Consider the following 57671-nt stretch of genomic DNA (forward strand, 5'->3'; position numbering starts at 1 on the left):
ACTCAGGGTACTGCTATATCATCTTCGCTTACCTATACGAGACTATCACTCTCTATGGTTCGTCTTTCCAAACGATTCTAGTTCACTAAGATTCTAATGTCGCAGCCCTACAACCCCAATATTGCCGTAACAACATTGGTTTGGGCTAATCCGCGTTCGCTCGCCACTACTAACGGAATCACTATTGTTTTCTCTTCCTCCGGTTACTTAGATGTTTCAGTTCACCGGGTTTGCCCCTTTCGGTACTATACCTTCAGTATAGTGGGTTGCCCCATTCGGAAATCTACGGATTATAAGGTATGTGCCCCTCCCCGTAGCTTATCGCAGCTTATCACGTCCTTCATCGCCTCTGAAAGCCTAGGCATCCGCCATACGCCCTTATTTAGCTTATTGTACTTTTTGCTTTGACTTGCGTCAAAACGAGCTCTTTATAATTCTTTATAAAAATATTTTTGTTAGAGTATAACCTCTAACTCTCTATCTTGATTCTTTACGATATCATTTTACCAATATGTCAATGAACTTGTTATGAGTCATCACAGGAAACTAAACCTATATAACTCTTTGTGGAGAATACCGGAGTCGAACCGGTGACCTCTTGCGTGCAAGGCAAGCGCTCTAGCCAGCTGAGCTAATCCCCCATATACTAGTAGTTAGTACATAGCAGTTAGTAGTTTCTAACAACTACATCCTCAACTTCTAGAATTTCCTAATCTTTAAATAGTAGTCTCGGGCAGACTCGAACTGCCGACCTCTACATTATCAGTGTAGCGCTCTAACCAGCTGAGCTACGAGACTATTTTAAGATCTTAGTCTTTAGTATAAAATTAACAGCAGAGTAGTAAAATAACACACAATTACTCTTGTAACTCACCATCTTTCTCTAGAAAGGAGGTGTTCCAGCCGCACCTTCCGGTACGGCTACCTTGTTACGACTTAGCCCTAGTTACCAGTTTTACCCTAGGCAGCTCCTTGCGGTCACCGACTTCAGGCACCCCCAGCTTCCATGGCTTGACGGGCGGTGTGTACAAGGCCCGGGAACGTATTCACCGGATCATGGCTGATATCCGATTACTAGCGATTCCAGCTTCACGGAGTCGAGTTGCAGACTCCGATCCGAACTGTGATATGGTTTATAGATTCGCTCCTATTCGCATAGTGGCTGCTCATTGTCCATACCATTGTAGCACGTGTGTAGCCCAGGACGTAAGGGCCGTGATGATTTGACGTCATCCCCACCTTCCTCACGGTTTGCACCGGCAGTCTCGCTAGAGTCCTCAGCATTACCTGCTAGCAACTAACGATAGGGGTTGCGCTCGTTATAGGACTTAACCTGACACCTCACGGCACGAGCTGACGACAACCATGCAGCACCTTGTAAAGTGTCCGAAGAAAAATCTATCTCTAGACCTGTCACTCTACATTTAAGCCCTGGTAAGGTTCCTCGCGTATCATCGAATTAAACCACATGCTCCACCGCTTGTGCGGGCCCCCGTCAATTCCTTTGAGTTTCAATCTTGCGATCGTACTCCCCAGGTGGGACACTTATTACTTTCGCTTAGTCACTGAAATAATCCAACAACTAGTGTCCATCGTTTACGGCGTGGACTACCAGGGTATCTAATCCTGTTCGCTCCCCACGCTTTCGTCCATGAGCGTCAGTATACACGTAGTAGGCTGCCTTCGCAATCGGTATTCTAAGTAATATCTATGCATTTCACCGCTACACTACTTATTCTACCTACTTCCGTATAACTCAAGTCAACCAGTATCAAAGGCAGTTCTACAGTTAAGCTGTAGGATTTCACCTCTGACTTAATTAACCGCCTGCGGACCCTTTAAACCCAATGATTCCGGATAACGCTTGCACCCTCCGTATTACCGCGGCTGCTGGCACGGAGTTAGCCGGTGCTTATTCTTATGGTACCGTCAAGCCTCTACACGTAGAGGGGTTTCTTCCCATATAAAAGTAGTTTACAACCCATAGGGCAGTCTTCCTACACGCGGCATGGCTGGTTCAGGCTTGCGCCCATTGACCAATATTCCTCACTGCTGCCTCCCGTAGGAGTCTGGTCCGTGTCTCAGTACCAGTGTGGGGGATAATCCTCTCAGACCCCCTACCTATCGTAGCCATGGTAAGCCGTTACCTTACCATCTAGCTAATAGGACGCATAGTCATCTTGTACCGATAAATCTTTAACTAATAAGCGATGCCACTCACCAGTATTATGGAGTATTAATCTTCATTTCTAAAGGCTATCCTCCTGTACAAGGCAGATTCTATACGCGTTACGCACCCGTGCGCCGGTCGCCATCCAATTGCAAGCAATTGATGCTGCCCCTCGACTTGCATGTGTTAAGCCTGCCGCTAGCGTTCATCCTGAGCCAGGATCAAACTCTTCATTGTATAATCTTTAATATTATTTATGAATAAGTTTCAAAAGAATTTAACTTTGTTAAAGCTATGTTACTTTACTCTCTATATTTACGCTGTCAATTTCAATATTATCAATGAACTTAATTAATCTCAGCACTCAATCTGTTTCAACCGAAACTTCAACTAATCTAATCTTTGTAAAGACACCAGAATCGAACTGATTAACACTATTATTTGTTATTCCAAAATCTCTGTGATCGTTGCTTTCATTTCCGAAAGCGGATGCAAAACTATAACCTTTTTTTAATCTGACAAAACTTTTTTTGAAATTTTTTTCGATTAATCCTAAACCTAATCTTGCACCAAAAAATCAATGAACTCACGCCTCAAAAACGGACTGCAAATATAGAAACTTTAATTCTAATTCCGCAAGTAAAATTTTAATTATTTTTTAACCTTAATTTTACCAACTATCTACACTCTGTTTATGAACTTCTGCAAACTTCTAAACTGCGTTTCTCCGTTTGCGGGTGCAAAACTACACACTCTTTTTAATCTACACAAACTTTTACAACAAAAAAAATAAAAAAAACACAATAAACAGAAAATCAATAAAATAAAAAAAGGACAATCTTTTTGAAGTGATTGTCATTTATAAAATATTATAAAAACTCTATGCAAATACACAGTATAACTTTAGTAGATTCTTTAATACGATTAAAACAAAATAGTAATGGAAATAACAATATTTAAATCGAAATCTTGGAAAGTAATTTCTTATTTCTTAGATTTTTTCTTCTTCTTTCTCTTTTTTCTCATCTTAGCAAACATCTTTTTATACTCTTCTACATCTACTTCTCCTTTTTTAGATTCTAATATTTTATAAGAATCTAATTTTAATTTTGGCTCTTGTACCTCTAAAACTTCATCTATAAAACCTCTTTGTAAGATATCTTCTATTAAATAATCCTCATTAACTGATTCTGGATGGTACTCATCTTTTAATGATAACTTAAATACATTTGCTGTAGTATTATACCAAAAAGCTTTCCAACCGCTACGAAATTCACGAATATTCTCAAAAACTGTACGACCAGTTTGTCGATGAATTAGTTTTATTAAAACTCTTCCTTCTGTACGGGTCATCTTTTTTATCTGATCTGTAAGTTCTTTTTCTAAATATTTTTGAACTCTTCTAACATAGATTCTTTTTTTTCTATTTGAATCTATTCTATCTAATCTAGCATTCAAACTATCTATTCTTTTTGAAGCTAATGTTGCATAGGGATAAGCTTTGAATACTTTTTTCCTGAACCAATAATAATAATTAACATCAGTTCTAGATTTAAACTTGTGCTTTGGTAAAACAGGAACCTCTTCTAATTTAATCATCAAGGTATCTCCATCTTTAACCAAAAAATATTCATCTGAAAAATTTGGCAAAGAATCTTTAATCTGAGCATTAAGATTAAAAGAAATGATAATAAGGAGTAAAAAAAACTTTTTCATATTTCTTCAGAAAGCAAATACAATTCCAAAGTTATTGTTTTTAAATTAAAAAACTCGTGACTTTAACATCACGAGTTTTTTTAATATTTCTTAATTTATGCTGTCATAATAGCTTCTGCTATTCTTTTGTAAGTACCATTACTTAACTTTTCACGTATAGCTGTAAATGCTTTTATTGTTTCATTTACATCTTCAATTGTATGACGTGCTGTAGGTATTAATCTTAAAATAATCATTCCTTTAGGAATTACAGGGTATACAACAATTGAACAAAACACTCCATGGTTTTCTCTTAAATCGTGAACCATTGCCATTGCCTCAGGTATATCTCCTTTTAAATATACTGGTGTAATACATGTTTGAGTAGTTCCTAAATCGAAGCCAGCTTCTCTTAAACCAGATTGTAATGCGTTAGTTATATCCCATAACTTATCTTTAAGTTCTGGCATTGTACGAATCATATCTAAACGTTTTAAAGCTCCTTTTACCATTGGCATTGGTAAAGACTTAGCAAACATTTGAGAACGCATATTATACTGTAAATATTGAACTACATCTTTATCTCCAGCGAAAAACGCCCCGATACCAGCCATAGATTTTGCAAAAGTAGCGAAATAAACATCGATACCATCTTGAACACCTTGCTCATAACCTGTTCCTCTTCCTCCTTCGCCTAAAGTTCCGAAACCATGAGCATCATCTACAAGTAATCTGAAATTATATTTCTCTTTTAGAGCTACAATCTCTCTTAAACGACCTTGCTCTCCACGCATTCCAAAAACACCTTCAGAAACTAAAAGAATACCTCCTCCAGTTTTCTCTGCCATTTTTGTTGCACGCTTTAAGTTTTTCTCACAACTTTCTATATCATTATGTCTGTATACAAATCTTTTACCAGCATGTAAACGAACTCCATCGATAATACACGCGTGTGTATCCATATCATAAACAATAATATCATCTTTAGAAACTAAAGCATCGATTGCAGATACCATACCCTGATATCCAAAATTTACTAGATAAGAAGCTTCTTTTCCTACAAACTCAGCACACTCTTGCTCTAATTGTTCATGATATTTGGTATGACCCGACATCATTCTAGCTCCCATTGGGTAAGCCATACCATGTTCTAAAGCAGCTTCACCATCTGCTTTTAAAACTTCAGGATGATTTGCTAAACCTAAATAATCATTAATACTCCAAGTAACTACTGGCTTTCCATTAAAGCTCATCCTATTTGAAATAGGACCTTCTAATTTTGGAAAAACATAATATCCTTCTGCTTTATCAGCCCATTTACCTAAGGGACCTTTATCATTCTTAATTCTATCAAATAAATCACTTACCATATTAATATTACATATTTGGAGAGCAAAACTAAGTTTTTTTAAGGGTAATTCAAAAACTTACTCCCTACTTACTTCATTTTTATTACCAAATCGTTAGTATCTACTAAAGTTCCAGATGATAATTGTACTTTTTCTATAATTCCTCTAGAAACTGCAGTTACTGTTGTTTCCATTTTCATTGCTTCAATTACAAATAGTGGCTGATTCTCTTGGACAATATCTCCTTCTTTAACTAATACTGAAGATAATAATCCTTGTAAAGGTGCTCCTACTTGATTTTCATCATCTGGATCTACTTTAATATTTTCAATTTTTTCTACAATTATTGAATTATCTTTTATCGCAACAACCCTCATTTGACCATTAATTTTGAAGAAAACTGTTACATTACCATTTTCATCTGCTTCTGTTTTATGTACAAGAGAAATTAAGACTTTCTTACCAGATTCAATATCAACCATAATCTCCTCTCCTACTTCTAATCCAAAGAAAAAGTTTTTTGTAGGAATATTCATTACATTTCCAAACTTTAGATGCTTGTTATAAGCATCTGTAAATACTTTTGGGTATAATTTAAATGACAAGAAATCTGTCATTTCTAATTCACGCCCCATTCCTTTAGAAAAATTCTCTTTAAACTCAGCAAACTCTTTTTCAAAATTTATTGGTTCTAAATGTTCATTCGGTCTTTCGATATAAGGCTTTTCATTCTTTAAAATAATTTTCTGTAATTTTTCTGGGAAACCACCAACTGGCTGACCTAAATCTCCTTTAAAAAACCCAATTACAGATTGAGGAAATGAAATGCTTTCTCCACGCTCTAAAACATCATCTGTAGTTAAATTATTTGTGATCATGTATTGCGCCATATCTCCTACAACTTTCGAACTAGGAGTTACTTTTATAATATCACCAAACATTTGATTTACTTCTCCATACATTTTTGTAACCTCTGGAAATTTATCTTCTAAACCTAAAGCAATCGCTTGACCTTTTAAATTTGAATACTGTCCACCAGGAATTTCATGTTCGTATACTTCTCCTGTTCCTGCTTTTAACCCAGATTCGAACGGATAGTAATAACTTCTTACTGCTTCCCAATAATTAGAATACTCAGCGAGTTTTTGAACATCTAAAAGATTCTCTCTTTCATTAAAACGTAACATTTCAACCATTGAGTTAAAATTTGGCTGAGAAGTTAAACCTGATAGTCCACCTAAAGCTACATCAACAACATCTACTCCAGCTTCAATAGCTTTTAAATAAGAAGCCGATTGAATCGATGAAGTATCGTGTGTATGTAAGTGAATCGGAATATTAATTTCTGATTTTAATGCTGAAATTAATTCATAAGCAGCTTGCGGTTTTAATAAACCTGCCATATCTTTTACACCTAAAATATGAGCTCCAGCATTTTCTATATCTTTTGCTAATTGAATGTAATATTTTAAGTTATATTTAGTTTTACTAGGATTTAAAATATCTCCTGTATAACAGATTGAAGCTTCTGCTAAACCTTTAGTTTTATTTCGAACATGTTTAATACATGGCTCTATGGATTTCATCCAGTTTAATGAATCGAATATTCTAAATACATCAACTCCTGTTTCCCAAGATTTTTCTACAAATTTTTCAATTAGATTATCAGGATATGCTGTATAACCAACTCCATTTGAACCTCTTATCAACATCTGTAATAATACATTAGGCATTGCTTTTCTAAGTAATGCTAATCTTTCCCATGGGTTTTCTTGCAAAAAACGTAAACAAACATCAAAAGTTGCTCCACCCCATACCTCCATACTAAAGATATCAGGGAAGTTTTTAGCATAACCTTCAGCAACTTTTAACATATCTATAGTACGCATTCTTGTTGCGAGTAGGCTTTGATGCGCATCTCGCATTGTAGTATCTGTAAAATGAATTTTTTTCTCTTTCTTCAACCAATCTGCAAACTTTTCAGGACCTAATTCTGTTAATAAATCTTTAGTTCCTTTCGGATGTTTATCTAATTTTGGAAATTTAGGTACTACTGGTTTCGCAAATTGATGGCTTAAATCTACTTTTTTAACATCTGAGTTACCATTAACTACAACTTCTCCTAAAAAGTTAATTAATTTATTAGCTCTATTCTTAGGTTCTTTAAATTCGAAAAGTTTTGGTTCATTTTTAATAAAATTAACTGTAACCTCTCCTTTTCTAAATGTTTGATGATTTAATATATTCCTTAAGAAAGCAATATTCGTTTCTACTCCTCTAATTCTAAATTCTACTAAAGCACGTAACATTTTTCTACAAGCTCCATCTAACGTTCTACTTCTTGCAGAAGCTTTAACTAACATTGAATCGAAAAAAGGTGAAATTTTAACTCCTTGATAAATACTTCCAGCATCTAAACGAATTCCAAAACCAGAAGCACTACGATAAGTAGTTACAGTTCCATAGTCAGGTTTAAAATCATTTGCTGGATCTTCAGTAGTAATTCTACATTGTAATGCGTATCCTGAAACTACAATTGACTCTTGATTTGGAATTTTTATCTGTGTATCAGATAATTTATAACCACCAGCTATAAATAATTGGGTTTTTACCAAGTCTATATTTGTTACCATTTCTGTAACTGTATGTTCAACCTGAATTCTTGGATTCACTTCGATGAAATAAATACTATTATCTTCATCTACTAAAAATTCGACAGTACCAATGTTATTATAGTCAACAGCTCCACAAATATTTAAAGCATATTGATATAAATCATCTTTAATTCCTTGAGGTAATCCATAAGAAGGAGCTATCTCAATTACTTTTTGATAGCGTCTTTGCACCGAACAATCTCTTTCAAATAAGTGCACCATGTTTCCATGAGTATCTGCAACAATTTGAATTTCGATATGTTTTGGATTTTCAACAAACTTTTCTAAAAAAACTGTATCGTCTCCAAAGGCATTTAACGCTTCTCTTTGCGCTTCTGGATATGCTTTTTTAAGATCATTAGCATTACGAATAACTCTCATACCTCTACCTCCACCACCGGAAGCAGCTTTAAGCATGATCGGATAACTAATCTTATCAGCTTCTTCTAAAGCTATCTCTATTGAAGTTAAATCTCTATCACTACTTTGAATGATAGGAACATTATTAGCTACTGCTACTTCTTTAGCAGTAATTTTATCACCTAAAGCTTTTAGTACAGAAACTTTTGGTCCAACAAAAATAATTCCATTGTCTTCACATTTTTGAGCGAATTCGGCATTTTCTGATAAAAATCCATACCCTGGATGAATTGCATCTACACTATTCTCTACTGCAACTTTAATAATTGCATCTATATCTAGATACGGCTTTAAAGGTTCATTATCTTCCCCTATTTGATAACATTCATCTGCTTTGTACCTGTGTAAAGAGTATCTATCTTCATAAGTGTAAATCCCAACAGTTTTTATCCCTATCTCTACACAGGCTCTAAAAACTCTAATTGCAATTTCTCCTCTATTTGCTACTAAAACTTTGTTGATTTTCATTCCTTGTTTTTGTTGTAATTTGTTTGTGTTTTGTTGTTCTTCAAAGTTAAATCAAATTCATTTTTTTTCTCAACAAAAACATGTTTTTATACTAAAAAAAACAATATTTTAACAGATTCATAAATTTTGTATAAATAAAAAAACGATTTATCATTATTTTATTATCAATTTGATAATTTAACAAAAACCGCTCTTTTTACAACAAAATGAAAATCGTTTTCGTAATTTTTTATTATTGCGAAAACTTATCCAAAAACACAAAAAGATGTCTAAATTAGACATCCTTTTACTTTATATTTTTAATAAATTAACTTAAAACTTTTCTTTTCCTAGAAGACAACTCTTTAACAAAAGGTTGTTTATATAATCTATTTTTAAGAGCCTTATAAATAGCATTTGCTACAGCTCCACCTGCTGGTGGTAAACCTGGCTCTCCTAATCCGGTTGGAGACAATTCATTTTTTACGAAATGAACATCTACCTGTGGAGTTTCATTCATTCTGATTAAACGATAGGTATCGAAATTTTTATGAGAAGGTTTTCCGTTTTCAAAAGATAAATCTCCATACATTGCATGTCCGATTCCATCTAAAACTCCTCCTTGAATTTGATTAATTGCTCCTGTAGGATTAATTAAAATTCCGCAATCTACAGCAGCTGTAATTTTCTTAACTACAGGTAAACCATCTTTCATTTCTATTTCGGCAACCTCGGCAACATGTGTATTATGACTATAATAAGCTGCAAAACCTTTAAAAACCCCTTCTTTTTGTTCTTTCCAGTTTGATTTTTCAGCGGCTAACTTTATCGTATTCTCCATTCTTTCTCCTGAGTATTCGATTTTTTTATCTGTAGAATCTTTTACATTTTGTAATAATTCTAATCGTAACTCAACTGGATCTTTCTTTAATTCTTCAGCTAATTCATCAAAGAAAGTTTGCTCAGCAAAAGCTAAGAAGTTGGTATACGGAGCTCTCCATGCGCCTGTTGTGATGTCACTCTTATAGCTTTTTGTAGATACTTTATAATTCGGAATACATCCAGCTGGAAAGAAATTCGGAATTAAATCATACATATTACTATTAATCGCTGCTTCTTTTAAATGATATCCTGTTAATTTTCCATCTTTTATTGATGCTGCAATTCTATATTTAATTGCTGGACGATAAATTCCATCTGTCATATCATCTTCTCTTGAGAAAACAACTTTCACTGGTTTTTTAGCTAGATTTGATATTTCAGCTGCTTCTAAAGCAAAATCACCATATAATCTTCTTCCAAATCCACCACCCATTCTTGTCATTTCAAGATCAATTTCTTCTTCTTTTCTTTTCAATAACTGAGCAACTCTACCAGCTGTCCATTGTGGTGTTTGAATTGGTCCAACTAAATGAATTTTCTCAGCTGTAACATTAGCATAAAAATTCATTGGTTCCATACAGTTATGCGGTAAGAAAGGAGAATCATATGTTCTTTCTAAAACTTTATCTGCTTCAGCGAAAGCTTTCTTTACATTTCCATCTTCTCTTCTAACATCAAATTCTTTTCCGTCTAAAATCTTAATCAACTCTTTATTATGATCGACAGTACTTTCTAAATTTTGATCATCACTCCAAATAGCTTTCAATGCTTTTTTACCTTTCATAGCTGCCCATGTGTTAGTACCAATTACAGCAACCTTATCTCCAAATTTGATTACATCTGAAACTCCATTTACTTTTTTAGCTTCAGCATCATCAAAACTCTCTAATTTTTGTCCGAATGCTGGTGGACGTAATACCGAAGCATATACCATTCCATCAGCTTTATAATCTAAACCAAATAAAGGCTTACCTGTAACGATGTTATCTAAATCAACATTTAAAGCATCTTTCCCTATAATCGTATATTCTGATGGCTTTTTTAAAGTTACATTTTCTGGAACCTCTAAAGCAGCCGCTTCACTTACAACTTCTCCATAACCTAATGTATCTCCATTTGCATTAGTTATAATTCCTTTTGAAGCTTTACAAGTATTTGCATCAACTCCCCATTTCGCAGCAGCAGCATTAATTAACATTTGCTTTGTAGTAGCTCCTGTTTGACGTAATGCATCCCAACCAAAACGAATTGACTGACTTCCTCCTGCAACCTGACGTTTGTATTCTTTCTTGTTATATTTTGCTTGTGCAACATGCACTTTATCCCATTCTACATCTAATTCTTCAGCAATAATCATTGGCATTGCTGTTTTTACTCCCTGACCAATTTCTGGGTTTGGAGAAAAAATTGTTACATAACCATTATCTGCTATTTTGATAAAAGCATTAAAATCGTTGAAATTTAAATTTGCAATATCTACAGCTGGTTTTGCTTCTGGTTTACAAGCAGTGAATAAATTAAAACCAACTAACATTCCTCCACTTGCTAGCGCTGAAGTTCTTAAAAAGTTTCTTCTACTAAATCTGATATTATTTTGTTCTGTACTCATGATAATTAGATTTAAGACATTTTTTTAGCGGCTACAGCTACAGCTTTTTCTATTCTGTTATAAGATGCACACCTACAAATGTTTCCATGCATTGCCTCTCTAATTTCTGTTGAAGTAGGATTTGGGTTTTCTTTTAGAAAAGAAGCAGCAGTCATAATTTGTCCTGCTTGACAATATCCGCATTGTGGAACATCAACTTCTTTCCAAGCTTCTTGTAAAGGATGATCTCCTTCTTTAGAAAGTCCTTCTATAGTTGTGATTTCTTCTTTATCTAAAATAGAAACTTGTAATTGACAACTTCTAGTAGCTACGCCATCTACATGAACAGTACAAGCACCACATTGTGCTATACCACATCCAAATTTTGTTCCTACTAAATTTAATTCATCTCTTAATATCCAAAGTAAAGGGGTATCTGAATCGGCAGTAACTGTTACCAATTCACCATTGATTTTTAGATTATAGGTTGGCATTTATATGTTGGTTTATAATTCAGCTATATAAGTTACAAAAAAAATAGCTATCCGAAGACAGCTATGATTCTTTTAAGAATTATTTAATATTAAATATATCATTTAATTGTTTTAAATTTATTTGACCAAAACCTCATCTATAATTCCTTGAACAACTTCTGGGTTTAACAGAGTACTTGTATCTCCAAGATTACCTATATCATTTGAAGCAATCTTTCTTAAAATTCTTCTCATAATTTTTCCTGAACGTGTTTTTGGTAATCCTTGTGTAAATTGAATTCTATCCAATTTTGCAATTGGTCCGACTTGCTCAGTTATAATTTGATTAATTTCTTTTCTTAGATTTTCATGATTACGAGATTCACCTGTGTCTTTTAAAATCACATAACCATACAATGCATTTCCTTTAATATCATGAGGAAATCCAACAATAGCAGATTCCGCAACAGCAGGATGTTCGTTAATTGCATCTTCTATTGGAGCAGTTCCTAAATTATGTCCTGAAACAATAATAACATCATCTACTCTACCTGTAATTCTGTAATAACCAACCTCATCTCGCAAGGCTCCATCCCCTGTAAAGTACTTATTTTCAAAGGCTGAAAAATAAGTATCTTTATATCGTTGATGATTTCCCCAAATTGTTCTTGCCATTGAAGGCCAAGGAAACTTAATACATAATCGACCTTCTACCTGATTTCCTTTAATTTCTTTTCCTTCTTCATTCATTAAAGCGGGTTGAATTCCTGGAAAAGGCAAAGTTGCATATGTAGGTTTTGTTGGGGTAGAAAAAGGAATAGGTGTAATCATAATTCCTCCTGTTTCTGTTTGCCACCAGGTATCTACAATTGGACTTTTTCGTTTTCCTATATTATCATCATACCAGTGCCAAGCCTCTTCATTTATAGGTTCACCTACCGTTCCTAAAATTTTTAATGATGATAAATCACTTGATTCTACATGAGATAAACCTTCTTTAGCTAATGCTCTAATTGCTGTTGGTGCAGTGTAAAACTGATTCACTTTATGTTTTTCTACAATTTGCCAAAAACGACTATAATCTGGGTAACTTGGAACACCTTCGAACATTACCGTGGTAGCTCCATTTGCTAATGGTCCATAAACAATATAACTATGCCCAGTTATCCAGCCAATATCTGCAGTACACCAATACACATCATTTTCTCTGTATTGAAAAACATTTTTAAAAGTATACGCTGTATACACCATATATCCTGCTGTTGTATGTAACATTCCCTTTGGCTTACCTGTTGAACCTGAAGTATATAATATAAAAAGAGGATCTTCTGCATTCATTATTTCTGCTTCACATTTATCAGATACTTCATCTAACAATGGTTGTAACCATTCATCTCTACCTTCTTTTATATTTATATCTGATTTTGTTCTTTGTACAACCAAAACATTTTCAACACATGGGCATTCCTCTAAAGCTTCATCTACTATACCTTTTAAATCTATGGTTTTATTTCCTCTATAAGAACCATCCGAAGTAATCACCATTTTACATTCTGAATCGTTGATTCTTGTTGCTAAAGCTGTAGAAGAAAAGCCAGCAAAAACAACTGAATGTATTGCTCCAATTCTTGCACAAGCTAGAAGAGAAATAGCAAGTTCTGGTATCATTGGTAAATAAATACAAACACGATCTCCTTTTTTAATTCCTCTCGATTTTAAAACATTAGCTAGTTTATTAACTCTTTTATATAAATCATTATATGTAATATGTTCTGCTTTTTCATTTGGGTTATTAGGCTCAAATAAAATAGCGGTTTTATCTCCTCTTGTTACTAAATGGCGATCGATACAGTTTTCGGTAATGTTCAATTGTGCTCCTTCAAACCATTTCACTTCAGGTTTCGTAAAATCCCAACTTAAAACATTATTCCATCGTTTCCTCCAAAGAAAATGTTCTTCTGCAATTTCTTCCCAAAAATTTTCTGGATTACGAACAGATCTTCTATATACTTGAAAGTATTCTTCTAGATTTTTAATGTGATAATTACTCATGATTTGGTTATTTATATGATAAATCTATTCTTTTTTTATCAAAAAATAACTCTTAAAAAAAAATATTTAAAAATGTTTTCAAAATGATGTTTTTTGTAGTTAATTCTACTCTATTTGTCGATTTTTTTTGGTTGTAAAAAATTAAACCCAAGAAAAAAAAACCCAAAAAACAACATTATCAACCAATTAAAAACCACTACAACTCAATCTCTTCTAACATGAGATTATAATCATATTGTAAATCTTCATGTAAAGTTAACATAGCTTTTTTAGCAAGTCGTAATTGAGTTTCAAATACCTTTTGAAGTCTTGGACTTTTTTTTATTGAAGGTTTAAAACGTTTTAATTTTAAACAGAAATATAACAACAATTCAACTTCTGTACTTTTCTTTTTTGAATAACGAATTTGTTTTTTTATTGATGTAAGAATTTTACGAACACTCTTTCTTATGTAAAAAAAGCTTTTGGTGTTTATTTCACTAAACATTTCATCTATTTCAATTTTTACAGTTTTAATATATCTATCTTCATCTTGAGCTTCAAACAATAAATAGGTTAGTAATTCTTTATTTTCTTTTTTAAATCGAGTTAACGTTAGACATAGTTCTAATAATTCTGAAGAAGTTTTATATTTTAATTCGTCTTTTATTGTTTTAATTGAAGCTGCTTTCATGAATTACCGTCTTTCTTTATTTGATCAAAACTATCAAAAAGTCTTTGTTTCGCCATGCTAAATATCCTTCTATTAAATTCTGAAGTATTTTTTTGATATTCCAAAAACTCATCTTTTGTAAACTGACCTATTATTATTCCAAGAATAAGATTTCTAATAACGACATTTTTAGAGAATGATTTATCTAAAGTTTCTTGAAACTTATCTTTATTTAAATTTACGAGTTTGATCTTTTGTTGTATACTCCAATTTTTAAATGTTAATATTAAAATTTCGTGCTGCAACTTTAAAATTGGCCGTAATACTTCATTTTGAAAGTTTTCATCTGATTTGACTGAAATCAAATTTAAAACAGGTCGTATGCTTTTTTTATCCATAATTATTTTTATTATGTATTTAAAGTTAAACTAAAAAAGAGAAGTTATAACTAACTTCTCTTTTTTTCATCTATTTGTATTCAATTTAAATTTTATTTAGCATTCAAAAAATCTGTAACATTTTTTTCTATTCTCTCTGTAATATTCTCAGTATTGGCTTTTACAAATTTCTCTCCTGTTATTTGCTCATACAATTCTATATAACGATTCGAAATTTCAAGGATTTTTTCATCACTCATTTCAGGAATTTGTTGTCCGTCTTTTCCTTGAAATCCGTTTTCAATTAACCATTGACGAACAAACTCTTTAGATAATTGTTTTTGTTTCTCGCCTTTATCTTGTCTTTCTTGATAACCATCTGCATAGAAATATCTAGAAGAATCTGGTGTATGAATTTCATCAATTAATACAACTTTACCATCCTTTGTTTTACCAAATTCATATTTTGTATCCACTAGAATTAATCCGCGTTTCGCTGCTATTTCAGTACCTCTTTGAAATAATTTTCTAGTGTAATCTTCAAGAACTATATAATCTTCTTCAGAAACAATTCCTTTAGCTAAAATATCTTCTCTAGAAATATCTTCGTCGTGCTCACCATTATCGGCTTTTGTTGAAGGTGTAATAATTGGCTCAGGAAATTTATCATTTTCCTTCATTCCTTCTGCCATAGTAACACCACAAAGCATTCTTTTCCCTGCTTTATATTCACGAGCTGCATGACCCGATAAATATCCACGGATAACCATTTCAACTTTAAAAGGCTCACATAAATGACCTACAGCTACATTTTCATCAGGATTTGCAACTAACCAATTCGGAACAATATCAGCTGTATCATTCATCATTTTAGTAGCAATCTGATTTAAAATCTGACCTTTAAAAGGAATTTGACGAGGCATAATTACATCAAATGCAGATAATCTATCTGAAGCAATCATGACTAATTGCTCATCATTTATATTATAGACTTCTCTTACCTTTCCTTTATACACTGACTTTTGTCCAGGAAAATTAAAGTTTGTTTCGTTTATTGTATTCATTGTTGCGTTGTTGTAAACCGCAAAAGTAAACTTTTTAATCTTTTTTAGGAATTCTTTTTATCTGCTTAATGTTATCTGAAATCGGTGTAACAGAAACTACCTTTTCTTTTTGTTCAACATAAAATATAAATGAACTATTTTGACCAATAACTTGAACGTCTTTTTGAGAATTATCTTTAAATATTAATTTGTAATTAGGCTTGATTTCTTTAGTCTTAATCTTATGATTTTTTCCTAACCCCATTCCCAATCTTAAAGAGACAAACAAAATAAAAAATAAAAATAATAAACCTTCTGCTAGTCCTTTTTTCTCTTTTAAGTCTTTAAATGCTTTTTCCCTACGCTCTATATTATGCATTTTTCCATACCACTTTTTGTGTTTGTGTTTTTTATGGAGTGCATACGACCATTTGGTTACATATTTATATAGAAGAAAAAAACAAATAACTAAAGCTAATGTTAACTTTAAACTATCTGTAAGTAAACTAAAAGGAGATATTAAAGCATCTAAAATGGATACATAATTTAAATATTGAACTTCTAATACTGCATAAAAAAGTGCATCACTTACTATTCCTAATAGAATAAAGTAAACATATAAAACGTAAAAATTCTCTTGTAAACTTAGTTTTTTAAAAATCAATTTATTCCGTTTCTATACTTTTATAAGCCTTAATAATTTTCTTCACTAATCGGTGTCGAACTACATCTTTATCGTCTAAATAAATTTGACCAACTCCTTCAATACTTTTCAATGCTAATAATGCTTCTTTTAAACCTGAAACTTGTTTACGGGGTAAATCTATTTGACCAGGATCTCCAGTAATTACAAACTTTGCATTTTTTCCCATACGCGTTAAAAACATTTTCATTTGTGCATGAGTTGTGTTTTGAGCTTCATCTAAAATCACAAAGGCATTATCTAATGTTCTACCACGCATAAATGCTAAAGGTGCAATTTGTATTGTTCCATTTTCTATGTAAGCCTGTAATTTTTCTGATGGAATCATATCACGCAAACCATCATATAAAGGTTGCATATATGGATCTAACTTTTCTTTTAAATCTCCCGGTAAAAAACCTAAATTTTCACCAGATTCTACAGCAGGACGCGTTAGTATAATTCGTCTAACATCTTTTTCTTTTAAAGCTTTTACAGCCAAAGCAACTGCTGTATATGTTTTACCTGTTCCTGCAGGACCAACTGCAAATAATAAGTCATTCTCTTTCATTAATTGAACCATCTTACGCTGATTCTCTGTTTGTGGTTTTATAATTTTACCACTTACTCCATGTACAAGTATATCACTCTTATTTCCGAACTTTCTTTCTTCTTCTTCCTTTCCATTAGATGTTAAAATACGCTCTATACTATTCTCATCAAGTTTATTATACTTATTAAAATATTTAATTAAACGTTCTAAACGTATTTCAAATTCATCTAAAATTTCTGGATCACCATAAACTTTCAATTTATTTCCTCTAGCTACTATTTTAATTTTAGGAAAATAATTTTTCAATAATGAAATTGTACTGTTCTGTGCTCCAAAAAATTCTTTTGGATTAATTTCCGTTAGTTCAATAACTCTTTCGTTCAAATGCTATAATTTTTAATTTTATTATGTTTAAATGTAGTAATTATTTTATTCATTTATGTAGCTTTGCCTTAAATTTCGATAGAGTTTTTCACAAAATAATTAACAATTAAAGCATTACATGGCGCTTATTACTTTAACTACAGATTTTGGCCTTAAGGATCATTTTGTTGGTGCTGTAAAAGGTGCAATATATTCTGAATTGCCTAATGCTAAAATTGTTGATATTACACATCTCATTACTCCTTTTAATATTACTGAAACTGCATATATACTCAAAAATGCATATAAGAGTTTTCCAAAAGGGACCATACATATTATAGGTGTAGATTCTGAATTAAGTGTAGAAAATAAACATATAGCAATAGAACTTGATGGACATTACTTTATTTGTCCGGATAACGGAGTAATTTGTATGATTGCTTCTGAAGTACAACCTGCTAAAATTGTTGAAATTAATATTCATAATCATATAGAAAGTAGTTTTCCTGTATTAGATGTTTTTGTTAAAGTTGCAACTTTTATTGCAAGAGGTGGAAAATTAGATGTCATTGGAAAAGAAATACAATCACATAAGAAATTAATAGAAATTCAACCTAAAGTTAATCAAGATCGCAATTTGATTGTTGGTGGTGTCATTTACATAGACAATTATGGCAATGTAATAAGTAATATCAGTAAAAAAGCGTTTGATGATATTGGTAAAGGAAGAGAATTTACTGTTACGGCAAGACGTTATACTTTTAAGAAAATTTTCAATAAATATAATGAGATTGTCAACTTTACCAGTGAAGATATTCGTCAATATGATGGAAATAAATTAGCCTTGTTTAACACAGCTGGATATTTAGAAATTGCTGTTTTTAGAAGTAATTTAAAAACTGTAGGAGGTGCTTCTTCCCTGCTAGGTTTACGATACAGAGATACCATTTCTGTTGAATTTCATGAAGAAGAAAAACCAGATTTTACAACCGTTTAATTAAAATATTATGTTTGTTCGTATCGTTAAAATGAGCTTTCAACCAGAAAAAATAGAAACTTTCTTAGTAAACTTTGATAAGAAAAAAGAATATATACGAAAATCACCTGGTTGTCGTTTATTAGAATTGTATAGAGATAAAACAAATCCGAATATTTTCTTTACCTATAGTTATTGGAATGAAGAACAAGATTTAGAAAATTACAGAAATTCTGAATTATTTAAATCTATTTGGGCTGAAACTAAAGTATTTTTTAACGATAAGCCTCTTGCTTGGAGTGTTGATAAAGTCGTAAGTTTGACTTAAATTATGAAATCAATATTAAAAAAAGAACTTAATTCTTTCTTTGGATCACCTATAGCATATTTGGTTATTGGTGTCTTCTTATTAGTAAACGGTTTATTCTTGTGGGTTTTTAATGATAATTTTAATATCTTAAACGCAGGATATGCTGATTTAAATTCATTTTTCTATTTAGCGCCTTGGTTATTTTTATTTTTAATTCCGGCTATAACCATGAAAAGTTTTGCTGATGAATATAACTTAGGAACTATTGAAATTTTAAAAACCAAACCTTTAACTAACTGGGATATTGTTTTAGGAAAATTTTCAGCTAGTTTAATCTTAGTTATTATAGCGTTATTACCTACACTAACGTATGTGTATAGTATTTATGCACTAGGAAATCCTAAAGGGAACTTTGATTCTGGAAGTTTAATTGGTTCTTATTTTGGTTTGTTATTTTTAGCATCAGCCTACACAGCTATTGGATTATTTACCTCTACCCTATCTAAAAATCAAATTATTGCTTTCATTCTAGGCATTGTCATATCTTTTTTTATGTTTTATGGTTTTGATGCCATAGCAAACTTATCTAATAGTTCTAATTACTACATTAGAAATTTCGGATTTAACGAACATTTTAAAAGCATTAGTAGAGGTGTTATAGATACTAGAGATTTAATTTACTTTATCAGTATAACATTCATCTTTTTATTCATCACTAAAGCACGATTAGAAAATGAATAAAAAAATCAAAAAAACAGCTATTGTTATTGTTGGAATATTAGTGCTTAATTTTTTAAGTAACTCTTTTTTTAAACGATTCGATTTAACAAAAGACAAACGCTATACATTATCAGAAGTTACTATTGATTTATTAAATGAACTGGATACTGACTTAATTATAAATGTATATTTGGAAGGTGATTTTCCTTCTGAATTTCAGCGTTTGCAAATTGAAACGCGTCAGTTTCTAGAAGAACTTGAAGCTAAAAACAGAAATGTTCGTTTTCGTTTCATTGACCCTTATGATATTCGAAAAGAATTGATTAAAAATGGAATGATGCCTAGTCAACTTTCTGTTGAAGAAGACGGAAAATTATCTGAAGCTTTTATTTTCCCTTGGGCTGAAATCTTCTATAAAAATCGTTCTCAAAAAGTTTCTTTATTATCAAATTCTTTATTTAAAACTCAAGAGGAACAACTAGAAAATGCTATAGCTGCTTTAGAACATTCTTTTGCTAGTGGAATTGAAATTATCACACAAAAACAGCCTAAAACCGTAGCCGTAATATCAGGAATTGGAGAACTTGAAGATATTAAATTATATAGTTTTTTAAGCGAATTAGGAAAGAAATACAGACTTGCTAAATTCACTTTAGACTCTGTAAATAAAACTCCTGAAAAAACATTAGAACAATTAAAAAAATTCGATTTATCGATAATAGCTAAACCTACAGAGAAATTTTCTCCTGAAGAAAAATTGACTTTAGATCAGTATATTATGAATGGTGGTAAAACTTTGTGGATGATTGATAATTTAAGCGCAGATACCGACAGTTTATATAATCAAGGTAAAATGCTAGCTTTTCCAAGAGATTTAAATTTAACTGATTTATTATTTAGTTATGGCGTACGTGTAAATAATAAATTAGTTCAAGATTTATATGCTTCTAAATTAACTTTAGCTGCTGGTAATACTGGAAACCAAACTCAATTTGAAAATTTCAACTGGTTTTATCATCCTTTAGTTACTGGAAATCCTTCACATCCAATTACGAAAAACGTACTACCTGTAAGATTTAGGTTTACCACGCAATTAGACACTCTTCAAAAGAATGTAAAGAAAACTCCTCTTTTAGTTAGCTCTGTATTAACTAAACTTTCTGGAACTCCTAAAATTATCGAGTTAGAAAGTATAACACAAGAACCAAAGCAACAGGAATACGCAGCTGGAAGTCAGTTATTAGCTGTTCTATTAGAAGGTGAATTTGAATCTGCTTACAGAAGCAGAACGAAACCTTTTAATTCTAAAGATTATACCGAAAAATCGAAACTCAATAAAATGGTTGTAATAGCTGATGGTGATATTGGAAAAAATCAACTATTAAAAGGTAAGCCTTACGATTTAGGAGTTGACAAATGGACACAGGAACGCTTCGGAAACAAAGATTTTCTAGTAAATACAGTAGATTATCTTTTAGATGATAATGGTTTAATAGATTTAAAAAATAAATCTATACAGCTTCGAGTTTTAGACAAGAAAAAAGCTTACACAGAGAAAAGATCTTGGCAATTATTCAATATTGCATTACCTATTTCTCTATTATTAACTTTCGGATTTGTATTCAACTATATAAGAAAAAGAAAGTATAGTTAAACAATACACTTTAGAAATTATTTAGATAACTCTGGTAAAGAATTAACAGTTAAGTATCAAACAAAAAGACTTGTTTAAAATTGGTTTTTATTTGTTAGGTAAATTCAACAAATCATTATAAATGAAAGTATAATTTAATCTTTGGATTAACTTATCTGAACTTATTTTTTTAAACATCAACTCAGTTTCATTTTTAAACTTAGGTTGGGATTTACCCAAACTCTTTCTAGCTTCTGTATAAAATTCTTTACGAGTTGGATGATGATCTGTACAAACATTAAAGGTTTCCCCAAAAATATCTAAATCAATTATTTTTGACAGAATTTCTATACAATCTTCTCTATGAATCATATTTACAAATCCTTCTGGTTGAGGAATTTCTTTTTCCGCAAACCAATTGCCTGGCTGTCTATTAGCTCCAAACAATCCAGCAAAACGAATTATAGTAGTAGAAAAATTTCTATTACTTCTAAAAAGTGACTCAACATTAGATAATAAAGAATCAATTGTTTCATCTTCTTCTGTATAAGTTTTATTACCTCTTGGATAAACTGAAGTAGAACTTATAAAAATCACTTTTTTAACTGATGACTTTTCTATTTCATTAATCAAGTTTTCAAAAGCTTCTATTTTTTTTGAAGTAATCATGATTAATAAAACATCGCAATTCATGAAATTTTTATAATCTAAATTTTCTTCTATATTAATCAAATATCCATTTACATTTGCTTGTTTTAAAACTTCGAGTTTTTGCTTTGTAGTTGTAGAACCATTAACCGAAATTCCGTTATTAATAAATTTTTTTGCCAATGGTAATCCTAACCATCCACAACCTAAAATACTATATCTTTTATTATTCATAGTTTAACAACCTTCGTCACAACAATTATCATCTTTTACTAATTTACAGGTAGCTACAGCTAATAATGCTCCAATAATTGGGGCTAAAATATATAACCATAAATATTCTAATTGACCAGAAACTAAAGCAGGAGCAATTGATCGAGCTGGATTCATTGAAGCTTTAGTAATTGGTCCAGCAAACATTGCTTCTAGCAAAACTACACCTCCTATTGCTATTCCTGCCATCACTCCTACTTCCTTACTTCCTGTTGAAACATTTATAATTGTTACCATTAAAAAAAATGTTAATAACAGTTCTAATATGAAAGCCCGCATAGCATCAGTGGAAGGAATTGTCGCTCCGTAAAATTCACTATCAGGAAATAAAAACAACAGTAATAAACTCGCTACTAATGCTCCTAAAATTTGAGCTAATATATATTTCGGAACTTCAGACCACGAAAACTTTTTAGCATAGGCAAATGAAATAGTAACTGCTGGATTAAAATGTGCTCCAGAAATTTCTCCAAAAGCATAAATCATAGCCATAACTATTAATCCCCAAGTAATTGCAATTCCAACATGACCAATACTTCCATTGGTAACTTCATTAATTGTCATAGCACCTGTTCCACAAAAAATTAGTGCGAAAGTTCCTACAAATTCTGAAATATATTTTTTCATATCTACAAAGATACAATCTCGTATTTTAAGTTTTTGTTAACATTTATCATTTCATTTAGCCGTAATTTTATAGAGTACAAAAACAAACTTTTATCAACATGAAAAAAATACTTTTAAGCTTATTTATAGCTTCATTAACTTTATCAGGTTATGCACAAGTAACTACTCCTCAACCAAGTCCTTCTGCTAAAATTGAACAAAAAGTTGGATTAACAGATGTTACTGTAGAATACTCAAGACCAGGTATTAAGGGAAGAAAAGTTTTTGGAGATTTAGTTCCTTATGGAAAATTATGGAGAACTGGAGCTAACAAAAACACTATTGTTACTTTTAGTGATGATGTTACTATTGATGGTAAAACTCTTAAAAAAGGATCATATGCTATTTTCACTAAACCTAATGCTTCTTCATGGGAAGTAATGTTTTATACTGATACTAATAACTGGGGAACTCCTAGAAAATTCGATCAAGCTAAAGTAGCTTTAACGACTACTGCTAAAGTTGAAAACATGCCAATGGTTATTGAAACATTTACAATTTCTATTGACGATGTGAAAAATGGTTCTGCTGTTTTAGGTATCTTATGGGAAAATGCCTACGCTGGTATTAAGTTTAATGTTCCTACAGATAAAGCTGTTTCTGCTAGTATAGATAAGGTTATGGCTGGTCCTGGTCCTAATGATTATTATGCTGCTGCTTCTTATTACATGGATGAAGGTAAAGATATTACAAAAGCTCAACAATGGATTGATAAAGCTGTTGAAATGACTAAAGATCAACCACGTTTTTGGTACTTACGCAAACAATCTTTAATTCACGCTAAAGCTGGAGATAAAAAAGGAGCTATTAAAGCAGCAAAAGCTTCTTTAATGCATGCTGAAAAAGCTGGCAACGCAGATTACATTAAACTAAACAAAGACTCTCTAAAAAAATGGGGAGCTTAATATATCTCGCTTAAATTAAAAGTTAAAAACTCGAATTCATAGAATTCGAGTTTTTTTGTATCCTACTTTTATGAATTCTTATACTAGTCTAAGATAATCTACTAATAACTTGAATTATATTTGAACTATAATTGAAGTTTATGTCTGTTTATAAAAAAATCACTGAAATAGGTATTAAGTTTATTCCTAAATCAAAGCTCTTTAAATATGGTTTTAACTTATCTCCAATGTACAGAAGAAGTACCGGAAGAGTTAGACAAATTTCCAATGATTTATTACATGTTAGAGTAAAAATCCCTTTAAGTTACAAAAACAGAAATTATGTAAATTCTATTTTTGGTGGTAGTTTATTCTCTGCTGTAGATCCTATACCAATGATACAATTAATTAATCTTATAGGAGATGATTATGTAGTCTGGGATAAGTCTGCTGAAGTTTATTTTAAACGACCAGCTAAAGAAAATGTATATGCTGATTTTTCTTTTTCTATGGAAGAACTTGATCAAATTAAACAACGAGTTTTAGAAGAAAAGGAAATAGAAATAGTAAAAACTACGCTACTTACAGACAAAACAAACTCCAAAATCTTTTGTGAGGTTCATAAAACAATTTATGTAGCTGATAAGGATTTTTATAAAGAAAAACGTGCTAGAAAAAATAAAAATAATTAATCAATACTCTTTTTTCTAGTAAAATAGAAATATTGATTAATTATTTTATCTATCGTTTATTTTCAGCTACTACTCTCCTATTTCATCAACATTTAAGTCTACTTGCTCAAAAATCATCTCCATTAATTCCTTGTAATAGTATAGCTATTACGATGACTAAACCACAGCCTAAAGCATTTAACCATAAGTAAGGTAACCAGTCTAAATACCAAACAATTATTATTATTAACTGAGTGATTATTGCTCCAATAAACACAGCATTAGATCTTACAAACTTAAAGAAGAATGCTAATAAGAAAATTCCTAATACATTTCCGTAGAATATAGATCCAATAATATTTACTAATTGAATTAAATTATCAAATAAATTTGCAACACAAGCAACTAAAATGGCTAAAATTCCCCATCCTAAAGTGAACCATTTAGACATATTTACATAATGTTGATCACTTTTCTCTTCTTTTACATTTCTCTTGTATAAATCTATTGCTGTTGTAGAAGCTAAAGCATTTAATTCTGAAGCTGTTGAAGACATTGCTGCAGAAAGTATTACTGCTAATAATAAACCTATTAACCCTTTTGGTAAATTATTTAAGATGAAATGAATAAAAACATAATCTTTATCATTTGTTTCCACTTTATCATTAGATTCTTTAATAATGACTTTTGCCTCTTCTTTTATCTTTAAATCTTCTTCGTTTAAAGCTTGTAACTTTGGCTTATTTTCTTCAGTTATTCCACTTAAAATAAGCGTTTTTTTCTCTACTTCAATTGCTCTATGTCGATCTTCTAAAACCTTATATTGATCAGCGTATTGAGAACTAATAACTGCTTCTTTTGCTTTAGGATTAAAATTTAATGGAGAAGCATTAAACTGATAAAATACAAATACCATAACTCCTACCAATAAAATAAAGAACTGCATAGGCACTTTTAATAAACCATTAAAAATTAAACCTAATTGACTTTCTCTTACAGATTTTCCTGATAAATAACGTTGAACTTGACTTTGATCTGTTCCGAAATAAGAAAGCATTAAAAATGTTCCTCCAAGAAAACCAGTCCAAACTGTATATCTATTGTTTAAATCCCAAGAAAAATCTAAAACCTTCATTTTATTACTAGCTCCAGCAATTTCAAGAGCTTTTCCGAAAGTAATTCCGTCAGGTAAATATTGAAGTATTAAGTAAAAAGCAATAAACATTCCTGAGAAAATAATTGCCATTTGTTGTTTTTGAGTAACACTTACAGCTTTTGTTCCTCCACTGACTGTATAAATAATTACCAAAACACCTATGATTATGTTTAAGAAAACAAGATCCCAACCTAATACTGCTGAAAGAATAATTGCAGGAGCAAAAATGGTTATTCCTGCTGCTAATCCTCTTTGGATTAAAAATAAAATAGCAGCTAAAGTTCTTGTTTTAAGGTCAAATCTACTTTCTAAATATTCATAAGCAGTGTATACATTTAGTTTATGATAAATAGGAATAAATACTAAACATATGATAACCATAGCCAATGGAAGTCCGAAATAAAATTGAACAAATCCCATACCGCTATGAAAAGCTTGACCTGGTGTAGATAAAAAAGTGATGGCACTAGCTTGAGTTGCCATTACAGACAAACCGATAGTCCACCACTTTGTGTCATTTCCTCCTTTAATATATTGCTCTACGTCTTTACTTCCTCTAGTTTTCCACGTTCCATAAAGAACAATAAATAATAACGTTATTGAAAGTACAATCCAATCTAAAGTTTGCATGAGAATATTATTTAGTATATAGGTTTGTTATAATTAAAAAGATGACAATGTACGCTAAATTGGCTAACAGTACTAGTGTGTACTCTTTTTTCCATATATACTTTTTTCCCATGTATGTGATTCTTTAGTTATTAATTGTTAGTTGGTTTTTCGAAAAAATTATCTGCTAAAGGTGCTTGAGTAACTAAAGCAGAAGAAAATGTAATTGGATCTCTTGCTGGTTCAGTAGGAACCCCATTATCATTTTTCTGATACCAAGTTATAGATTTTGGTAAAACTAAACCGTTAAGGTTCTCCCAATTATTTATAATAGTATCTTGGATAACCTCATTATTAGTAATTGGTAAGTTATTTATGATTGTAAAACTAAAATATTATTTGTTTAATAAAAAGAAATAAAAAAGGAGCTTTTTAAGCCCCTTTATATTTATAATATTATATAAATAAAGATAATATCTCTAACTTAAGCTTTTAAGTCTCTTTTCAGCCGCTATTTCTGCATCTTTTAATACTTGTTCATCGCAATAATAACGAACATGTGTATGCTTAATAGCTACAGGTTTTAATCCTCCATATACAACAAATTGTCCATCAGCTTCCATCCAGACATTCAAGCCTCCATTTTCACAAATATGAACATTACCTCCATTTACTTCAATTAACTTTTCCTTTGTTAAAACTTTTCCTAAATTTAAAATTGACTTTTTCATTATTACATAATTTTTAATTTATACCTACTCATAAGCTTTTCGGTAACCGCTTTTTCTTTTTACAAATATATTCATACGCTTAAATTATTTCAACACTTGGTTATTAAAAATAATTTTTAACAGTGCACAAAACAAAATAATATCATTCTAATTAGTTGGTTTTTCAAAAAAATTATCTGCTAAAGGTGCTTGAGTAACTAAAGCAGAAGAAAATGTAATTGGAGCTCTTGCTGGTTCAGTAGGAACACCATTATCATCTTTCTGGTACCAAGTTATAGATTTTGGTAAAACTAAACCGTTAACGTTTTCCCAATCATTGTATCGTATTAAATTAAACTTATCTGAAGGTTTATTGCTTCCATAAGTAACCGTATATTCTAACCATTCCATTTGTTTAGTATCAGGATGATAGTATATAATATAATTATCATCTGGAGAAGTTCCTACATTTGCTCCGTAAGATATTTTATATCCTGGATAATTTACACCTTCAAAATTTATTGGTGATACTTCAGAATATGTAATTCCATCATCCGCTAATACAAAAGGCATTGCATAAAAATAGAAATATAAATTATAGTAAAACTCAGGGTTTCCTTTAAAAGCTGTAGAATCTTTTTGACTTAACCAGACATCTTTTCCGTTGTAACCTAATGAGAAATTTTCTGCTTGAACAACAGTCTTTCTTGTAGGTAAATCAATCGTATGATCTTGATTATTGATTTTGTAAGACATTGTTCTAGCTTTACGCCAGTTATCAATTCCTCCATGTTTTTCAAATACTTCTCCTAGTGCTTTAGGAAAATTATTTTCTTTTTTAACCTCTTGTTTAAGTTGAGTTTCAACCTCTTTTTTGGCTTCTTGTTTACATGATGTTACTAGTAAAGATACTACCGAAAGTAAGATTAGTTTTTTCATTTTTATTTATAGTTTATCGACAGGTAGTCGAATGTTTTTTCTAAAAATTACAAGTGCTTGTTAAAAAAATAAAATATTAATTCATCTTTTCCATTCAGAAAAAACTCATTAAAAGATGAGTCTTTATTTACTATATTTTAAAAATTTTCTATATTAAATATTAATAATTTCCATCGTTTAATGTTTCCATGAATGCTATTACTGCTGCTATTTCTTCTTTAGAAAGTTGAAGATTATCAAAAGGTAAGGTTTGGTAATCATTTTCAATTCCTAATCCTGCTCCACCACCTTTATTGTAAAAATCCATAACTTCATCTAAAGTTGTATACACTCCGTTATGCATGTATGGAGCTGTAACTCCCACATTTCTAACAGTAGGTGTTTTAAAAAAATGTTTACGTTCTGGTGTTTTAAACAATTCATATCGTCCTAAATCTGGAGACAACTTTGCATTTAAAGTATCTTTAGTAGCTGGAATTCCAATAAACTCTAATTCTGTGTCTGTATAATTTGGAGGAATAGTTCCATTAAAAACAGGAGCAAAATGACAAGTTGCGCACATTGCTTTTCCCATAAAAAGATTAAAACCTAGTTGTTCTTCTTTTGTTAAGGTATTTTCTTCTCCTCGTATATTTTTATCAAACTTAGAATCGAATGAATTTAAGCTTCTTATATAAGATGCAATTGCATGTCTAATATTATAATTGACTCTTTTATTTTTGTATAAATCCGATAACTTGTTCTTATAAGTTTCATTATTCATTACTCTAGCTACCACTGAATCCATAGACATATTGAACTCATTATGATTTTTTACAACACCTACTACTTGTCCTTCTAAACTACCAGCTCTGGCATCCATAAAAAAAGCTTGCTGATAAGCCGAATATGCAACTGTTGGTGTGTTTCTAGTTTGATTTTTATCAAATGTTTTTTTACCATCAGTAAAAGCTAAATCTTTTACATGACATGTTGCACAAGCCATTGAATAATCTTTAGATAAAGATTTATCGTTAAATAATTCTTTACCGAAAATTATTTTCTCAGAAAGCTTTGTGGTATCGCTTAGTTGATCAGAAAAATAATCAATATTGAAAGCTGTATCTGAAAAAAGTGTTGTCATTGAGTTTGATAATGCCATTTCGAAAGGAAAGGTTACATTCCAATCTTTTTGAATGTCAACTAATAATTTCAACTGATAATCTGTATGCTTTTTTATGAATGTAAAACGATCGAAAGTATCAAAATCATGATCTAAATCTTTTTGTGCTGCAATAATTTCTTCAATGAATTTATCTTTTAGTCCTTTAGATTTGAACTTGTCTTCATTCATTTTTACAATTTCAATTATTGTATTATAAGTATAGTTACTTTCTAATAAAGATTGACTTAACACTGGTGAATCGAATCCTGTAATACCAGTCGTTGCAATTCTTACTATTTGATCTCTTAACATCCAAATGATATGATAATCCTTTAATTTCAAAGCAACATTTTTCTGAATTAATTTTAATCGATCTCTAGTTACATTAACTGCTCTATTTAATACAAGTGTATCAATTTGATCTTCGTATAAATTCTCTTCTATTACCTGAAAACCTATTGGATTGATGACTCTAGTATCTTGAGATTCTTCTCCTTTAACTTGAATAATATTTGGCGCATTCAACGATTTGTAATTATTCTTATCTGAATACGCCAAAATTGGCTCCATTAATTTAAAATACTTTCTAGCAGTTTTGTAAAATTCTTTTCTTTCTGAAGAAGATGTACTTTCTAAATTTATCTTATCTAAATGAGTTATAGCATTAGATAAATAGTCATTATATAAAACAGAAATATCTGTAGAAAAATCAGCTACAGCTACATATTTTTTATCTTCTTTACCACATCCGACTAACAAAAGCAAAAGACATACACAGAGGTATGCCTTAGCTCGACTTAATATGTCTTTCATTTTTTTATCTTTCTAACCCAGTGATAACGTGTAAAACTGAACCTTCTTTTCTATTTCCTAAATCAGGATTCGCTAATGGATCTGTAAATGAAGTTCCATCTGCAGGCTCCCATCCGTGATTTTGAGTAATTACGATAAATGTACTTTTACCATTGCTAACAATATCAGTTACATCGATCATACCTGTAATTTCCCAGTTTCTTGTGTTAGAACCATATCCCATATCAGCAGCTCTATTTTGATCACACTCTAATACAGTTTTGATTTCTCCTGTATTTAAGTTGTATTGGTATAATTTAGCAAATCCGTTTACTGAAGTATCTAAATACCCATTTGGATCTTCTTGGATATAAGCATAATTTTCAGTTACTAAAATATTATCTGGAGAATGGAATCCATCAGCTTTTCCACCAACTTTATCACCATCTAAAATACAAGTGATTTTAGCAGCTCCTGTTGGATCTGTATCATTTAATACAACTTTATAAATACGTCCTAAGAAAGTACCTTTACCCATTAATCCAGATTTATTTCTACCTGTAACAGCAAAGTAAAGTTCTCTTTGATTACCAGCAGATCCTCTTCTCCAGTCGATATCTTCTAAACGAGAGAATCCCATTACTCCTTTAGACTTAGCTTCAGCATCTAAAGCACTAATTTCAGTTTCAGTTAATTCAACAAATTCAGCATCATACTCAGTTCCTTCAACCATATCAACTTCATAGTCGATTCCAGCAGTAGTAACTTTTAACCCGTATAATTTACCAGTTTCTAAATCACCTCTATTTCCAACATACATTCCTAATTGTCCTGAAGGAACGTCGTTATCTGAATGATCATCTCCAATAAAAGCAACTGTTTTATTTGGATAAGCATCTTTACCAATAACAACAGCATTTTCTGTAGACCATTGACCTAAAGCTGGTAATAATCTTCCTGTTCCAGCATCATCAGCTGATTTGTATGGATCTGTAGCGAAAACTCCTTTAGAAGATCCTCCCCATTCTCCACCAGATAAATACATTGGTCCAAAACCATGCTCTTCTGGACTAATCATAGATCCTGAACATTGAGCAGTTTCTGCAGTTGCAGCAGCATTTAAAATATACTCTCCTGCAGTTGGCTTTAAATTTTTATCTAATTTAATTCTAGCAATAGAATAATCAGCTTCTATGTTATTAATTAATGTGAAAGTTCCGTCAGCTTCTCTTAATAATCCAGCCCCATCAGCCATAGATCCGTAAACGAAATCTGGTGTGTTAGGAATAATATCTTCAGAAGATAAAATTGGAGTTATTTTTAATCCTACGAAATCACTAGTTACTTTTAAAAAGTTTGGTGTTTTAGAAGATGTTAATACAGCTGTGGCGTCTTGACCGTCTTCCCCATCTTGACCGTCTTGTCCATCTACTCCATCAATACCATCTTTTCCATCTACACCATTCATTCCATCTTCACAAGAATAAAATGTAGTAGTAGAAATAGCTAATGCTAATAAAGCAGCTACACTTAATTTAAGTTTTTTCATGTGTCCTTATTTAGTATTTGTTAATTAATATTTACTAGGCAAAACAAAGGCTCAGATTTAAACTTTAAGTGATCAGCATTTTAATTTCTTTTTAATAAAAAGTTACCTAAATCAATTAATCTTTAATAATTAGAACTGATATAAATAAGACGATTTTTATAAAAAAAAGAAAAGTGATAACAATAATGCAATCACTTTTATTTTTTAATTTATTCTTGTTATCTACTTGGTTAACCAAGCATTAAACATCCAAATTGTTTTTTCTTGTTCTGCGATAAAATCGCTCATCATAGAATTTGTTCCTTCATCGTTAGCTTCATCAGATAATTCTAAAATTTCTCTTTCTATACTTAATAATGTAGTTAAAGAACTTACTATTAACTGTATTGCTTGTTCATCGTTACTTATACTTTTACCAACTGTAACGTTACCATTATGTAAATAATCTTCAAAAGTATGTAAAGGCTCTCCTTGCAAAGTCAAAATTCGTTCAGCGATTAAATCTATTTTTAATTGGGCATCTGTATATAACTCTTCAAACTTCACATGTAATTCAAAAAAGTTTTTCCCTTTAATATTCCAATGTAATCCTCTCAAATTTTGGTAATGAATCTGAAAGTTGGCTAATAATGTATTTAGTTCTTTAACTAATTCTTCAGATTTTGCTTTATCTAATCCTATTATTGTTTTAGTCATAATCGTTTTTAATATTTCTTTTTTCAAAATTATCTCAAAATAAAAAGAAACTACTATTAGTATAATTGATAGTTTTAATATATTTATCGAAAATTATTATAGAATGACTATAACTCAGTTAAAATATACCTTATCTGTTGCAGAACATAAAAACTTTACTGTAGCTGCTGAGCATTGTTTTGTTACTCAGCCTACACTTAGTATGCAAATTCAAAAACTAGAAGAAGAATTAGATGCTAAGATTTTTAACCGCTCTAAAAAACCAATTGAATTAACACCTGTTGGAGAAAAAATAGTAGAACAAGCTAAAGTTATTGTAGATGAAAGTAATCGAATTATAGATATTGTTCATCAGCAAAAAGGATATATCGGTGGTGAATTTAAGTTAGGAATTATTCCTACAGTTATGCCTACTTTATTACCTATGTTCTTAAAAAACTTTACTAGAACTTACCCAAAAGTTCAGTTGATAATTGAAGAATTAACTACAGATGAAATTATTAGAAAATTAACTGATGGATATATTGATGCTGCAATAGCTGCCACTCCATTAGGTAATGAAGCTATTAAAGAACGAGTTTTATATTACGAACCTTTTGTTGGATTAATTCCTAGTGAACATCGCTTATTTTCAAAATCTAAATTAGATGTTGAAGATTTAGAATTAGAAGATGTTTTATTATTAGAAGATGGACATTGTTTTAAAAACAGCGTTATTAATCTATGTAAAATGAATAAGAAAGATGATGATAAAAAGTTTCATTTAGAAAGTGGAAGTTTTGATACGTTAATTAAACTATCTAAAGATGGTTTAGGTATGACACTTTTACCATATTTAAATACTTTAGATTTATCTGAAGAAGACAAAAAATATTTACGAGAATTTAATACTCCACCACCTGCTAGAGAAGTTAGTTTAATTTATCACAAGTCGCAGTTAAAAATGCAACTAATTGAAGCTTTAAAAAGTAATATTGATGGTATTATTAGAGGTGCAATTGCTTTTAGTGATGTAGATATTATTAGTCCAATTAAAAAATAAACATTTATTATAATAGGAAATAAAAAAGGAAGCTAAAAAGCTTCCTTTTGTTTTATGCGTACATTTTTTCTCTTAATTCTTTAACTTTAGAATCATCTAAATAATCATCAAAAGTTGCATACTTATCAATAACCCCATTAGGTGTAATTTCTATAATTCTATTAGCAACTGTTTGCGCAAACTCATGATCGTGAGTTGTAAATAAAACTGTTCCTTTAAAGTTAATTAAAGAATTGTTTAGAGATTGAATTGATTCTAAGTCTAAGTGGTTTGTTGGTTCATCTAACATTAATATGTTAGCTCTAGTCATCATCATTCGAGATAACATACAACGTACTTTTTCTCCTCCAGACAAAACATTACTCTTCTTTAATGCTTCTTCTCCTGAGAAAATCATTTTCCCTAAGAAACCTCTTAAGAACACCTCTTCACGCTCTTCTTCAGTTTGTGCATACTGACGTAGCCAATCTACTAAGTTTAAATCCCCATTTTGGAAAAACTCAGAGTTATCTGCTGGTAAATATGATTGTGTGGTTGTTACACCCCAATTATATTTTCCTGCATCAGCTTCTACATTTCCTGCTATAATTTGATAAAAAGCAGTAGTTGCTTTTGAATTTTTAGAAATTACTGCAACCTTATCTCCTCTATTTAAATTAATATCAACATTAGAGAATAATAATTCTCCCTCCACATCAGTTTTAGACAAACCTTCAATATTTAAAATTTGATCTCCCGCTTCTCTATCTCTTTCAAAGATAATAGCTGGATATCTTCTACTTGATGGTTTTATATCTTCTACATTAAGTTTTTCAATCATTTTCTTACGCGAAGTAGCCTGTTTAGATTTAGCTACATTGGCAGAAAAACGACGAATAAACTCTTCTAATTCTTTCTTTTTATCTTCAGCTTTCTTGTTTTGTTGTGCTCTCTGTTTAGCAGCTAACTGACTTGATTCATACCAGAAAGTATAGTTTCCAGAAAAGTGATTAATTTTTCCAAAATCAATATCAGAAATATGAGTACAAACTGCATCTAAGAAGTGACGGTCGTGAGAAACAACAATTACTGTGTTGTCGTAATTTGCTAAGAAATTCTCTAACCAAGCAATAGTTTCAAAATCTAAATCGTTGGTAGGCTCATCCATAATTAATACATCTGGGCTTCCAAATAACGCTTGTGCTAATAATACACGAACTTTTTGTTTACCATCTAAATCTTTAACTAAAGAATAATGTAAATCTTCTTTTATTCCTAAGTTAGATAACATTGCTGCTGCTTCAGAATCGGCATTCCAACCATTCATTTCTTCGAACTGAACTTGTAACTCTCCAATTTTCTCAGCATTCTCATCAGTATAATCAGCATATAAAGCGTCGATCTCTTTTTTTATTTTATAAAGATCTTTATTTCCCATTACAACTGTTTCTAGAACAGGAAATTCATCAAACGCATAGTGATCTTGGGATAAAACTGACATTCTTTTTCCTGGTTCTAAATGAACATGACCAGAAGTAGGATCTATTTTACCTGATAATATTTTTAAGAATGTAGATTTACCAGCACCATTTGCACCGATAATACCATAACAATTACCTTGAGTAAACTTCGTATTCACTTCATCAAATAATACACGCTTTCCAAATTGAACGGATAGGTTAGAAACTGATAACATTATCTACTTTTTAAATTTCGATGCAAAAGTATAAAAACTAAAGGCTTTTAAAAGCATTTGTATCGCAAATATTTATTTTATTAATAATCATTCTATTTTGTTAATATTAACATCGAATTAACATCATAATATTACTCATATTTCTATTTTTGATAGCTGAAAAATAGAACTTTCTAACAAGAATATGATTAAATATATAGTACCTTTAATTTCGATTTTCTTAATTAGTTGTGCTACTTCAAAGGATGAAAATTTCACTTATGTAGGTGGAAAAATAATACATCCTAAAGGTGAATTTGTTATTATTTATGATAACAAAAGTGAAGTTGTAGATTCTATTAAACTAAATATAGATAATACTTTCTTAGGAAAATTAACAGATATTAAAACTGGTTTATATTACTTTAAACACGGGCCAGAAACCCAATATTTATATTTAGAACCTCAGGATAGTTTGCTTTTTCGCTTGAATACATGGGGATTTGATGAATCGTTAGTTTTTAGCGGTAGTAATGCTGAAGAAAATAATGCTCTAATTGAAAACTTTTTAATTAATGAAAAACAAATTAAAGATTTTTATAAATACAATAAGTTATCTCCTGATGACTTCTTAAAAACAATAGATTCTTTAAAAAAAGATAAAGACAAGTACTTAGAAAATTTTAAAACACGTACAGTAGATTTTTCTGATAATTATTTAGACATATTAAAAGTGGCGTTATATTATCCTCTTTATTCTAAACTAGAAACCTATGCAATAAATAATCGTTTAAAAGAACAACCTGATAGTATAAACGAAAATAAATTTATATCTCATCGAGATAATATACGCATAAACGGAGATTCATTAATGTTTTTCCCTCCTTATGGCAAATATGTTTATAATAACATATACTATGATGTATATGCAAAAAACATTAAAGATGACAGCGATGATTTTACGCTTTCTGTTCTAGAAACTGTAAACAATAAAATAGAATCTAAGAGTTTAAAGAATAAACTACTTAAAGAAACTATTATTCGCCATTTTTACTCTAAAAAGAGCTGCAACTTAAACAAAAAGGCTTACGATTTATTCTCTAAATTTTCATCTAGTGATTCGGATAAAGCTAAAATCACGAAATTATTAGCAGATGTAAAACACATTCCAAAAAATAAACACTTACCAAGTTTCAATTTACACACACCTCAAGGTTCAATTGAAAATATAAACAATATAATAAGAGGTAATAGTAGTGTTATATATTTTAGAAATAAAGATTATTCATCGGATAAGTGGGTAGCATCTAGAATGAATTATTTAATTGAAAAAAATCCAGAAATTAACTTTTTGGTTATAAACTTCAATCATAATAATAAAAAGTATATTAAAAACTTAAACATACAACATCAGTTCTATCTTGATGAAAAAAGTGATGCTCATAACTTTTTAAGTAGTAAATATCCTAGAACAATTTTAGTAAATAAAAAAGGGATTGTTGTTAATAGTTTTTGTGCTTTATCTTCTAAAAAAATAGAAAAACAAATTACTGAGCTTCATTAATTTAGCTTTATCCTATATTTTTATTTTTATTTTACTACTTTTGCCGCGTCCAAAAAAAATATAAATATTAAGAATTCATGGATAGGGCATCTGTGAATTCGCTTAAATTCACATTATGTCAATAAATTTTTCTGACTTAGGTTTAAAAGAACCTATTAATAAAGCGTTGTTAGATTTAGGTTACGAAACTCCTACTGTAATACAACAAAAAGCAATACCACAAATAATATCATCAAAAGACGATCTAAAAGCATTTGCACAAACTGGTACAGGTAAAACAGCTGCTTTTAGTTTGCCAATAGTAGAACAAGTTGATGAAAACAGTAATCATACTCAAGCGATAATCTTATCTCCTACTCGAGAATTAGCTGTTCAAATTGGAAAAAATATTGAAGATTTTTCTAAGTATATACCAAATTTAAACGTCACAACCGTTTATGGTGGTGCTAATATTGAACAACAGATTAAGCAATTAAAAAAAGGAATTCAAATAGTTGTTGGTACACCAGGTAGAACTGTTGATCTAATAAGAAGGAGAGCTTTAAAACTTAACAATGTAGATTGGTTAGTTTTAGATGAAGCTGATGAAATGCTTAACATGGGATTCAAAGAAGAACTAGACAAAGTTCTTGAAGCAACTCCAGACACCAAACAAACTTTATTATTCTCAGCAACATTCCCTAGAGAAGTTGAAGCTATTGCTAAAAACTATATGGAAAATCCTGTTGAAATAACCTCAGGAGAGAAAAATCAAGGATCTGATAATGTAACACATGAATTTTATAATGTTACAGAAAAAACAAGATATGAAGCTTTAAAACGTGTTGCAGATGTAAATCCTGATATATATGCTATTGTATTTTGTAGAACAAGAAGAGAAACACAATTAATTGCAGATCAATTAATTCAAGACGGATATAATGCTGATGCTTTACATGGTGATTTATCTCAAGCACAAAGAGATAGTGTTATGGAAAAATTCAGAAAGAAAAACATTCAAATGCTTGTAGCAACAGATGTTGCTGCTAGAGGATTAGATGTTAATAACTTAACACATGTTATTAATCATAAATTACCGGATCAAATAGAAAATTATAACCACAGAAGTGGTAGAACCGGTAGAGCAGGTAACAAAGGAGTTTCTATTGCATTAGTTAACAGAAAAGAGAAAAATAAACTTTTTCCTATTGAACGAATTTTAAAAAAGAAGTTTATTCAAACTCCAATTCCGAGTGGAAAGGAAATTTGTGAAAAACAATTATTTCATCTTATTGATAAAATTGAAAAATCTGAGGTTAATACTGCAGAAATAGATAGTTTTTTACCTAGTATTTATGAAAAATTAAGCAACTTTTCCAGAGAAGAACTTATTCAAAAATTTGTTTCATTAGAATTTAATTCTTTTCTAGAATATTATGAAAATGCACCAGATTTAAATAAAATCAGCTCTAGAGACAGAGATAGTTCTTCTAGTAGAGGTGGAAACAGAATGTCTAGTGAAAATATGACTAGATTCTTTATAAACATAGGAAGAAAAGATAGACTTAATCCTGCTAAATTAATGGGATTAATTAATGAACAAGGAATTAACAAGAATGTTGAAATTGGTGCTATTGATATTTTAGACACGTTTTCTTTCTTTGAAATTGATAAGAGTCATGAAGCTCAAACTTTAGAGGTTTTTGAAGAAAATCAACCAGATTTTAATGGTAGAAGAGTAAATATAGAAATCACTAAAGAACGAAAAGGAGGCGGAAGAAAACGCTCTGGAGGTGGAAGAAGACGAAATGATGGTGCTTCTGACAGACCTTCTAACGGAGGAAATAGAGGTTTTGGTAGAACAAGAAACAAAAGTAATAACAACTCTTCTGGTCAATCATCTGAGAGAAGACGCAATAACAACAACAGTTCAAGAAAAAATAGACGTAGATAAAAATCTATTTTATAAGTATTAAAAGCCGCTTTAAAAGCGGCTTTTTTATTTTGATTTAGAAAAATGATCTTCAAAATTTGAAATAAAATCATTAATGTATTTTTTCAACTTATCTTCTTTTCTAAAAACAATATAATGTGTTCTTTTAACTCCATTACTTCCCAATTTTTTAAAAGTTAACTCTTCTGAAACTTTAAATGAATTCACTGCCCAAATTGGTACACATATTAAACCCATATTTGCTTCTACCATTTCTAAAGCTACTTCTGTTAAAGGAACTGCTGAAATTTTCTTAGGTATAATTTTATCAGGTTTTAAAAAGTTATTGTAAACGGAAACTGTTTCTAATGGAAATGAATGAATTATTAAATGCTCATTTGTAAAATCATCAGCACTTAAAAAATCTTTTCTACTAAGAATATTTTCTTTATTAATAACCGCTAAGATTTCATCATTATATACTTCTTTCCACTCTAAATGTTTATGATCCGGTTTTTGAGTTACTATTGCGATATCTATTTCTTTTGATAATATTTTAGGTATAGGCTGATGGGTTGCTTCAAGTATTATATCGATAGTGATCTCTGGATATAATACTCCCATTTTTTGAATAAAGCCAGAAATCCCTTGATAGAAACTATAACACTCTGTACTTAATTTGATATTTCCTTTAGAACCACTTTTGATTTGTTCTATTTGTTCAAAACCTACTTTAATCTTTTCAAGAACATCATTTCCCAACTTATACAACTCCTTACCTTCTTCGGTTAAGATCCATTTATTTCTTGACCTTAAAAACACCTTAAATCCTAGTTGTAACTCTAATTCTCTTAATTGATGACTTAATGCTGACTGTGTTAAAAATAATTTTTCTGCAGAATTTGCAATACTACCTTCTTCAGCAATAGATTTTATCAATTTAAAATATTTGATTTCCATATATAACAAAGCTACTAATTTGTCTAATAATTCATCATTGAATAAAATTCAATTACATATTAGAAACTCTCAGTTTTAAAATTACAGTTGAGCTCAACTTGGAACTAATTTTGGTTAATCTTAAATTTAATTACAATGACAGAAAAAACAACAAACAATTCACTTGAATTAATAAATGCTATACAAATATATTTTGATGCTATACATTATTGTGATGTGCAAAAACTTAATGCTATTTTTCATAACAAGTCGAGTCTTTTCGATGTAGATAAAGGAAACGTATTTATGGAATCTATTACTAGTTTTAGTGAAGACGTAGCTGGAAGAATATCGCCTGCTAGTAAAAATCAAAAACCAGAATATGAAATTTTGATGATCGATATGCTCTCTTCATTTTGTGCTACAGTGAAAATAAGAATTAGAGTTCATGAAAATATATTTGTAGATCATCTTGGATTTGTAAATGGAGAAAACGGATGGCAAATAGTTTCTAAAATCTGGCATTTAGAACAAATAATTAATAAATAAAATAATCTCATAAAAAAAAGTACGAGTATTAATTTACTCGTACTTTTTTATGAATTATCTGTTTAGAGAACTATTTCGCTACGTTTACAGCTCTTGTTTCTCTAATAACAGTAACTTTTACTTGACCAGGATATGTCATATCATTCTGGATTTTTTGTGAAATATTGAATGATAATTCAGCAGCTTTTTCGTCATTAACTTTTGTGCTTTCTACCATAACTCTTAACTCTCTACCCGCTTGAATTGCGAAAGCTTTTTGAACTCCACTAAATCCGAATGCAATATCCTCTAGATCTTTCAAACGTTGGATATAGCTATCTAAAACTTGTCTTCTTGCTCCAGGTCTAGCTCCTGATATTGCATCACAAACTTGAACTATAGGGGCAATTAAAGTTTTCATTTCTATTTCATCATGGTGAGCTCCAATTGCATTACACACATTTGGCTTTTCACCATACTTCTCGGCCCATTGCATTCCTAATAATGCGTGAGGTAATTCACTTTCTGTTTCTGGAACTTTACCAATATCGTGTAATAAACCAGCTCTTTTAGCTGCCTTGGCATTTAACCCCATTTCTGCAGCCATAATACCACATAAATTAGCAACTTCTCTAGAGTGTTGTAATAAATTCTGACCATAAGAAGAACGATACTTCATTCTACCTACAGTTTTAATTAATTCAGGGTGTAACCCATGAATTCCTAAGTCGATAACAGTACGTTTACCTACTTCTATAATTTCTTGATTAATTTGTTTTTCTGTTTTCCTAACGATCTCTTCAATCCTTGCTGGGTGAATTCGTCCATCAGTTACTAATTTATGCATCGATAAACGCGCAATTTCTCTTCTTACTGGATCAAAACAAGATAAAATAATTGCTTCAGGTGTATCATCAACAATAATTTCTACTCCTGTAGCTGCTTCTAAAGCTCTAATATTTCTACCTTCTCTACCAATAATACGACCTTTAACATCGTCTGATTCTAAATTAAATACAGAAACACAATTTTCAACTGCTTGCTCTACTCCTACTCTTTGAATTGTGTTTAAAATCACTTTTCTAGCTTCTTGTTGAGCAGTCATTTTAGCTTCTTCAATAGTTTCTTGAATAAAGCTCATTGCATCAGTTTTAGCTTCTTCTTTTAAAGAGGCAACTAGTTCTGTTTTCGCTTCATCTGCAGAAAAACCAGAGATTTGCTCTAACATATCTACATGACGCTTGTGTAACTTTTCAACTTCAGATTCTTTTTTATCTAAAAAATCTAATTTATAATCTAAATCGGCTTCTTTTTTCTCTAAAGATTGTGTTAGTTTCTTATTTTTATCTAATTCTGAAGATACTCTCGATTCTTTATCTCTGATTCTTTTCTCTACATCAGACATTTTCTTTTCTCTAGATAAAATTACCTTTTCATGTTCAGATTTTAGTTCTATAAACTTTTCTTTTGCTTGTAAGATTTTATCTTTCTTTATGGCTGCGGCTTCAACTTTTGCCTCTTTTATAATATTTTCAGCTTCTTTATTCGTTTCTTTAAGTAATTTATTTGCTTTAGATTTTTCTAAAACCTTAGCTACAATAAAACCAACTACAATACCAACTACTCCAGCTAAGATTGGCATACCTAAATCTTCCATATCAATGATTTGATTATATATTTATTTAATAAAAAAGCCCACATTAGTATGGTTTTATAAACTCCTTAAAAACAGGTTTAGAACTAACTGGCTGATCAAGGATCCGAACTAACGGTTTGCTTTACTAACCAAGACTCATTCTTTTTAAAGATATAGTGTTGAGTTTATTAAACTTATGTACTAATGTAGGCAGTATCTTACTTATTATTATGTAATGAACTTATTTTAAATGAGTTTCTAACAAATTAGTTAACTCATTTACTTTATTTTTAATCTTATCAGACTCATTTAACGCCTTAATTGTATTAATTTCTAACTTTGAAGCAAACTGTAAAGCAGACATGGCTAAAACATCTTGTTTATCAGCTACTGCATAATTTTGTTCAAAACTTAGAATTAAATCATTAATGTTTTTTGCTGCTTTACGCATTCCTTCTTCTTCTTCAGAAGAATTCACTATTAAAGGATACGTTCTACCAGCTATAACTACATTAACTTTTATTTTATTCATTTTAAAGAACTTTACGAATTCAAGAGTAAGATACACTTATCTATTTCTCGAATTAAAGCATTTATTTTGAGTTTGGTATTTCTCGAATCTTCATTACTGCCTTCCATAGTTTTAGCAACTTTTAGAAGGTCAAATCGTTTTTTTTGTTCTTCTAATTGCTCTTGTTTTTTACTTAATAAAATTTGTAACTCTCCATTTTGTTGAAGCAACACCTCATTCTCTTCAATAAGAAACTCGTATCGGACAAGCAAGTCTTTTAACTTAACTTCCAGGAAATGAACTGCTTCTAACGTGTTATTCATTTATTAGTAAAAATAAACTATTTCTACAAAATTAACAATCTCTTTTAACAATAACAACTCTTTCCTATTTTTTTATGAATATAAGTGATAATCAACCAAATACATTTTTGGTATAATTTTAGTACTTTCGTTGGTAAATAGATATGCTTTGAAACATTTTTATACCTTATTTTTATTATTTACAATTAGTCTTAGTTTTTCTCAAAGAAAGTACTCTCAAAGTTATTTTTCTAACCCAATGGATATTCCTTTAGTTGTTGCCGGAACATTTGGAGAATTACGAAGTAATCACTTTCATTCAGGAATTGATTTAAAAACACAACAAAAAGAAGGAGTACCAATTTTAGCGCCTGCTAATGGTTATATATATCGTATCAAAGTGGCTCAGTATGGTTTTGGAAAAGTTTTATACGTTAAACATCCTAGTGGTTTTACAACTGTTTTTGCACATTTACAAAAATTTGCTCCAAGAATTCAAAAATATGTAAAAGACATTCAATATAAGAAAAAGAGTTATTACACAGGAAATTTATTCCCAGAGGAAGAAAAATTCCCTGTTAAAAAAGGAGAAATCATAGGATATTCTGGAGATACTGGAAGCTCTGGAGGACCTCATTTACATTATGAAATAAGAGACTCTAAAACAGATAAAATTATAAACCCCTTACATTTTGGATTAGCTGTTAAGGACACTAGAAATCCTATTATAGAAAAACTAATGGTATTTCCTCTTGATACAAATGCACGTGTTAACAACTCTAATCAGAAATCAACAATACCTATTAAAAAAATTAATGAAGGTAAATATATTGCTGAACGAATTAAAGCTAATGGCTCTATAGGATTAGGTGTTGTTACTTTTGATAGGCAAGATGAAGCTATGAATAGAAATGGTATATATAGTTTAGAAATGCATGTAAATGGAGAACTTGTTTATTATCATGATTTAGAAACCTTTTCTTTTGCTGAAAGTAAATACATTAATTTATTAATTGATTTTGAGCATTATGGAAAATTCAAGAAGAAATTTCAAAAAACACACAAGGTTTCAAAAAACAAATTAAGTCTTTATAAGAATTTAATTAATGATGGTAAATTAATTATTGAACCTTTAGCAAGTTATAATGTAGAAATTATAGCTAAAGATTTTGAAGGAAATGCTTCTAAATTAAGAATCCCAATAAAAGGAGTTTCTAAAAATGAGCTTGAAGTTAAAAAGGATACTACTGAGTATAAAATTACTGCTGTAAATTTTAATAAGTTTCAGAAAGAAAATGTAACAATTGCTTTTCCTAAGAACTCATTTTATCATGATTGCTATTTAAATTTTGATGTTAATGATGGAATAGCAAAAATACATGAGCCTACAATTCCTTTAGATAAACGTTTTACACTAACGTTTGATACTTCTCATTTAAACACTAAGGAAAAACAACAAGTATATATTGCTAATGTTACTAAGAAAAAATACCCTAAATATGTTTCAACAAAAAAGAAAGAAAATAAAGTATATACAAATCAGAAAACATTAGGAAGCTATACATTAAAATTAGATTCGATTTCTCCAAAAATTAATCTGGTAAATTTTGCAGATCAACAATGGATTACCAAGAATAAAACACTTAAAGTTAAAATTAAAGATGAAGAATCTGGTATTAAAGATTTTCGCGGTTCTATAGATAACGAGTGGGTTTTAATGGAGTACAATCATAAAAAAGGAATTTTAACCTACGATTTTTCCGATAAAAAATTGGTTGGTAGCAAACATATCTTTAAAATTGTAGTTTCTGATAATGTTGGAAATACTGAAACCATTTCTACAACGTTTTATCGTAAACCTTAAGTCATTTTGAAAAAACTTCTATTCGCCCTTCTATTCCCTGCATTGATATTTGCTCAAAAAATGTCAACCATTAAAGGAAAGATTACTAATAAATTCAAAGATCCTATTGAAGGTGTTGCAATTTCTTATTTAGGACAAGGAACTACCACTGATAAAAATGGTCTTTTTGAGTTTAAAATACCAGTACGAAAAACTGTAACTGTTACTTTTTCTCATGTATCGTATAAAACATTTACCAAAAAGTTTACGACAAGAGGTGTAAGAACAATTAAGTTTTCTCCTACTCTTGAAATTAAAAATCAAGATTTAGAAGAAATTATCATCAAGAACAGGAAGAAAGAAGTTCAAGGAATTACAGGTATTAATATTAAAACTGTAGAAACTAGTGTTGGTGCTAATTCTGGGATTGAAAATGTTTTAATGACATTACCTGGTGTAAACAATAACAATGAATTAAGCACTCAATATAACGTTAGAGGTGGTAACTTCGATGAAAACTTGGTGTATGTAAACGGTATAGAAATTTATCGTCCGTTTTTAATTCGTTCTGGTCAACAAGAAGGTTTAAGTTTTATTAATACACATTTAGTTCAAAACATTAACTTCTCTGCTGGTGGCTTTCAAGCTAAATATGGTGATAAACTTTCTTCTGTATTAGATATTACTTACAGGAAACCTAAAGAATTTCAAACTCAAGTTGATTTAAGTTTACTAGGTGGAAATATCACTGTTGAAGATGTGTTTTTAGATAAAAAATTAAGCGCTGTAGTAAGTGCACGTTATAGAGACAATAGTTTGCTCGTAAACTCTAAACAAATAGAAGCAGATTTCAATCCGAATTTTACAGATATTCAAACTCTAGTAACTTATACTTTAAACGATAAAATCGATATTAATTTCTTAGGAAATTTTTCATTAAACAATTACGATTACAAACCGTTACGCAGAAGTACTCGTTTTGGTACTGTTGCAGATCCTATCGAGCTTACTGTGTTTTACCAAGGTCAAGAAGAAGATACATTCCAAACTTTATTCGGTGCTCTTTCTGTAGATTATAAAGTTTCTGAAGATTTTAATTTAACAGGAACACTTTCTTCTTTCAACACACAAGAAGAAGAACATTTTGATATTGCTGCTGCTTATCGTTTAGGAGAAGTAAATACAAATATTGGAGATGAAAATTTTGGAGAAGCAGACTTTACACAAGGAATAGGATCGCAAATAAATCACGCAAGAAATGATTTAGACGCTTTAATTACAAGCGCACAAGTTCGTGGTGTTTTAAAAGACGGAGATAATGAATGGAGAGCTGGTGTAAAATATCAAACAGAAAATATTAAAGACAGAATTCGTGAATGGGAAGTAATAGATAGTGTTGGTTTTTCTGTGAGACCTCCAGCAACAAATTTCATCAACGAACAACCTTATGTTCCTTTTACAGGCCCAATAGAACCTTTTCAAAACGTAAGAGCCGATAATGAAGTAGATACGCATCGTTTTTCTGGTTTTGTTCAATTCAGTAGAAAAACTTCTTGGAACGAACACGACATATGGTTTAATGTAGGCGTGAGAGCACAACATTGGTCTGTAAATCCGGTTGGATTAGCTTCAAAAAGTCAAACAATTGTTAGTCCTAGAGCTCAATTTGCTATTAAACCAGACTGGGAAAACGACATGTTATTCCGACTCTCTGGTGGTTTATATACGCAACCTGCATTTTATAGAGAATTAAGAGGTTTTGATGGTCAAATTAACCCAAATACAAAAGCTCAAAAAGCTATTCATATGGTATTAGGTAATGATTATAGTTTTAAACTTTGGGACAGACCTTTTAAACTTACCACTGAATTATATTATAAAGATTTAAGTGATGTTAACGCTTATTCTATCGATAATGTTCGCATTCGCTACAGAGCTGATAATGTTACTGATGCTTATGCATATGGTTTAGATATTCGATTAAATGGAGAATTTATACCTGGTAGTGATAGTTGGGTGAGTTTTGGTTACTTAAAAACAGAAGAAAACATAAATAATCAAGGATATATTGCTCGTCCTACAGATCAAAGAGTAAAACTTGGAGTTTTATTTCAAGATTATGTACCAAACTTACCAGACTTAAAAGCTTACTTAAATTTAGTATACAATACAGGAGTTCCTGGCGGAGCACCATCTTATGCTAATCCTTATGATTTTCAAAACAGACTTCGTGATTACCGACGTGCAGATTTAGGAGTTTCTTACATTTTTGTTGACGCTAATAAGAAAGCAACAAATGGATTCTTAACTAATTTTAAAGAACTAACTGCTGGTATTGAGTTATTCAACATGTTTGATATTCAAAACTCTATTACCAACACTTGGGTAAGAGATGTATTTAGTAAACGTCAATTTGGTATTCCTAATTTTATGACAGGACGTGTACTAAATGTTAAACTGAAAATGAAGTTTTAAAGTGTTTTGAAAACTATATTTCTTCTTTTAAGTTTTATTGCTTTAGCTAGTTGTTCAAGTACAAAATATAATCAACAGATTCAAGCTTCTAGTGAAACACAAATTATTAATAGTCTGTTAGATAATATATATACTATAAAATTATGTTATCCAGACTATCGCTTTTCTAATAAAAGTAATAAGAAATTCAGAATAAATAAACGCAGATTGTCTTCTATAGAAGAAAGAGATACTATTCAGAAAATAGTAATCTTAAAAAATAATCATCTAGATGAATTATTAATAGAGGAAAAAACTAAAAACTATATTAGACAAAAATTAGGAGAAACTTCTAAAGCTTATCAAGTTATAAAAAACTCTGAAAAGCTGGTTTCTTTACAATTTAACCCCGAACTTCTGAAACAAAAAAGAGTTAAGTTTTTAACTAAAAAACAAGCAGAACTCAGAAACATAAATACTTCTCGATTTGGTAAACAAGATTCCATATTAAATGTAGGTTTTATGTATTTTTCCAGAGTTTATTACTCACCAAAACATAACTATGGATTTTTTAAGTACACTTATATAGGAGGAGGAACTTGTGGTTTTAATGCACTTATATTCTTCTCAAAGAAAAAGGAAAAGTGGCATTATGAACAAACTTTCGGTTTAGGTGTATTTTAAATCCGATTATTTGAAATAATATATCTTTACCGTTGTAAAAAAGAATTTATGGTTTCTAAGTTTAATCCCGAAATCAATAAGATTTATTTTATTGAATCCTACACGCTGTTTCATATCATGGAAGGTCAAGGAACTATTCAGGTTGATTTTAAAAACTATTTGAATTGGGATGATAAACTTATTTTTTTAGAAAAAGGACAATACATTAAATTCTCATCAGATTCTTTTACGGTTAGAAAAATAGAATTTGACAATCAGGTTTTATTCGAAAGTCAAGATGTACGAATTCTATTCAAGCATTTAGTTTCTCTTGGATATATTGATTATTTAGAATGTAAAGATTGTCAGGAATACTTACAAAACACTATTTTTTCATCTCCAAAAGATATTATTGATATTTCTATCAATCAGTGGTACTGGCAAAATCCTTTTAATGCTGACAAAAAAGAATATCAAGTTATTTTTGATGTAAAGGAAGTTATCGATCAAGAATTAAAAAATCATCTTTCTGTAAGCGAACTCGTTCAAAAAATAAGTAAGAATAATCAGAATATAAATTACTTATTAAAGAATAAAATTGGATTTACTGTAAAAAAATTACAAACTAAAAAACGTCTAATCGAAGACCAAAAACTAATTGCTTTTACAGATAATTCAATTAAGGAAATTGCTTACGAACAAGGTTATAAAGACGTTGCCTATTTCAATAAAAACTTCAAGAAGAATACAGGAATTACTCCTAGTGAATTTCGAGATGAAATAGGATATCAATTAGATGATCATTTCGAAAATGATTTATTCAAACTCATACAAGAATTTCACACTTCAGAAAAAAAACTCTCTTTTTATGCAGATCAAATGCATATTTCTGAAAAGACATTAGCTAAAAAAGTTCGTCAGAATTTAAATGCTTCCATGGGGCAATTAATTCGTCAAGAAATTATTCGAACTTCAAAAGAATTACTTTTACAAGGCGATAAAATTAAAAACATTGCTTACTTCTTAGGCTTTGAAGAAGCCAATCATTTTTCTTCATTTTTTAAACTCCATACCAAACTTACACCAACCGACTTTTTAAAAAAGTACAATAGGTAGCTCCTTTTTTGTACCTCCTTCCTCCTACTTCTGATTGATCTTTGTATCAGATTAATAACCCATTTAAAATTATTTAAAATGAATATTAAAGATCAAGTACAACTCATAGATAATATGGTATCTCAAGGAGATATAGTAAACGCAGTTAAAACATTTTTTGCAGACAATGCTGCAACTTCAGACTACTCAAATTCAACCACAAATACAAAATCACAAATGGTTGAAAAAATGGAAGAATTTTTAGGAGCAATAGCTAACGTAAATGGAATTACACATCATAATTCTATAGTTGATGGTAACAACTCGGCATCTGAATTCACTTTTGATTTTGACATGAAAGACGGATCGAAAATCTACTGGCATGAAATCATTCAAAGAGAATGGAACGCTGAAGGACAGGTAATTCGTGAAGCATATTTCAACGCTAATTAAAAGTAAATACTATGAAATTTGTTACTAAAAGAATTCACGCATTTTTAGATTATCCTGTAGCAATAGCACTTATTGCATTGCCTTTTTTATTAGAATTAGGAAAAACAAATGCTTTAGCACTTTGGATTTCAGTAATTACTGGTATAGCTGCTTTTGTTTTAACTGTTCTTACTGATCATCACTTAAGAATTTTAAAAGTACTATCCTATAAATTCCATTTAACAGTAGATTTTTTAGTCGGATTAACATTTGTACTCGTTCCTTTTTTATTCTCATTTAAAGGAATTGATGCTTACTTCTACTGGATTAACGGAGCTGCTGTTTTACTAGTTGTAAGCGCACACAAACCTCAAACAAATATTTAATAACTCAAATCACAAATTCAAAATTATAACATTATGAAAATTTTAAAATCATTAACAATCGCTGGATTATTTCTTTTAAGTATTTCAGCATTCAGTCAAGACAAAAAAGCTAATAATATCGACAATAGTAATATCGCTTTGCAAGGTTATAGTCCTGTTTCTTACTTAGATTTAAATTTAGCGCAAAGAGGAAATAAAAATTATAAATCTACTCGCGAAGGTGTTGTGTATTATTTCACATCAGCTCAACAAAAAACTACTTTTGATAAGAATCCTGCGAAGTACCTTCCACAGTACGGGGGATATTGTGCTTTTGGTACTTATGCAGGAGCTAAATTTAGAGTAGATCCGAATAAGTTTCTAGTTTATAATGGTAAATACTATCTGTTTCTTAATAATGTAGAGTTAGATGCTAAACAATTATGGTTAAAAGAAAACGATGACAAGAAACTTGTGAAAGTTGCCAATAAAAATTGGAAAAAGTTAAAGGTTACTTATAACTAAGTCGATACTTCTTTGTTTTAAATTGAAAACCTTATTCATACTATTTGAGTAAGGTTTTTCTTTTTACTGAGTTAATTTTTGTTCAAATAATGCGAGAATATTAAAAACTTAAGTAACTGGTTTTATATATATTTATTAGCTCAACCAAACAACAAACCACCAAATAATGAAATTAACTCAGTTCTTTTTTATTTCTGCTATACTAATGTTACTCACTGGATGTAAAGAATCAATCGTAAAAGAAATGAAACTTGATCAAAATTGGACGTTCAAAAAAGCTAATGATACTTTATGGAAAAATGCTACAGTTCCAGGAACAGTTCATACCGATTTACTTGCCAACAAAGACATTGAAAATCCTTTTTATCGATTAAACGAACATGATGTGCAATGGATCGATAAAAGTGATTGGGAATATAAAACGAGTTTCGAAGTTTCTAAAGAAGATTTTTCTAAAGAAAACATTGAGTTAGAATTTTTAGGAATTGACACCTACTCAAAAGTATTTCTGAACAATCAAGAAATTATGACTTCTGATAATATGTTCAGAAGATATACAATCAATTGTAAACCTTATGTAAAAGAAGGTAAAAATGAATTACGTGTAATATTAGAATCTCCGATAAAAAAAGGAATTGAAAAATATGATGCTATCGATTATGAAATTACAGTTTCTGATAACGATTTAGCCAAGATTGGGAAAGTTGAAGGAGAGAAAAAAGTAAGTATATTTTCTAGAAAAGCTGGATATCATTTCGGTTGGGATTGGGGACCAAGATTAGTTTCTTCAGGAATCTGGAGATCTGTGATTTTAAGAAGTTGGGATAACTTTAAAGTTGACGATGTATTTATTCGTCAAAAAAACATAAGAGAAACAGCACAACTTTCAGCAGAAATAGAAATCAATAGTTCGAAAGCAATTGAAAAAAGCGTTTTTGAAATTTTTGTAAACGACACGTTAGTAAAAACAGAAGAAAAACCTTTAGTAATAAACAACAATAAATTTACCATTCCATTTGAAATTAAGAATCCGAAACTTTGGTGGCCAAATGGTATGGGAGAACAGCATTTATATGACGTAAAAGTTAAAGTAAGTCATAAAAATCATTCAGATGCTAAATCACATCAAATCGGTTTACGAACAATAGAATTAATTCGTGAAAAAGATAGTATTGGAAGCTCTTTTTACTTCACTGTAAACGGGAAACCAACTTTTATGAAAGGAGCAAATTATATTCCTCAGGATATCTTTTTGCCTCGAGTAAAACAATCAAACTACGAGCATATTTTAAACTCAGCAAAAGACGCAAACATGAATATGATTCGTGTTTGGGGAGGTGGTGTTTACGAAAATAAAATCTTTTATGATTTATGCGATAAAAAAGGGTTATTGGTTTGGCAAGATTTTATGTTTGCTTGTGCAATGTATCCTGGTGAAGACGATTTTCTTGAAAGTGTAAAACTAGAAGCTATTGACAATATTAAAAGATTACGCAACCACACTTCTATTGCTTTATGGTGTGGAAATAATGAGGTTTTATCAGCTTGGGAACGTTGGGGCTGGAAACAACAAGTAACTAAAGAACAATCAGAAAAGGCTGCAAATACGATATGGAAAGCATATACAGATATTTTTCATAAAGTTTTACCTGAAGCCGTGAAAGCTTACGATTCAGATAGAGAATATTGGGCTTCTTCGCCAAGTAGTGAATTAGGAGTTCCAGAATCTCATACTGATGGAGATACTCATTATTGGGGCGTTTGGTGGGGAAAAGAACCATTTGAAAATTATAACGTTAAGATTCCTAGATTTATGTCGGAGTTCGGTTTTCAATCTTTTCCAGAATTAGCTACTGTAAATAAATATACAATTCCAGAAGATCATGATATTTTTTCAGAAGTAATGAAATCGCATCAGCGTTCTAGTATTGGAAATGGTACTATTGAAGAATACATGCTTAGACACTATAAAAAGCCTAAAGATTTTGCTAGTTTTTTACATGTAAGTCATTTATTACAAGCATACGGAATTATAACTGGAATTGAAGCACATCGAAAAAACAGATATCGTTGTATGGGATCGTTATATTGGCAAATTAACGATTGTTGGCCAGTTGCTTCTTGGTCTAGTATTGATTATTACGGAAAATGGAAAGCATTACATTATGGTGTGAAAAAGTCTTTTGAAAAAACGATTATTAGTTTCGATAAAAAAGAAAATAGAGTAAACGTTTTTATCGCTACTGATGATTTATCTAATCAAAAAGGTGAGTTAAAGATAGATTTATTAAGTTTTGAAGGAGAAGTTATTACATCATGGAATGAAAGTATTGAAATAAAAGCTAATACTTCTAAAAGTTACCTTTCTATACCCAAAAAAAAGTTAGAAGAATTCTCATCACAATGGAATACAACTTTCTTAAGTGCTTCATTAAAAGTTGGTGAAACTACTATTGCTTCAAAACACCATTATTTAGTCCCGTTTAAGACTTTAGAATTACCTCAACCAGAAATTACTTTTAATGTTTCTGAAAATGACACAGAATATATTGTTAGTTTAAAAACTAAAAAATTAGCCATTGGTGTTTTTGCTTCTGGGAACTTTGATGAAAATTTCTCTGATAATTATTTTACTATGGAACCAAATACAGAGAAAACAATTACTATTCAAAAAGGGAACTTCAAAACTTTAGCAGATTTCAAAAAAGAATTAAAAGTCTCTAGTTTAGTAGATACTTATGAGACAATTGTAAAATAAATCAACACAAAAAAACATATTTAAAAATCAAAAAAATAATTATTATACTTTACCTTAATATTGTTATTTTTCTAATTCTTAGACATTCAATATCTAAAACCATTTCAATTCTAATTCAATAAAAAAACATTTAATTAACGTATCTTGCAGTCGTTTTTTTAAGGAGAAAATTATGCAAGACAATATCCTGTTTAACTATATAAAAAAAGTAGTAAATAACCTTCCTAAAGATTGGTTGAATTTAACTACACATAGATTAGATATTTATAATGAATCACAGGCTAAAACTGAATTTTTAGAACAATTTGAAAATTTATTCAAAAATGATAATGCAGATAAAATTGCATTGAGTGAATTACCTACTGCTTATGATTATATTAGATTAGGACACCCTTTATCTTCTGTTTTAGAATGGACTGTTGCAAAAACAAATAACACAAAACCAAGTAATGTTATTAGTTTTTCATCAGTAAGTATTCCGCTTTTAGCTATTCTTAGAAAAAACTTATTCTTAAAAAAGAACACTTTAATTCTTTTTAAAGATGAATTACCTAAAAACTTCAATATTAACCATGTTAAAGAAGTATATGGATATCAGTTTGTAACTAAAAAAATAAATGCTTCAGATGAAATTCCTGAATTTGATGGAACTACTATTCTTTTTTCTGAAAAGGAAAATATTTGTGAATTTGATCTTACTTTAAACGTTGACTTTTTTGTTAATACGCAACAAAACTTAGGAAGTATTTTATTCATTAACGGAGAGAAAAACGAAAGTTACATTTCTGAAATACAACATGTAAGAAGAAGAGAAACTATAGCAATGACTCCTGTAAACACCTTAATTGCTTTACAACAATTTATTGGAGAATCTTTTGATACGGTAAGTTACGACTCAGAAAAAAATAAAATAACCGTTTCCAATTTAGTTAATGAAATTACTGGAGTTAGTACCAAAGCTGTTATAGGATCTAGTGGACTTTCTATTCAATACGCAATTATGATGGGATTAATTCATGATGCTGTTGAAAATCATAAAGATAAAGACATTAAAATTATAGTTCCTCCAAACTGTTATGGAGGTACGAATGACCAAGCTAGGAGAGTTGCTGCTTGTATAGATAATGTTGAAGTAATGGATTTACCTGTGGATGGTGATAACGATATGGTAAAAAGTATCGATATTGTTTTAACTAAAGTTACAGAACTTAATGCTGTACCTTATATTATTGCTGAAATTCCAACAAACCCGAGAGTTGAAGTTCCGGACTTAGTAAAATTAAAAGAGGTCTTAAGTAAAAAACGTGTTAATGCTGATGGTGTATCAGCTGTTGAACCTGTTTTTATTTTAGATCAAACTTTTTGTCCGAATGTACACTTTTTAGGCGATAATGAAATGTTAGCTGATGTAAAAACGATAGCATATGTAAGTGGATCTAAATTCCCTAGCGGTGGAAAATGTACTGCAGGCTATTGTACAGCAAATACAAAAGCAGCTTCTTTAATGGATAAAATAGAAGATCATATTCAACTTTGTGACAATGAAGCTACTGCTCTTCAATTAGAAATTTTGGCTGAACAAATGCCTTCAATGAATAAAAGAATTAAGGATGCGTATATAAATACTCGCGAGTTTGTGACTTTTATTGAAGAAAATTTACCTGATGCAAAAATTAATTTTGTTTCTGAAGAATTAGCTTCTCAAGGATTTACTCCTTCTGTTTTCTCTTTAGATTTACCTACTAAAGGAAATACTGATGAAGAAAGAGAAACTTATAAAAGATCTTTAAACCTAAAGTTAATTAATTTAATGATTAACGAAATTCCTAATGAGAGTAAATATTGTGTGAGTTACGGACAATTAAAAGGTTGTTATTGGACTATTCCTGCGACTTCTACTCAAGGAACTACCAAAGAAGGTGATAAAGATTATATTGCTCGTGTGGCAGTTTCACCTGATCTTAATTTAGAACTACACAAGAAAGTTTTCTTAGATTTTATTAAAGGAATTTAAGTTTTAAACTTTTATAAAAATAGAAAAGGAATCAATTTTATGATTCCTTTTTTTATGAAATTAAAATAATTTAAATTTCTATTTTTTTATTGTAAAATAAAATGTTGAGCCTAAATCTTTCTTTGATTCTACCCAAATTTTTCCTTGATACATATCTATAATTTTCTTAACCATTGATAAACCAATACCTGCGGACTGATAATTATTCTCCACCCTATAAAATGCGTTAAAAATATTTTTCACATAAGTATCCTTTATTCCATTTCCGTTATCTCTTACATAGAATTTCCATACATCATCATGATTTTCACATCCAATTTCAACAATTTTTGTTTCCTTATCATTAAATTTTATAGCATTATCTATTAAATTATTAAATAAATGCGACAAACTATGTTTCTCTCCTTTAATACAAGGAAGTGGATTAACCATGTTTATTTTTACATTCTCAGTTAATTTTATATTTGCCAAGACATCTTCTAATAAATTTTTAACGCACAAAATTGTATGTGTTTTTACTGAAACTTTAATAGATGAATAATCTCTAATAGCTCCAACCAAAACATCTATTCTTTCAACATTTTCACTTATTAATTTTAATTTATTTAAGCCTTCTTCTTCAATTAATTCATTATAATCTTCCGCTAAGATATGTACTAAAGTTTCAATATTTCTTAACGGAGAAACTAAATCATGAGAAACCATATGAGCATATTCATTTAATTCCTCATTTTGCTTTTCCAAACTAACTAACAACCTATCTTTAAGCTGATTAACCTTTAAAATCTCTTTTGTTTGATGATCTATAAAATCAACTAATTTTAATGTAGATATATTTTCTAATGAATCGTCTTTTTCTAATTCATAAACTTTAAGAGTATTAATAACGTTTTTAAGTTTTGTTATTATCTCCCTTTGCTTATCAGTTTCTTTTCTAAGTTTTTCACTAGCTTCAGAAAGTTCTTCAGAACTAATCATTGTCGCTCTTTGAAGCATTAAAAATTGATTATCTGAATTTGTATACGATTTATCTACAGCGTCTAAAAAAGTTTTTAGCTCTGGATTATTTTGTAAATTCTCTGGTAAATATTTTCTAATCTGCCTTTTTAAAAGAGAATTCATTTCTTATTCACTTATTAAGGTTATTGTCATTGTTTGGTTATGTAATTGGCATTTTGTTTCACCATTAAACGGAGCTATTTCTCCATAAGAATACATACCACAAACGGTAGCATTTTTACCTATAACTTCCATCACTTCTTCTATTTCTTCTTCAACCCTTTGATCTAAAACTAATTTTCTACCAATACAACTTACTAAAATTGCCAACTCAGCATCTTTAGTCCTATTTTTATTTGCATAAATAGCTGCAGATTCTGATGCGTTTACAATATTATCTACATGGGTCATCATTAGTTGAACTTGTTCTCCTTCTAAAATATTCCCTGCAAGAATCATAGATTGATCTTCTTCATTAATATTTAAAATAGTCCTTACAATAGAATAATTTTCATTATCGGACTTTACTTTTAAAGGATATAGTAAAGCCGCTCCAGGTAATTCTTTAGCTTTATCTCCTAAATAATTTTTATATAAATCTAAAGCTGGTTTTCCATCTAACTCATATAAAACATTATTTTTCGACTTTGTTACTATTCTCTCAGGACCAAAAGGAGTCCACCCTCCATTAATAGCACAAGAAACCTCTAGTGAATCTCCATACAAACCAATCGCAACAACTTCACCAATTTTAGGGTTTTCATTATAAGAAGCTAATGTTTTCTCAAATTTTGCAGCATCACCACATAAAGCTCCAGTAATTAAAACTTCATTATTGGTGGCCTCGTTCATGCCTTGTGTTAATAAACTTCCATTTACAAAACTTCCTTCAGAAACTACAAAAACATATTTCAAACCTTCTTTTGAAAAAGATTCTACTAATTTCTTTCCTGTTTCAAAACTATTTGTTTTGTTATCTGAATTTAAGATATTCAATCGTTTAACTTCAAAAGTGCTTTTTTCAAATTCTATAGCTGTAATTGTAACACTATTATTATCAACATGCTCAGAAGTAATATCTCCTGATGTTGATCCAAAAACTATATGCCCATCATTAAAAATTTCTTTTATTTCATTATAAAGATTATCATCTTCTAATAATTCTCTATTTCCAAAGACTAAAACTAATGGTGATTTTAATTTAATTTTTTCGCTTAAATATTTCCAATCAGATTTATTATTTCGTTGTAATTGTACAGTTTTCACTTCACTTAATTTTTATAAATAAGAAATGTAATAGCACTATAAATTCAGTTTTTTGTATTTGGTTGAATTTAAGTAAAAATAAAAATAACGTATAATAAGAAGAACTTAAGTATTCTTAACATGACAAAGCATATATTTTTAGACCAAATGCAAATATGTGTAGACGAACAGTAAGTATATTATCTTTTTTTTGTTTGTTTCTTATGTAAATACAAACTAGTTTCTTTAACTAATTATGTAATGTATAATTCTATTTGAAAGTCATTTTTTTCTTTAATCCTTTTATTGAAGGATAGATTATACCTTGTAAAAAACACTAATTAAAATTTTCACATTTATTTAATATAAAATTTAAGCTTTAACTTTTGATACTAAAAACTAAACATCTAATTTTGTTTAACATTTATCATAATATAATTAAACAATAATTATGATTCTTTATTGAAATATTATTGATAAAACAGAAATATAATAGCTATTTTTTCAAAAAAAAGCATAATAAAAGCGGTAATTAACTATGAGAATTTATACAATTATTTTATTGTTTTTTATTCCTCTTTTGAGTTTTTCTCAAAACAAATTTACAATTAGTGGAACATTAAAAGACAAAGCTAACGGTGAAACTTTATTTGGTGCAACCGTATTTTTAAAAGGAACGAGTTTAGGAACAACAACCAACGAATACGGTTTTTATTCTCTTACCGCGCCAAGAGGAAATTACACATTAAGTGTTTCTTACATTGGTTATCAACCCATTGAAAAAGGAATAGTACTTAACAAAAACATAAAATTTAATACAGATTTAAGCGAAGACATTAATGTTTTAGATGAAGTTATTATTAGTACTGAAGAAAGTAAAAAGGTAAATCTTCGTAGCCCTCAAATGAGTACTACAAAAATTAGTTCGCAAACCATTAAACAAATTCCTGTTGTATTAGGAGAAGTTGATGTGATTAAATCTATTCAACTTTTACCTGGTGTTACTAACGCTGGTGAAGGAGCTTCTGGATTTAACGTTCGTGGTGGTGCTGAAGATCAGAATTTAATTCTATTAGACGAAGCCATTATATACAATGCCTCTCACTTATTCGGATTCTTTTCTGTTTTTAATAACGATGCTATTAAAGATGTAAAATTATATAAAGGTGGGATTCCAGCTAAATTTGGTGGCCGTGTTTCTTCGGTTTTAGATGTTCGTCAAAAAGATGGAAATAATAAAGAATTTAAACTTACAGGTGGAATCGGATTAATATCAAGTCGACTAACTGCTGAAGCTCCGTTATTTGGAGATAAAGGTTCTTTCTTAGTTGCTGGTCGAGCTTCATATGCTAATATTTTTCTTGCGTTAGCTAATAATGAGAATAGAGTTGGTTTTTATGATTTAAACTTAAAA

Annotated in this window: 46 protein-coding genes, 2 tRNA genes, 2 rRNA genes and 1 other RNA gene (2 of these 51 cut by a window edge); 20 read left to right on the forward strand and 31 right to left on the reverse strand. The window is 30.1% G+C overall.

The window, feature by feature from the left end; translation table 11 throughout:
• The 15 genes from ACSIGC_RS04005 to ACSIGC_RS04075 form a co-directional block, all read right to left on the reverse strand.
• Window positions 1-393 (reverse strand): 23S ribosomal RNA (locus ACSIGC_RS04005) (it extends 2391 nt beyond the left edge of the window).
• A gap of 174 nt (window positions 394-567) precedes the next feature.
• Window positions 568-641, reverse strand: a tRNA-Ala gene (locus ACSIGC_RS04010).
• Window positions 642-724: 83 nt separating this feature from the next.
• A tRNA-Ile gene (locus tag ACSIGC_RS04015) sits at window positions 725-798 on the reverse strand.
• 89 nt (window positions 799-887) lie between these two features.
• Window positions 888-2407: ribosomal RNA gene (locus ACSIGC_RS04020) — 16S ribosomal RNA — on the reverse strand.
• Together the 16S and 23S rRNA genes with 2 tRNA genes alongside form the textbook arrangement of a ribosomal RNA operon.
• Window positions 2408-3154: 747 nt before the next feature.
• On the reverse strand, window positions 3155-3886 hold the full coding sequence (locus tag ACSIGC_RS04025; RefSeq protein WP_442266872.1) for a DUF4294 domain-containing protein: 732 nt from the start codon (window positions 3884-3886) through the stop codon (window positions 3155-3157).
• 95 nt (window positions 3887-3981) lie between these two features.
• Window positions 3982-5235 carry an aminotransferase class I/II-fold pyridoxal phosphate-dependent enzyme gene (locus tag ACSIGC_RS04030; protein ID WP_442266873.1) on the reverse strand — a complete coding sequence of 418 codons (1254 nt, stop codon included), beginning with the start codon at window positions 5233-5235 and terminating at the stop codon, window positions 3982-3984.
• 68 nt (window positions 5236-5303) lie between these two features.
• Window positions 5304-8756 (reverse strand): pyruvate carboxylase, encoded by a 3453-nt coding sequence (locus tag ACSIGC_RS04035; protein WP_442266874.1) that lies wholly within the window; start codon window positions 8754-8756, stop codon window positions 5304-5306.
• A 307-nt stretch (window positions 8757-9063) separates the two neighbouring features.
• On the reverse strand, window positions 9064-11226 hold the full coding sequence (locus ACSIGC_RS04040; protein ID WP_442266875.1) for a molybdopterin cofactor-binding domain-containing protein: 2163 nt from the start codon (window positions 11224-11226) through the stop codon (window positions 9064-9066).
• An 11-nt stretch (window positions 11227-11237) separates the two neighbouring features.
• Window positions 11238-11699 (reverse strand): (2Fe-2S)-binding protein, encoded by a 462-nt coding sequence (locus ACSIGC_RS04045; protein ID WP_299683304.1) that lies wholly within the window; start codon window positions 11697-11699, stop codon window positions 11238-11240.
• 117 nt (window positions 11700-11816) lie between these two features.
• A complete protein-coding gene (gene acs / locus ACSIGC_RS04050) occupies window positions 11817-13745 on the reverse strand; it encodes an acetate--CoA ligase (RefSeq protein ID WP_442267742.1) in 1929 nt (642 codons plus the stop codon).
• Window positions 13746-13926: 181 nt separating this feature from the next.
• Entirely contained in the window at window positions 13927-14403 is a 477-nt protein-coding gene (locus ACSIGC_RS04055) for a hypothetical protein (RefSeq protein ID WP_442266876.1), read from the reverse strand.
• On the reverse strand, window positions 14400-14780 hold the full coding sequence (locus tag ACSIGC_RS04060; RefSeq protein WP_442266877.1) for a glyoxalase: 381 nt from the start codon (window positions 14778-14780) through the stop codon (window positions 14400-14402). The genes ACSIGC_RS04055 and ACSIGC_RS04060 overlap by 4 nt, the downstream gene beginning before the upstream one ends.
• 92 nt (window positions 14781-14872) lie before the next feature.
• On the reverse strand, window positions 14873-15823 hold the full coding sequence (locus tag ACSIGC_RS04065; protein WP_442266878.1) for a phosphoribosylaminoimidazolesuccinocarboxamide synthase: 951 nt from the start codon (window positions 15821-15823) through the stop codon (window positions 14873-14875).
• A gap of 34 nt (window positions 15824-15857) precedes the next feature.
• Window positions 15858-16466 (reverse strand): hypothetical protein, encoded by a 609-nt coding sequence (locus ACSIGC_RS04070; RefSeq protein WP_442266879.1) that lies wholly within the window; start codon window positions 16464-16466, stop codon window positions 15858-15860.
• A 1-nt stretch (window position 16467) separates the two neighbouring features.
• Window positions 16468-17421 carry a PhoH family protein gene (locus ACSIGC_RS04075; protein WP_442266880.1) on the reverse strand — a complete coding sequence of 318 codons (954 nt, stop codon included), beginning with the start codon at window positions 17419-17421 and terminating at the stop codon, window positions 16468-16470.
• A 118-nt stretch (window positions 17422-17539) separates the two neighbouring features.
• Between ACSIGC_RS04075 and ACSIGC_RS04080 the strand changes: the two genes are divergently transcribed.
• The 4 genes from ACSIGC_RS04080 to gldG are packed head-to-tail and all read left to right on the forward strand — an operon-like array spanning window position 17540 to window position 21060.
• A complete protein-coding gene (locus ACSIGC_RS04080; protein ID WP_442266881.1) occupies window positions 17540-18397 on the forward strand; it encodes an SAM hydrolase/SAM-dependent halogenase family protein in 858 nt (285 codons plus the stop codon).
• Between the two features lie 10 nt (window positions 18398-18407).
• Complete coding sequence (locus ACSIGC_RS04085) at window positions 18408-18704, forward strand: putative quinol monooxygenase (protein ID WP_442266882.1); 297 nt, start codon at window positions 18408-18410, stop codon at window positions 18702-18704.
• A 3-nt stretch (window positions 18705-18707) separates the two neighbouring features.
• A complete protein-coding gene (gldF, locus tag ACSIGC_RS04090) occupies window positions 18708-19427 on the forward strand; it encodes a gliding motility-associated ABC transporter permease subunit GldF (RefSeq protein WP_442266883.1) in 720 nt (239 codons plus the stop codon).
• Window positions 19420-21060 (forward strand): gliding motility-associated ABC transporter substrate-binding protein GldG, encoded by a 1641-nt coding sequence (gene gldG / locus ACSIGC_RS04095; protein ID WP_442266884.1) that lies wholly within the window; start codon window positions 19420-19422, stop codon window positions 21058-21060. The genes gldF and gldG overlap by 8 nt, the downstream gene beginning before the upstream one ends.
• An 87-nt stretch (window positions 21061-21147) precedes the next feature.
• Here the strand turns inward: gldG and ACSIGC_RS04100 are convergent, their stop codons facing one another.
• Window positions 21148-21921 (reverse strand): NAD(P)-binding domain-containing protein, encoded by a 774-nt coding sequence (locus tag ACSIGC_RS04100; protein WP_442266885.1) that lies wholly within the window; start codon window positions 21919-21921, stop codon window positions 21148-21150.
• 3 nt (window positions 21922-21924) lie between these two features.
• Window positions 21925-22587, reverse strand: a complete 663-nt coding sequence (locus ACSIGC_RS04105) for an MIP/aquaporin family protein (RefSeq protein ID WP_442266886.1) — start codon at window positions 22585-22587, stop codon at window positions 21925-21927.
• Window positions 22588-22685: 98 nt separating this feature from the next.
• Here ACSIGC_RS04105 and ACSIGC_RS04110 point away from each other — a divergent pair, with 98 nt between their 5' ends.
• Both ACSIGC_RS04110 and ACSIGC_RS04115 read left to right on the forward strand, forming a co-directional pair.
• Window positions 22686-23531 (forward strand): DUF2911 domain-containing protein, encoded by an 846-nt coding sequence (locus tag ACSIGC_RS04110; RefSeq protein ID WP_442266887.1) that lies wholly within the window; start codon window positions 22686-22688, stop codon window positions 23529-23531.
• Between the two features lie 140 nt (window positions 23532-23671).
• Window positions 23672-24202 carry a DUF4442 domain-containing protein gene (locus ACSIGC_RS04115; protein ID WP_442266888.1) on the forward strand — a complete coding sequence of 177 codons (531 nt, stop codon included), beginning with the start codon at window positions 23672-23674 and terminating at the stop codon, window positions 24200-24202.
• A 106-nt stretch (window positions 24203-24308) separates the two neighbouring features.
• Here ACSIGC_RS04115 and ACSIGC_RS04120 read toward each other — a convergent pair whose 3' ends face one another.
• The 6 genes from ACSIGC_RS04120 to ACSIGC_RS04145 all read right to left on the reverse strand — a co-directional run bounded on the left by ACSIGC_RS04120 (window position 24309) and on the right by ACSIGC_RS04145 (window position 31776).
• The gene (locus ACSIGC_RS04120; protein ID WP_442266889.1) at window positions 24309-25967 is read right to left on the reverse strand and encodes a sodium:solute symporter; all 1659 of its coding nucleotides are present in this window, start codon (window positions 25965-25967) and stop codon (window positions 24309-24311) included.
• A 458-nt stretch (window positions 25968-26425) separates the two neighbouring features.
• Entirely contained in the window at window positions 26426-26677 is a 252-nt protein-coding gene (locus ACSIGC_RS04125) for a hypothetical protein (RefSeq protein WP_442266890.1), read from the reverse strand.
• 147 nt (window positions 26678-26824) lie between these two features.
• Window positions 26825-27595 carry a DUF6503 family protein gene (locus tag ACSIGC_RS04130; RefSeq protein ID WP_442266891.1) on the reverse strand — a complete coding sequence of 257 codons (771 nt, stop codon included), beginning with the start codon at window positions 27593-27595 and terminating at the stop codon, window positions 26825-26827.
• A gap of 160 nt (window positions 27596-27755) precedes the next feature.
• A complete protein-coding gene (locus tag ACSIGC_RS04135) occupies window positions 27756-29552 on the reverse strand; it encodes a cytochrome-c peroxidase (RefSeq protein WP_442266892.1) in 1797 nt (598 codons plus the stop codon).
• 4 nt (window positions 29553-29556) lie between these two features.
• Complete coding sequence (locus ACSIGC_RS04140) at window positions 29557-31080, reverse strand: phosphatase (RefSeq protein ID WP_442266893.1); 1524 nt, start codon at window positions 31078-31080, stop codon at window positions 29557-29559.
• 222 nt (window positions 31081-31302) lie between these two features.
• Entirely contained in the window at window positions 31303-31776 is a 474-nt protein-coding gene (locus ACSIGC_RS04145; RefSeq protein WP_442266894.1) for a Dps family protein, read from the reverse strand.
• A gap of 103 nt (window positions 31777-31879) precedes the next feature.
• Here ACSIGC_RS04145 and ACSIGC_RS04150 point away from each other — a divergent pair, with 103 nt between their 5' ends.
• Window positions 31880-32818, forward strand: a complete 939-nt coding sequence (locus ACSIGC_RS04150) for a LysR family transcriptional regulator (RefSeq protein WP_442266895.1) — start codon at window positions 31880-31882, stop codon at window positions 32816-32818.
• Window positions 32819-32870: 52 nt separating this feature from the next.
• Here ACSIGC_RS04150 and ACSIGC_RS04155 read toward each other — a convergent pair whose 3' ends face one another.
• Complete coding sequence (locus ACSIGC_RS04155) at window positions 32871-34493, reverse strand: ABC-F family ATP-binding cassette domain-containing protein (RefSeq protein WP_442266896.1); 1623 nt, start codon at window positions 34491-34493, stop codon at window positions 32871-32873.
• A gap of 184 nt (window positions 34494-34677) precedes the next feature.
• Here ACSIGC_RS04155 and ACSIGC_RS04160 point away from each other — a divergent pair, with 184 nt between their 5' ends.
• Both ACSIGC_RS04160 and ACSIGC_RS04165 read left to right on the forward strand, forming a co-directional pair.
• Window positions 34678-36036: a TlpA family protein disulfide reductase gene (locus tag ACSIGC_RS04160; protein WP_442266897.1), complete on the forward strand. Its 1359-nt coding sequence runs from the start codon at window positions 34678-34680 to the stop codon at window positions 36034-36036.
• A 115-nt stretch (window positions 36037-36151) separates the two neighbouring features.
• Window positions 36152-37969, forward strand: a complete 1818-nt coding sequence (locus ACSIGC_RS04165; protein ID WP_442266898.1) for a DEAD/DEAH box helicase — start codon at window positions 36152-36154, stop codon at window positions 37967-37969.
• A gap of 45 nt (window positions 37970-38014) precedes the next feature.
• Here ACSIGC_RS04165 and ACSIGC_RS04170 read toward each other — a convergent pair whose 3' ends face one another.
• Complete coding sequence (locus tag ACSIGC_RS04170) at window positions 38015-38887, reverse strand: LysR family transcriptional regulator (RefSeq protein ID WP_442266899.1); 873 nt, start codon at window positions 38885-38887, stop codon at window positions 38015-38017.
• Window positions 38888-39043: 156 nt separating this feature from the next.
• Between ACSIGC_RS04170 and ACSIGC_RS04175 the strand changes: the two genes are divergently transcribed.
• On the forward strand, window positions 39044-39436 hold the full coding sequence (locus ACSIGC_RS04175; protein ID WP_442266900.1) for a nuclear transport factor 2 family protein: 393 nt from the start codon (window positions 39044-39046) through the stop codon (window positions 39434-39436).
• 70 nt (window positions 39437-39506) lie between these two features.
• Here ACSIGC_RS04175 and rny read toward each other — a convergent pair whose 3' ends face one another.
• From rny to ACSIGC_RS04195, 4 genes are all read right to left on the reverse strand, one after another.
• Window positions 39507-41072 carry a ribonuclease Y gene (gene rny, locus ACSIGC_RS04180; RefSeq protein WP_442266901.1) on the reverse strand — a complete coding sequence of 522 codons (1566 nt, stop codon included), beginning with the start codon at window positions 41070-41072 and terminating at the stop codon, window positions 39507-39509.
• Window positions 41073-41130: 58 nt separating this feature from the next.
• Window positions 41131-41236: non-coding RNA, 6S RNA (gene ssrS, locus ACSIGC_RS04185), on the reverse strand.
• Between the two features lie 56 nt (window positions 41237-41292).
• Window positions 41293-41583 carry a cell division protein ZapA gene (locus tag ACSIGC_RS04190; protein WP_442266902.1) on the reverse strand — a complete coding sequence of 97 codons (291 nt, stop codon included), beginning with the start codon at window positions 41581-41583 and terminating at the stop codon, window positions 41293-41295.
• A gap of 11 nt (window positions 41584-41594) precedes the next feature.
• Window positions 41595-41885: a hypothetical protein gene (locus ACSIGC_RS04195; RefSeq protein ID WP_442266903.1), complete on the reverse strand. Its 291-nt coding sequence runs from the start codon at window positions 41883-41885 to the stop codon at window positions 41595-41597.
• 148 nt (window positions 41886-42033) lie between these two features.
• Here ACSIGC_RS04195 and ACSIGC_RS04200 point away from each other — a divergent pair, with 148 nt between their 5' ends.
• The 9 genes from ACSIGC_RS04200 to ACSIGC_RS04240 all read left to right on the forward strand — a co-directional run bounded on the left by ACSIGC_RS04200 (window position 42034) and on the right by ACSIGC_RS04240 (window position 54013).
• Window positions 42034-43728, forward strand: a complete 1695-nt coding sequence (locus tag ACSIGC_RS04200; protein WP_442266904.1) for a M23 family metallopeptidase — start codon at window positions 42034-42036, stop codon at window positions 43726-43728.
• A gap of 60 nt (window positions 43729-43788) precedes the next feature.
• A complete protein-coding gene (locus ACSIGC_RS04205; protein WP_442266905.1) occupies window positions 43789-46182 on the forward strand; it encodes a TonB-dependent receptor in 2394 nt (797 codons plus the stop codon).
• A 6-nt stretch (window positions 46183-46188) separates the two neighbouring features.
• Complete coding sequence (locus ACSIGC_RS04210; protein WP_442266906.1) at window positions 46189-46845, forward strand: hypothetical protein; 657 nt, start codon at window positions 46189-46191, stop codon at window positions 46843-46845.
• Window positions 46846-46893: 48 nt separating this feature from the next.
• Window positions 46894-47940: a helix-turn-helix domain-containing protein gene (locus tag ACSIGC_RS04215; RefSeq protein WP_442266907.1), complete on the forward strand. Its 1047-nt coding sequence runs from the start codon at window positions 46894-46896 to the stop codon at window positions 47938-47940.
• Window positions 47941-48018: 78 nt separating this feature from the next.
• Entirely contained in the window at window positions 48019-48372 is a 354-nt protein-coding gene (locus ACSIGC_RS04220; protein ID WP_442266908.1) for a hypothetical protein, read from the forward strand.
• An 11-nt stretch (window positions 48373-48383) separates the two neighbouring features.
• Complete coding sequence (locus ACSIGC_RS04225) at window positions 48384-48737, forward strand: SPW repeat domain-containing protein (protein ID WP_442266909.1); 354 nt, start codon at window positions 48384-48386, stop codon at window positions 48735-48737.
• A gap of 33 nt (window positions 48738-48770) precedes the next feature.
• Window positions 48771-49241, forward strand: coding sequence for a YHS domain-containing (seleno)protein (locus ACSIGC_RS04230; protein WP_442266910.1), 471 nt, complete (start codon window positions 48771-48773; stop codon window positions 49239-49241).
• 166 nt (window positions 49242-49407) lie between these two features.
• Window positions 49408-51999, forward strand: a complete 2592-nt coding sequence (locus ACSIGC_RS04235) for a beta-mannosidase (RefSeq protein ID WP_442266911.1) — start codon at window positions 49408-49410, stop codon at window positions 51997-51999.
• Window positions 52000-52171: 172 nt separating this feature from the next.
• The gene (locus tag ACSIGC_RS04240) at window positions 52172-54013 is read left to right on the forward strand and encodes a cystathionine beta-synthase (RefSeq protein ID WP_442266912.1); all 1842 of its coding nucleotides are present in this window, start codon (window positions 52172-52174) and stop codon (window positions 54011-54013) included.
• A 78-nt stretch (window positions 54014-54091) separates the two neighbouring features.
• On the opposite strand, the gene ACSIGC_RS04245 is transcribed toward ACSIGC_RS04240, so the two are convergent.
• Window positions 54092-55135, reverse strand: a complete 1044-nt coding sequence (locus ACSIGC_RS04245; RefSeq protein ID WP_442266913.1) for a sensor histidine kinase — start codon at window positions 55133-55135, stop codon at window positions 54092-54094.
• Window positions 55136-55138: 3 nt separating this feature from the next.
• Window positions 55139-56278, reverse strand: coding sequence for an FIST signal transduction protein (locus tag ACSIGC_RS04250; protein ID WP_442266914.1), 1140 nt, complete (start codon window positions 56276-56278; stop codon window positions 55139-55141).
• 517 nt (window positions 56279-56795) lie between these two features.
• Between ACSIGC_RS04250 and ACSIGC_RS04255 the strand changes: the two genes are divergently transcribed.
• Window positions 56796-57671: the beginning of a TonB-dependent receptor gene (locus ACSIGC_RS04255; protein ID WP_442266915.1), read on the forward strand. Its footprint extends 1494 nt past the window's final position; only the first 876 of its 2370 coding nucleotides appear in the window; its start codon is at window positions 56796-56798; its stop codon lies beyond the right edge, outside the window.

It is taken from the genome of Tenacibaculum aquaeponti, assembly GCF_052084715.1.
GTDB lineage: Bacteria > Bacteroidota > Bacteroidia > Flavobacteriales > Flavobacteriaceae > Polaribacter.

Excerpts from the sequence above, each read along its gene's own strand:
- ACSIGC_RS04025 (WP_442266872.1), bottom strand. The coding sequence starts at position 3,886 with ATGAAAAAGTTTTTTTTACTCCTTATTATCATTTCTTTTAATCTTAAT.
- ACSIGC_RS04030 (WP_442266873.1), bottom strand. The coding sequence starts at position 5,235 with ATGGTAAGTGATTTATTTGATAGAATTAAGAATGATAAAGGTCCCTTA.
- ACSIGC_RS04035 (WP_442266874.1), bottom strand. The coding sequence starts at position 8,756 with ATGAAAATCAACAAAGTTTTAGTAGCAAATAGAGGAGAAATTGCAATT.
- ACSIGC_RS04040 (WP_442266875.1), bottom strand. The coding sequence starts at position 11,226 with ATGAGTACAGAACAAAATAATATCAGATTTAGTAGAAGAAACTTTTTA.
- ACSIGC_RS04045 (WP_299683304.1), bottom strand. The coding sequence starts at position 11,699 with ATGCCAACCTATAATCTAAAAATCAATGGTGAATTGGTAACAGTTACT.
- ACSIGC_RS04055 (WP_442266876.1), bottom strand. The coding sequence starts at position 14,403 with ATGAAAGCAGCTTCAATTAAAACAATAAAAGACGAATTAAAATATAAA.
- ACSIGC_RS04060 (WP_442266877.1), bottom strand. The coding sequence starts at position 14,780 with ATGGATAAAAAAAGCATACGACCTGTTTTAAATTTGATTTCAGTCAAA.
- ACSIGC_RS04065 (WP_442266878.1), bottom strand. The coding sequence starts at position 15,823 with ATGAATACAATAAACGAAACAAACTTTAATTTTCCTGGACAAAAGTCA.
- ACSIGC_RS04080 (WP_442266881.1), top strand. The coding sequence starts at position 17,540 with ATGGCGCTTATTACTTTAACTACAGATTTTGGCCTTAAGGATCATTTT.
- ACSIGC_RS04085 (WP_442266882.1), top strand. The coding sequence starts at position 18,408 with ATGTTTGTTCGTATCGTTAAAATGAGCTTTCAACCAGAAAAAATAGAA.
- gldF (WP_442266883.1), top strand. The coding sequence starts at position 18,708 with ATGAAATCAATATTAAAAAAAGAACTTAATTCTTTCTTTGGATCACCT.
- gldG (WP_442266884.1), top strand. The coding sequence starts at position 19,420 with ATGAATAAAAAAATCAAAAAAACAGCTATTGTTATTGTTGGAATATTA.
- ACSIGC_RS04100 (WP_442266885.1), bottom strand. The coding sequence starts at position 21,921 with ATGAATAATAAAAGATATAGTATTTTAGGTTGTGGATGGTTAGGATTA.
- ACSIGC_RS04105 (WP_442266886.1), bottom strand. The coding sequence starts at position 22,587 with ATGAAAAAATATATTTCAGAATTTGTAGGAACTTTCGCACTAATTTTT.
- ACSIGC_RS04110 (WP_442266887.1), top strand. The coding sequence starts at position 22,686 with ATGAAAAAAATACTTTTAAGCTTATTTATAGCTTCATTAACTTTATCA.
- ACSIGC_RS04115 (WP_442266888.1), top strand. The coding sequence starts at position 23,672 with ATGTCTGTTTATAAAAAAATCACTGAAATAGGTATTAAGTTTATTCCT.
- ACSIGC_RS04120 (WP_442266889.1), bottom strand. The coding sequence starts at position 25,967 with ATGCAAACTTTAGATTGGATTGTACTTTCAATAACGTTATTATTTATT.
- ACSIGC_RS04125 (WP_442266890.1), bottom strand. The coding sequence starts at position 26,677 with ATGAAAAAGTCAATTTTAAATTTAGGAAAAGTTTTAACAAAGGAAAAG.
- ACSIGC_RS04130 (WP_442266891.1), bottom strand. The coding sequence starts at position 27,595 with ATGAAAAAACTAATCTTACTTTCGGTAGTATCTTTACTAGTAACATCA.
- ACSIGC_RS04135 (WP_442266892.1), bottom strand. The coding sequence starts at position 29,552 with ATGAAAGACATATTAAGTCGAGCTAAGGCATACCTCTGTGTATGTCTT.
- ACSIGC_RS04140 (WP_442266893.1), bottom strand. The coding sequence starts at position 31,080 with ATGAAAAAACTTAAATTAAGTGTAGCTGCTTTATTAGCATTAGCTATT.
- ACSIGC_RS04145 (WP_442266894.1), bottom strand. The coding sequence starts at position 31,776 with ATGACTAAAACAATAATAGGATTAGATAAAGCAAAATCTGAAGAATTA.
- ACSIGC_RS04150 (WP_442266895.1), top strand. The coding sequence starts at position 31,880 with ATGACTATAACTCAGTTAAAATATACCTTATCTGTTGCAGAACATAAA.
- ACSIGC_RS04155 (WP_442266896.1), bottom strand. The coding sequence starts at position 34,493 with ATGTTATCAGTTTCTAACCTATCCGTTCAATTTGGAAAGCGTGTATTA.
- ACSIGC_RS04160 (WP_442266897.1), top strand. The coding sequence starts at position 34,678 with ATGATTAAATATATAGTACCTTTAATTTCGATTTTCTTAATTAGTTGT.
- ACSIGC_RS04165 (WP_442266898.1), top strand. The coding sequence starts at position 36,152 with ATGTCAATAAATTTTTCTGACTTAGGTTTAAAAGAACCTATTAATAAA.
- ACSIGC_RS04175 (WP_442266900.1), top strand. The coding sequence starts at position 39,044 with ATGACAGAAAAAACAACAAACAATTCACTTGAATTAATAAATGCTATA.
- rny (WP_442266901.1), bottom strand. The coding sequence starts at position 41,072 with ATGGAAGATTTAGGTATGCCAATCTTAGCTGGAGTAGTTGGTATTGTA.
- ACSIGC_RS04190 (WP_442266902.1), bottom strand. The coding sequence starts at position 41,583 with ATGAATAAAATAAAAGTTAATGTAGTTATAGCTGGTAGAACGTATCCT.
- ACSIGC_RS04195 (WP_442266903.1), bottom strand. The coding sequence starts at position 41,885 with ATGAATAACACGTTAGAAGCAGTTCATTTCCTGGAAGTTAAGTTAAAA.
- ACSIGC_RS04205 (WP_442266905.1), top strand. The coding sequence starts at position 43,789 with ATGTCAACCATTAAAGGAAAGATTACTAATAAATTCAAAGATCCTATT.
- ACSIGC_RS04215 (WP_442266907.1), top strand. The coding sequence starts at position 46,894 with ATGGTTTCTAAGTTTAATCCCGAAATCAATAAGATTTATTTTATTGAA.
- ACSIGC_RS04220 (WP_442266908.1), top strand. The coding sequence starts at position 48,019 with ATGAATATTAAAGATCAAGTACAACTCATAGATAATATGGTATCTCAA.
- ACSIGC_RS04225 (WP_442266909.1), top strand. The coding sequence starts at position 48,384 with ATGAAATTTGTTACTAAAAGAATTCACGCATTTTTAGATTATCCTGTA.
- ACSIGC_RS04230 (WP_442266910.1), top strand. The coding sequence starts at position 48,771 with ATGAAAATTTTAAAATCATTAACAATCGCTGGATTATTTCTTTTAAGT.
- ACSIGC_RS04235 (WP_442266911.1), top strand. The coding sequence starts at position 49,408 with ATGAAATTAACTCAGTTCTTTTTTATTTCTGCTATACTAATGTTACTC.
- ACSIGC_RS04240 (WP_442266912.1), top strand. The coding sequence starts at position 52,172 with ATGCAAGACAATATCCTGTTTAACTATATAAAAAAAGTAGTAAATAAC.
- ACSIGC_RS04245 (WP_442266913.1), bottom strand. The coding sequence starts at position 55,135 with ATGAATTCTCTTTTAAAAAGGCAGATTAGAAAATATTTACCAGAGAAT.